This window comes from Kitasatospora sp. NPDC024654 (genome assembly GCF_055559155.1).
In genome coordinates this window covers 1-56,810 of the sequence record NZ_JBVHLF010000042.1, presented here as the reverse complement: position 1 = coordinate 56,810, position 56,810 = coordinate 1, and the positions used below count along the sequence as shown (strand labels likewise).

Sequence of the window (56,810 nt, the reverse complement as noted above, 5' to 3'; positions counted from 1 at the left end):
TGGCGCAGCCCGAGGCCGACCTCGACCGGCTCGGCGTCCGGCCGCAGGCCGAGGAAGCCGGCCACCTGGTCCTCGGCGGCGCCCAGCTCGGCGGGCACGAGGCGCACCACGACCCGTCCGTCCAGGCCAGGGTGGCGGTAGGTGCGGGCGGTCAGCGGGACGGCGCGCTCGCCGCCGCCCTTCGTCCCCGGTGCCAGCACGGCGCCCGCCCGCAGCAGCTGCGCGGCCTGATCCTCGGTCATCGTCGTTCCCACTCCGGTGTCCTTGCACTCGCTCATGCGCTCTTGCTCTCCTCGACCGTGCGGCCGGCGTACAGCGCCGCGGCCATGCGCATCCCCTCCGACCAGGCGACCGGGCCGACCTCACGCAGGGTCAGCTGACGGCCCTCGCTGTCCCGCCAGCTCAGCGGGCCGGTCCGCGCGTCACCGTCCCAGTACGGCTCGCCGATCCACACCGTCGGTTCGACCGTCCGCCCGCCGTCCCGCACCCGCGCCGTGGCGTGGCTGCCGGAGACGCGGTAGCCGAGCGAGGTGGCGCGGGCGGCCAGAGCGAACCGCGAGGAGAACCGTCCGCCGGCGAACTCCTTCGTCTCGGTGGCCTTCTCCGGCAGGTCGGCCGGCTTGTGCCAGGTCGCCCGGTGGATCTGGTCCACGCCCTGCACGACGCCGAGCTCGGCGGCGAACTCCCGCAGGTCGTCCAGGTCCTCCAGCAGCACGGGGTGCGGCAGCGTCACCACGGCGGGGCGGATGCGGACCGTCTCGCCGTCCAGGTTCACCAGCCGCAGTTCGCCGTCGACGGTCGCGTCGCGCAGGAGGCCCACCTCCTGCGCGCCCCCGTCCTCGCCCCCGCCGACGACCACCAGGTCACGCAGCGCGGCCTGCCAGGCCTCGTCCGGCCATACCCGGGCCAGCAGGCCGGTCGGCACCGGCAGCGAGGACACCATCCAGGCGTCCACCTGCTCCCGGCAGGACACCGCGTGACGATCCAACCAGGCCGCGAAGCGGCGCAGCCGGTCCGTCTCGGGATGCTCCCGCACCGCCTTCGGCAGGGACTTCAACTGCCTGCCGGCGGAGCGGCCGGCCGTCGACCGGGCCGTCACCCTGCCCTCCACCAAGGCGACCTCGTACCCGTCGCCCGCCGCCAGCCAACCCATAACGGCTCCCACCTCGTGCTCTACATGCCGTCAGAAAACGCGCAGCCCACAGGGGTACGAACACCCCCGTCTGCGGTGATGTCGGAAACCTAGCGGCCCCCACGGACAGCTCCGTCCCGCCGCCGCCAGGGGTCGCCGGCAGGCCCGTGCGCCGTGTTGTCGGAGGTGCCCCCGGACCAGGGCCGGACCGCGTCACCCGGGGCCACCCGGGGTGTCCCGGGCCCGGCGCACATGCCTCGTCGCTGCACGTACCAGACCCGGGCGGCGCCACCGCTGGGCACCACGGGCCGACCCGAGGGTGTGTCGCATCTCACGTCACCGCAGCGGCACGGCCGGTTCCCGCGGGGTCGCGGTCCTCCCCCGGCGCGGGCCGGACGGAGTCATCGGGAGCGGAAACACCGAGCCGGTGGTCACCCCCGTGGGGCGACCACCGGCGAACGGTGCGGTTCTCGGACTTCAGCCGTGGAGCGGCTCAGGGCACCGTCACGCCCCGCAGGACGACCGGACCGAGAGTCGGGTCGAGCTCCTTGGCCTGGGAGACACCGGGCGGGGTGATCGTGTCCAGCACCTTCGGCACGGAGCTCGGGTCGACCGAGCAGATCACCGCGGTGTCCCCGCTCGGGCACACGCCGAAGGTGTAGGGCCGCGCCGTCGCGGTGAACGCCCGTGCCTGGTCCGGGCTGTAGCCGTCCTGGCCGGTCAGCGCGAGGGTGAAGGTCCACCCGCTGGTCGGCGTGCCGAACGTCGACCGAGGCAGCGCGATGGTGATCGTGTCGCCGGCGGGCGAGGCGACCACGGCGGTCGGCGTGCCGATCCGGTTGCCACCCGCGTCGACCCACACCGGCGGGGCGAAGCCCTGCACCTCCAGGCGTTCGCTCCAGGCGTCGGCCGGTGCGATGGAGTAGTTGCGGGAGGCGTACGCCGGGGCCGTCGAGGTGGAGCCGGCGGCGGGATCGTGCACGTAGACGTCGAGCAGTTGCAGGCCCATGGCGCTGCCGAACTCCGGGGTCAGCGACTTCAGCGTGGTGCGCAGGTAGACCGTGCCACCATCGGTGATCACCTGGAAGCGCGTCAGGTCGAAGGAGCCCGGCACGAACGACGCGGCGGTCGGGTACCGGTAGCCGCCCGGCCCGTTGTCGTCGCCGGTCGGGTCGGTGACGTCGAGCACGGTCGTCCCGCCGGCGACGTCGCCGAGCACCGAGGTCTGCGCGTAGCCGGTCGCACCGGCGGCCGTGGTCGCACCGACGGTGATCTCGTTCGTGCCGAACCCGGTGCCGACCTGGGCCGAGAACGCGCCGGTGGGACCGGCCTGCGTGGTGACCGTGGCCGCGGCCGTGCCCGTGGCGGTGTCGTCGGAGCCGACCACGACGGTCGCGCCCGGCGTGGTGGTACCGGTGACGGTGGTCGTCGCGCCGGTCACGGTCGTGCCGCCGGTCGGTACGGTCAGCGTGACGGAGGCTGCCGCCGGGGCCTGGTGGGTGACGTAGCGGGAGGTGGTGAGCGACGGCCGGTCGAGCGTCCGGTTGGCGCCCAGATCCGTGATCAGGCGCAGTTCCTGTGCCTGTGCCCAGGTCAGCGGCGATGCCGAGCCGGCTGCCCGGCCATCGGTGAAGCCGATGGACGCGGTGCTCGGGTCGCTGCCGTAGGGGGACGCGGGCAGGTCGGGGTCCTCCCAGACCTGTTCCGGGACCAGGCCCACACCGGAAGCAGACCCGATCATGGAGGAGAGCAGCGAGGCGGCGGTCGCCTCGTCACCGGCGGCGATGGCGGACTCGGCGCGCTCCCCGGAGAGCACCGGCCACAGGTGCCCGGTTCCGGTGTCGGTGGTCGGCCAGGGCTGCCCCGCGGTCGAGCAGGAGATCTGGCTGTGGGAGGTGGAGCAGTCACCGTAGCCGTCCGCGCTGCCCGCGCTCGCGGCGTTGCCGTAGCGGTAGTAGCCGACACCGGAGGGGGTCCGCACCGCCAGCTGCCTGTCCAGCACGCCCAGCGAGTTGGTGAACACGGGGTCGCTCGAAGGGAGTTCGCCGAGCCGGACCAGCTCCTGGAAACCCCCGTCGATGACCGTGCGCTGGTCCAGGGTCGGCCCGCCGTTGCCCAGGTTGTAGCCGATCGCGGCGTTCGGGTCACCGGTCTTCGACAGCCGGATGAAGTACGGGGACGTGCTGTCCGGGCCGGTCGAGGTGACGGTCCAGTCCTTGACGTCGCGTTGGAAGTCGTCCGCGGTGGCCTGGTAGAGCTGGGCGTCGGCGTGGTCGCCGTGCCGCTGGGCGATGGCCGAGGCAGCGGTCAGGCCCGCGATCTCGGCGGCGATGGTCGAGGGTGAGTACCCCGGCTGCTCCTCCCAGCGTTCGACGCCGTAGGACGGGCCGTGCGAGACCAGGAAGTCGGCGGCGGGCTTGATGTGCTGGGACCACAGCGCGTTGTCGGCGGTGAGGCCACTGAGGTAGGCCATCAGGATCGGGTAGGCGGTCTCGTCGAGCTGGTCGCCACCCGTGTCCGGGGCGGGCTCGCCGTTGACCAGCGAGTTGCGTGGCAGCTCACCGGTGGGCAGCTGCTGCCGGTCGAACAGGAACAGCGTCGCCGCTCGGGCGGTGGCGGTGTCGCCGTCCGCCAGCAGACCGGTGAACGCCTCGTACAGGTCGCGGCCGAACACCTCGCGGTAGGAGCCGAAATAGACCGGCTTCCCGCCGACCAGGGTGTCCGCGTCCACGGCCTGGCCCCACGGGGAGGCCAGCGAGGCGACGATGGCACCCGGATACGTCTTGTCCTCACTGGACTTGATGACGTTGGCGTCGAGGTAGTAGGTCGAGCGGACGGTGGCGGCGGGGATGCCCGGTACCGACGCCGGCGGGCGCTTCAGCGTGCCGTCGTACGCCTGCCAGGTACCGGCGTAGGCGTTGCGGACGGCGGCGAACGGCGTGCGGAGGGACGCGGCTGCCGTGCGCACGGCCTGGGCCTGGGTCCGGCCGAAGCCGAGGGAGAGGGTGAAGTCCTGGCCGTGCCTGGGAGTGACGTCCTCGGTCGCGACGATGTGGCCGTTCGGCGTGGAGGCGCCCGGGGGCAGGGAGTGCACGGTGTCGAGGCTGGTGAGCCCGTCCCCGCTGGTGCCCGCGTAGCCGACGGCGGCCTTGCCCGCGGAGGTGGCGGTCAGTGCCATGAAGGTCGGGACGGCGTAGCCCCGGTTGGCCGCCTGGGTCGTGGTGTTGGTGCTGTAGACGACCGGGGTTCCGGAGTTCGCGTCCACGACGCCGGTGTTCGCGCCCGCGTTGTCGGTGCCCCCTCCGCCGTCGCCGTTCACGTGGGCGTCGAGCCGCGCGTACACCCGCAGTGCGTGCACGTCGGTGGAGCTGCCCGGCAGCGCGCTGAGCCGGGTGTTCATCAGCACGGTGTCGCGCGCGGGGTCGGTGAGGTAGGTGGTCTGCAGCTGGAAGCCGTGCTTGGCGTCGGTGGAGGTGACCACGCAGGTCATGCCCGAGTCCTCGGCCCGCACGGTGTAGCTCATGTCGCGGGTCTGCGCGTCGGTGAAGGACCAGCCGTCGGTGACGAGGTACTGCAGTGTCTGCACGTTGGTGTTGTCGACGGTCGGCTCGTACACGTCGGACAGCACGCCGTCGGCGACAGTGTACCAGACCTTGGACGTGGTGTTGCGGGCGGTGCCCAGACAGTCCTTGCGTGCCAGGTCGAAGGTGGAGGCGGTGCCCGGCTGCCCGGACGCGCCGCCGGTGCCGGCGCGGGCGGCCCCGGCACCCGTGGCGAGCAGCGCACAGACCATCGCCGAGGCGAGCGTCGCGGTGCGCCAGGAGGGTCGTGCCTGTCGGATCAGGGGTGATCTCGACGTCCCGCTCCCGGGATCGCCGCGCCGTAACCGTGATGACGGCCGGGTCCAGGGTTGGGGCCGGGCGAGCGCCGGTACCGTCGCGGAGGCGCGACGCGGCGCACGTAGCTTGAACACCATGGGCTCCTGCGGGACGTGGTGAACGGTGGGGCGGCTCACTCGGGAACACGGGCAGCGGGCGACGGGGACCGGGGAGGCGGCGCCCCCTGGCCCCGGCAAGGGCGCGGCGACCGCCATGGCTTGACGGTGTGCAGTAATGTGGCAGCAAGCGCGGCTTAACCTAGTTGACACAGATGGCACCTGACTAGCCTTGAGAGACCACTTCTTGGCGTATGTCGGCTGCGGCGCCACATCCCTCTCGCAGATGTCGGCCAGGAGGGCAGCACTGTCCGTCCGAAGGCCATCGAGCTGCGGCGGAGTGGTTTCGAGAAGTGAACTATGTGACCCGGGGTGGCTTCTCCCCCGAGGCCCAGTGCCAGGACCCGAATGGAGCACGCCCCGCGGGGAAGGGTCACCCGCACCCGGGACCTCGGGGACCCGAGCGGACGAACACCGGGTGGCGGCGGGAAGGGACCTTCGTAGGCTGTTGACGTCAGCCAACGGGCCTGCTGTTCCGAAGCCCGGTCCCCTGTGCTCTCAGAGGAGAGATGCCATGACCGCTTCCGCTGCCTCCGGGGCCTCCCGACGTTCCGAGACCGATGTCGCCGGGTTCACGGCCTCGCCGCAGCTCGCCCGGGCCCTGCAGCAGATCGTGGTCGACCTGGTCGAACTGCACCTCCAGGGGAAGCAGGCCCACTGGAACGTGGTCGGCCACAACTTCCGGGACCTGCACCTGCAACTGGATCAGGTCGTCGACGACGCCCGGGAGGCGGCCGACACCATCGCCGAGCGCATGCGTGCTCTCGGGAGCTGCCCGGACGGCCGTTCCGACACCGTGACGGCGACCACGACCCTGCCCGGGTTCCCGGAGGGCGAGCAGAACGTGAGCACCGTTGTCGACCTCGTCACCGCACGCCTGCGCGTCACCGTCGACACCCTGCGCACCCACCACGACCAGGTCGACAGCGAGGATCCCTCCACGGCCGACCTGCTGCACGGGATCATCAACTCCCTGGAGAAGCACGCCTGGATGGTCAGCGCGGAGAACCGATCCGTCTGAGGCGGGCCCCTGGTCCGCCCCCGGTGCAGGTCCGTGCGGTCCTCGGTGGCGGCGCCGCCGCCACGGCTCGTCGAGCAGTCCCGGGAACTACCGGCGCAGGGCTGGCAGTTCGGCCGCGAACTCGGTGAGCAGGGCGGCGAACTCCTCCGGCCTCTCCTCCTGCGGGGTGTGGCCCGAGCCGTCGATCAGCTGGACCGCGCCGCGCCACAGCCGCGGGAGCTCGAGCGAGCGCAGGTACGCCAGGTCGACCAGCTGTTCCTCGCTGCCGTGCAGGATCGCCAGAGGCTGCGGCATGGTACGGGCTATCGCCAGCTCGTCCGCGAACGCGCCGGCCGCCAGGCTCGCCGCCAGCCCGGCGCGGGCGGCGGGGGCGGTGGCCAGGATGTCCTGTGCCGCCGCGTCGAGCGGCAGCGCCGACCCCGGTGCGAGCTGACTCGCCGCGTAGGCCCGTGCCTCGTCGGGGCCCACCTGTTCGCTGAATCCCACGCTCATCGCCGGGTGCGGCAGGAACGCCTCGCCCATCGCGGCCGGCGTCGACATCGGCGGCGTGCCGAACACCGCGAGCCCGGCCGCGTCGGGCAGGAGCGGTGCGGCTTCCAGAGCGATGTGACCGCCGAGGCTCCAGCCGACCAGCAGGGCGCCCGTGGCGCCCACGGCCCGGGCGAAGCCGGCCAGCACCCCTGCGTAGAAGGGAAGTGAGTAGGCGTCGGCCGTGGCGGCGGGGGCGGAGGCTCCGTGACCGGGAAGATCCAGCGCCAGGCAGCGGAAGCGCTTCCCGAACGGGCCGTCCAGCAGCCGTTGCCAGGTCCGTGAGGAGGCGGAGTTGCCGTGCACCAGGACGACCTGTCCCTCCTCTCCGGTGCTCTGCCGGTAGGCGATCTCCAGGCCGTTGACCTCGACCAGGCGCTGCTGGGTCACGTGCGGGTACCTTTCCAGGAGCCTTCGGGCGGTGCTGCCGACACATGATCAGGATTTCACGCGTCCGACGGCTCGGCAAGATCGACAAGTCCCGGGCGACAGCCGGCGCGGCGACGCTCGCGGCGGAGCTGCGAGCGCCCTGGCCCCGGAGGCCTGGTACCGGCCACGACGTCGCGGCGGCCCGCGACCACGGACGCATCGGCTCCCGGCGCTGGCGGACCGACGACGTCACCACCGCCCGCCCCGGCACGGCGTACCGGCCGGGCCCGGGCCGGGTCAGGTCCGCAAGGAAGGCGCCGGTACGACCATCACGGGGCAGTGAGCGTGATGCAGGACGCCCTGGCTGACCGAGCCCAGCAGCATCCCGGCGAACCCGCCACGGCCGCGGGTGCCGACCACCAGCGCCAGTGCGTGGGCGGACACCTCGGACAGCACGGCCACCGGGTGGCCGAGCACCACCTCGTGCGTCAACTCCACCTCGGGATAGGCCTCCAACCGCCCGGCCGTCGCCTCCGCGAGCATCCGCCGGTACTCCTGCTCGGCGGCGTGCCGCTGCTCCGCCGTCGCCCGCCGCTCCGGCTGCCAGGCGAGGACCGCCCGCAACCCGGCCCCGCGCCGCGCCGCCACGTCGAACGCGTGGTCCACGGCGAACTGCGCGCCCGGACTGCCGTCCACCCCGACGACCAGGTACGGCGGGTTCTGGGTGGCGTGCTCCGGATCACGCACCACGACCACCGGGCACCTGGCGTGAGCGATCAGCGCGACGGCCGCCGATCCGGCGGAGAAGAGTTCCCGGACCGGGGTGAGCCGACGCGACCCCAGCACGACCTGGGCCGCGTCCTCCGCCTGGTCCCGCAGCACCTCGATCGGATCCCCGTCCAACTGCCGGACCTCCACCGGCACACGGGGGCACCGCTCGGCGACGAACTGCACCGCTTCGGCGAGCACCTGCTCCCCCGCCAGGTGGTCGAGCCGGTCCTGCTCGATCATGTCGGCGGCGGCCAGCGGCCAGGCGACGTCCCGGGTCATCAGCCGGGACGCCAGGACCAGACGCAGCGGCAGGTCGCGGCGGTCCGCCTCATCGGCGGCCCAGGCGAGCACCATCCGACTGGGGTTGTCGGGATCGACGCCGACCACGACCGGTGGAAGGCCCTCGGGGGTCATGGCCGGCCCCCGCCGTTCCCGGCCACGTCCGGGCCCCCGTCACGCGTTCGGCCCGGGCCCGAGTCGCCCATGCTCGCTTTCATCACGGTCTCCTTGCTTCGAAGGTCCTCAGCTGCTCTTCAGGTCTGTGACCACGCGTTCCGCTGCCCGTTCGGGGCGACCGGGTCGGCCGGTACGCGGCCCCTGGCGTGCTCGTTGCACGCTCCGTGTCGGGACCAGTCGTTCCGGGTCATGACTCCTCCTCCGGCATCCGCCCCGCCGATCCCGCCACCCCCGGGGATCGTCGACCGGTTGCCGTCTCCTGCCAGCATCCCTCCCCCCGAGCTCGCCGGCACGGGGTCCGTTCCCGTCCGTGGCCGGTTCGCGCTGGTGAGAGGGCCGGACCGGCTCGGCAGGCCCGAGCTGGCCGTGCCAGGTGCCCGCGGCCGTGGCACCGGGGGTGGCCGAGGGGTGCGGGACGGCCGGCGTGCGGGCCCCGCCCGTGCTGACCGCCGGGCTGGACGGCGAGCAGGCCCGGCGGCTACCGGACGGCTGCCGGCGGCACGGCAGGCGCCTGGCGGGCCCGAACTCGCCGGGCCTGGTGCCGGGAACCCCGATGTCCCGCGCACCGGCTCCCACCGGCGCCGAGAGGCTTCGGCGAGGGCGGGGTCGCCTGCTGGTCACGCTCCAGCCGAACCGGCGGGCCGGCACGTCCTGGCATCAACCGTGCCCCGGCTCGCAGGGAGCGGGGCTGAGGTGACTCTGGAGCCGCGCGTGGCGGAACTGGTAGACCGCTCCGACCTGCCGCAGCACCCCTCGGTGGTAGGCGTCGTCGAGGAAGGCGACCGTCGCCCAGGGAAGCCGTCCGGTCAGGGGTAGCCAGATGCGGGTGAAGAGCACCCACTGGCCCCAGGCGGTCAACGCGAGGGCGTAGCAGACGGCGCCGGCGAGGCCGGCGGTGACACCGACCATGAGCCCGGAGAGCCGGTGCCAGCCGAGTGGGCCCAGCCAGCCCTGGAAGAGGTCCGTGATCACTGGGCCGCCGACGGTGATCGCGATGGTGAGCATCGGCATGAAGAGCAGCGCCTGGCGGATGACCGTGCCGCGGTTGATCGCCAGCAGGTCTGCCGGGGTGGCGGCGGAGCCGAGATCGAGGGGTGACTCCAGGGCGGCCATGAGCCCGAGCACCAGCCCTCCCGCCAGGCCGAAGAGAAGCCCGAACAGGAACGTGTTGACCAGCATTCCCTCGATCACCGTCGCGTCGATCCGCAGCCTCCCGCGGAGCAGGGCCTGCCCCACCATGAGCGCGGGTCCGTAGCTGGCCCCCACCACGAATCCACCCAGGAGTCCGGCGGAGACCGAGATGGGGAGCCTGCGGAAGGACGCGCCGCCGGTCCGTCCGCCACCGCCTGGCAGTCGTGGCTGCACGCAGGACGGCTCGAACGCTCTTTCGCCGAACACCACCATGATCCCGTAGATCAGCCCGAAGGCGAGGCCGACCGTCGGGCCGAACACGAGCGCGTCCGAAAGACCGGAACGCAGCACGAACGGCCCGCCGTGACCGCCGATCAGGTTCACGGCCGAGGAGACGAGCCAGTCGGACACGGCCGTGACCAGGGAGCAGGCGAGGACGACGGCGAGGAGGCGCGAGAACAGACTCAGCGAGCCGGACAGTTGCCACCACGCCAGGTCCTGGCGGTCGCGCTGCTCGGGCCGGTCGAGGTGCCCGGCGAGGTAGCCCAGGTAGTGCCGGGCGCGTTGCGGGTCCCACGCGCGGTGCGGGCGCGGGCGACCGGCGCTCGGCGGGGTCGGGGGTCGCCGACGGTAGACGGTCGGGACGAAGCCGGCCAGCAGGTGTTCCTCGAGGGCTTCCGGTGTCGGGAAGCGAGCGGTGTCCAGCAGGACGGCCGCGTCCTGCCCCGGGGTGTCGCTGTAGACGGTCCGGGCGAGCAGGACCATCAGCGGGGTGCTCAGCACCGTGGCGAGGTTGGTGCTGGACCGACTGGTCGGCTGGCCGCGCAGCCCGTCCAGGACGGGGTCCCACACGGTCGCGGCGCGTCCGGCCCGCTCCCCCGGCGCGGTCGGGCGCGCGGTGCGCGGCAGGTAGTGGACCAGGTCGTCCGTGGTCAGGTCGGTCAGTTCGATGCCGGCGGCCCTCCGGAGCACGTCGATCGCGGCCGCGTCGGCGAACTGCTCGCTGCGGCTGGTCAGCAGCAGGGGCAGGGATATCGCGTTGAGTTCCCGCAGGGCGGCCCCGTGGAGCCCTGGGGCGATCTCGTCGAAGCCGTCGAGGACCGGCAGGATCCAGCCGGCGTCGACCAGGGCGGCCGCCAGGGAGAGGCGGCCGGGGGCACGTGCGGCGAGGTTCGGGTGGTCGCGCAGCAGCCGCTCGATGAGCCAGTCGCGCAGCGAGGTGACGGTCGGGTCCCACGATCCGATGCTGAAGATGACCGGCACGGGATCGCCGCCGGAGCGGGTGCCCAGGTAGTCGAGGACGAATCGCAGCATCAGGACGGTCTTGCCGGAACCGGCCCGGCCGAGCACCACCAGCCGCCCGGACCCGACGCGCCGGTAGACCTCGGTGACCTCGGCCAGACCGCCGTCCAGGGACAGCGGGCTCGCGATGGCCCCCGGAGGGGCACCGCTGATGTTGTCCCAGTGGTCCAACAGACCCTCGGGCGCCGAGCGCCACCGCACGGGCAGCGGGAACGGGTCGTGGATCCGACGCTGCTCCTCCTCACGTATCCAGCGGCTGTGCACGTCGCGTGCCAACGACTCGGCGACCTCGGCCAGAGCGCCCCGGGGCGGCAGCGCGATGAGCCTGACCGGGTCGGGCACCGGCCCCGTCAACGGGTCGGGCGCCTCGGAGGCGTCCCCGACCGGGGCAGCGCCGGAGCCTGCGGCAGCGGCGCCCTTGTCGCGGTGCGCGGCCAGCAGGTCCTGGAACACGTCGTCGCGATCGCGCCCCAGGGCGTCGGCCAGGGCGTGGGCGACCTGCTTCACCGTTCCCAACCGGGCGTCGGTGGGCTTGCCGGTCTCCAGCCGGTGAATCGTCCGCACGCCCAGTCGGGCCCCCTCGGCCAACTGCTCCTGCGTCAGCCCCGCCTCGAGCCGCAGCCCACGGAGCAGGGGACCGAACTGGCTGCTCACTTCGACGTCCTCGCTCCGGTCAAGCTTCTTCCGCTTACGTTCGGATCACTGTACTGGGGTGTCGGCCATATCTGGCCGGTCCGTGGCCGGTCCGTGGCCTGGCGCTCTGACCAGCCAGAACGCCAACATGATCATCAGCCGCCACGACCGACAGCACGCAGCACGACGCTGCCGGGCGAGCGGCCGGCTCGCGGAGGCCGAAGGATGAACTTCCGTCGGGGGAACCCGCTCTGACCCAGGAAAGTTGACCCGCATGTCCAGACCGAACCTGAACCCGAACAAGCCCATCCGTCGCCGCGAGGACGCGCCCAGCGGCCTCCTCGACCGGCACCCGCGCCATCGGCGGGGTGACAACGTCACGACGACCACCGTCAGCGACGGCGGCGGCAACGGGATCGTCCCGGTCCCCGCCGCCGACTGACCAGGGATCGGGCCACCGGTCATGGCCGGGCGACCGGCTGACCGGACCGCCGGACCGGGCCACCGGGCCCCGAACCGGCAACCGCACACGGTCGGCTTGACCGCACGAGGGGAGGGCCAAGCCGACCGTAGTCGCGGCCGGGGACGGGCGTGCCGTCGCGCCGGCACCGTGCCCCGGTCGCCCGCCGGCGCGCCGCCCGTCCCTCAGCCGGCCTCCGGCCGCAGCTCCACGCCCGCGCGGCGGGCCTGTTCCAGCACCAGGACCGCGTAGTCCTGCTCGGTGTAGCCGGCGCCCACCGCCGAGGCCACCAGCTGGGTGGCCTGCGCGGCGATCGGCATCGGGACCTCCAGCCGGCGCGCCTCGGCCAGGCCCAGCTCGAGGTCCTTGCGCAGCAACGGCGGCGTGAACGTCGGCGTGAAGTCCAGGTTCACCAGCGTGTCCCGCTTGGACCTGGTGAACCCCGACCCCATCACCGAGTCGTTCAGGAAGTCCAGGAAGGCGGCCCGGCTCACCCCGCCCTTCTCCGCCAGGACCAGCACCTCCGCCAGTCCCTGCATGCTGATCCCGAGCAGCACGTTGTGGCAGATCTTCACCAGTCGCGCCGCCTCGCCCTCCCCCACCCAGGTCGCCGCGCGTCCGAGTGCCGCCAGCACCGGCCGCACCCGCTCGAGCGCCTCGCGCGGCCCCGAGACGGCCAGGCTGGCCGTCCCCGCCGCGACCGCGTGCGGGTTGCCGCTCACCGGTGCGGCCAGGAAGTGGCAGCCGCGTTCCCCCGCCATGGCGCGGACCTCGGCGGACGCCTCGGACGAGACCGTGGAGCAGTCGACCAGCACCCCCGGCACCGCGTCCTGGGCGAGCACGCCGGCCGCCCCGCCGACCACCTCCAGCAGGTCGGGCGAGGCCGAGACCATGGTGAACACGATGTCGTGGCCGGCCAGGTCGGCCGGCCGGTCCGCGATCGCGGCGCCGAACTCCACCAGCGCCTCCGCCTTGGCGCGGGTCCGGTTGTACACGGTCACCGGGTGGCCGGCCGCCAGCAGCCGGCGCACCATCGCACCGCCCATCCGGCCGGCGCCGATCCAGCCGATCCGCGCGCTGCCGTCCAACGTGCTCGCCGTGCCCGTCGTGTCGCTCATCGTGCTCCCTTTCAGGTCTGTCAGGCTCTTCTGACGCTACTTCGACTCTGCCGGGGCCTGAACCATCGTGTCCAACGATGATTCTCGATCCACTCGATCGCGTCATGCGATAGTTGACGGCGTGGAACTCAGACAACTGGAGTACTTCCTCGCGGTCGCCGAGGAGCGGAGCTTCTCGCGCGGCGCCCGCCGGGTCCACATCGTCCAGTCGGCCGTCTCCGCCGCCATCGCCCGCCTGGAACGCGACCTGGACGTCGACCTCTTCGACCGTACGGGTCGCCGCATCGCCCTCACCCCTGCGGGTGAAGCGCTGCTCCCGCAGGCCCGGGCCACCCTGGAGGCCGCGCGGCGGGCCCGGGACAGCGTGGCCGCCGTGCGCGGGGCACTGAACGGCAACGTGGTGATGGGCACGCCGCTGACCACCGGGCCGCTGGACCTGCCGGCCGTGCTGGGACGCTTCCACGCCGCGCATCCGGGCGTGGCGCTGCAACTGCGCCCGCCGGGAGCCGGGTCGGTCGGGCACCTGGCGGCGGTGGCGGACGGCGTGCTCGACCTGGCGCTGGTCTCGCTGCCCGATCCCGGACACCCTGGCGTGGAGTTGGACCCGCTGCTGGTGGAGCCGCTGCTGCTGGTCTGCCGGGCGGACCACGCGCTCGCCACGCGGGTCCCCGGGGCCGGGGCGGGGCTCGACGCGCTGGCAGGCGAGCCGTTCATCGACTTCGCGCCGGGCTGGGGCAGTCGGGCGGCCACCGACCGGGCGTTCGCGACGGCCCGCCTGCGCCGGCGGGTGGCGTTCGAGGTCGCGGACTACGGGACGGCGGCCGGGTTGATAGAGCACCGCTTCGGCGTCGCGCTGATGCCCGCGACGGCGGCCCGACGCACCGGGCTGCACACCGTCCCGGTGGCCGACCCGCTGCTCACCTGGACGCTCTCGCTGGCCCGGCGCGCCCCCTCGCGTACCTCGCCGGCGGCGCTCGCCCTGGCAGCGGCGATCCGGGCCGAGGTCCGCCGGGAGCCTGCCTGACCGTCCGCGGCGCGCCGGTGCGCCGGGCCGGACGGTGCTCGTGGTCCTCCGTGCGCCGATGGCGCGGCCGCTCAGGAGTCGAGTCGTCACGCCTGAAGGGTGACTCCCCGTCGGACTGTCACGGTCAGGGAGGACCTCAGTACACGTCGCGGACGTAGCGCTTGTCGGCGGCGAGCTGTTCGACGTAGGCCGCGGCCGCGTCGCCGTCCAGGCCCCCGTGCGCCGCCACGATCCCGAGCAGGGCTCGGTCGACGTCCTTCGCCATCCGGGCGGCGTCGCCGCAGACGTAGAAGTGGGCGCCCTCCTGGAGCCACCGCCACAGGCGCGGGCCGTGCTCGCGCATCCGGTCCTGGACGTGGACCTTGTTGCGCTGGTCGCGGGAGAAGGCGAGGTCGAGGCGGTCCAGGTGACCGGTCGACCGGAAGGCTTCGAGCTCCTCGCGGTGGTAGAAGTCGGTGGCCGCGTGCTGCTCCCCGAAGAACAGCCAGTTGGGGCCGGTGTGGCCGCGGGCCCGGCGGTCCTCCAGGAAGCCGATGAAGGGGGCGACGCCGGTCCCCGGGCCAACCATCACCATCGGGGTGCCGGGGTCGGCGGGTGGGCGGAAATGCGGGGAGCGCCGGACGAAGACGGGCACCGGGCCGTCGTCGGCCGAGTCGGCGAGGTAGCTGGAGCACACCCCCTTGCGGTCACGGCCGAGGTCGTTGGTGTAGCGGACGACGGAGACGGTGAGGCGGACCTCGCCGGGGTGGGCGAGCGGGCTGGAGGAGATCGAGTACAGGCGGGGCCGGAGCCGCTTGAGGACACCGACCCACTCGGCGGCGGCGGCTCGGACGGGGAAGCCGCCGACCACGTCCACGGCCTGCCGACCCCAGCTCCACTTCGCGAGCTCGCCCTTGTTGTCGGGCCGCAGCAGCCGCTTGAGGTCGCGGTCACCGGTGCGCTCGGCGACGAACCTCAGCAGGTCCGGGGTGACCCGGGCGATGTCGAGCCGGGCGCGCAGGGCCTCGCCGAGCGGGATGTCGCCCGCGTCGGGGACGCGGACGCTCTCCTCGGGGTCGAGGCCGGTGACGGCGAGCCATTCCGCGACGAGTTCGCCGTCGTTGGCGGGCCAGACGCCGAGGGCGTCGCCGGCCTCGTAGGCGAGTTCGCCGCCGCGCGTGTCGAACACGAACTGCCGCACCTCCCGCTGCGACCCGGGGAGGCTGAGCAGCCGGTTGCCGATCAGCGGGGTGACGAACGGGAACGCCCTGCTCCAGCCGGTCGGTGACGGCGCGTCCAGGCTCGCCGCCGCGCCCGCGGGTGCGGGTACGGGTGCGGCGGTCGCCGGCGGGGCCGCCGGCCGGCGGTCGGCCGCCTCGGCGAGGGCCGCGACGACCCGGTCGAGCCACTGCGCGACGACCTCGTCGTAGTCGGGTTCGCAATCGGTGCGCGGGAGGAGGCGGGCCGCGCCCAGTTCGCCGAGCCGCTCGTCCAGGCGGCGGCCGTGGCCGCAGAAGTCGTCGTAGGCGGAGTCGCCGAAGGCGAGGACGGCGTAGCTCAGGCCGGTCATCGGGCCCCGCCCCGGGGCGGCCAGGGCACTCCAGAACCCGGCGCCGTTGTCCGGGGCGTCCCCGTCACCGAACGTGCTGCTGACGAACAGGACGGGTACCCCGGCCGGGAGGGCGTCCGGTGTGGTGTCGTCCATGCCGGCGAGCTTCACCTGCCACCCTTCCTCGGCCAGGCGACGGGCGGCAGCGGCGGCGAACTCCTCGGCGTTGCCGGTCTGCGAGGCCCACAGGAGGAGCACCTCGCGTGCCGGAGCGGCATCCGCCGCCGGCCGCGCCCGCCGGTCCGCACCAGTGACCGGGGCGGACGTGCTGGCCGGTGCGGGAAGGGCCCGCGCGGTGCCGGAGAACATGCCCGCGAGGACGCCCTCGACCCATCTGGCCCGCTCCGGGGCGATCGGCGCGCGGGCGGGCAGCACCGGCACCGCGGCCTGCGGCGGGGCGGCCCGCAGTCCGGCGAGGAAACCCGCCAGGTAGCGCCGTTCCTCGGGAGCGAGCGCGGGCGGAGTCAGGTCCGTGATGCCGAACAGGTCGCCCAGGGCGGCGAGCCCGGTGTCCTGCCGGAGCACGGGCGGGGCCTGTGCCGCGTGCGCCGGCGGGGCCGTTCCGGCATCGGGGGCACGGGCGGGCTCCTTCGGTCGCGGCGCGGCCACCACACGCAGCGAGACCGCGCAGACCTTGAGTTCGGGCTGGAACGAGAGGGGGTCGATCGCGTCGTTGGTGACGGCGTTGATGCTGAGGTACTCGCCGAAGAGGTCGTTCCAGTGGAACGGCGCGAAGCAGTTGCCCGGCCGCACCCGGTCGGTGACGACGGCGGGCAGGACGGCCCGGCCGCGCCGGGAGGCGACCTCGACGTGGTCCCCGTCCCCGGCGTCCATGGCGGAGGCGTCGTCGGGGTGGATCTCGACGAAAGGGCCGGGGTTGAGCCTGTTGAGCCCGGCGACCTTGCCGGTCTTCGTGAGGGTGTGCCAATGGTGTTGCAGGCGGCCGGTGTTGAGGACGAACGGGTAGTCGTCGTCGGGCAGTTCGGCGGGGGGGCAGGTGCGGGCGGGCGAAGAACCGGGCCCGGCCCGACGTGGTCGGGAAGGCCAGCCGCGGGCGGCTGCCGTCCGGCAGTTCCAGCAGGGTCTGGCTGACGCCGTCGTTGAGGTAGCGGATCGGGTTGCGGTCGGGGCTGTCGGCGCTGGGGGCCGGCCACTGGACGGGGGTGCTCCGCAGTCGGTCGTAGCTGACGCCGCGCAGGTCCCAGCCGGTCCTCGGGTTCCAGGCCTGCTTGAGCTCCTCGAAGACGTCCTCGGCGGTGGCGTACGTGAAAGCCTCGGCGAAGCCCATCGCGCACGCGACCCGGGCGATGAGCCGCCAGTCGGGCAGGGCCTGGCCGGGCGGGTCGACGACGCCCTGGACGAGGGTGAGGTTCCGTTCAGAGTTGACCATGATGCCGTCCGACTCCGCCCAGAGGGTCGCGGGCAGCACCACGTCGGCGTGGGCGTTGGTCTCGGTGGCGGCGAACACGTCCTGGGTGATGACCAGTTCGGCGGCCTCCAGGCCGGCGATGACGGTCTTGCGGTTGGCGACCGATGCGACCGGGTTGGTGCAGATGATCCAGCAGGCCTTGATGCCGCCGGCCGCCATCTGCTCGAACATCTCCACCGTGCCGCGTCCGACCTCCGTGCGCAGCGTTCCCTCCGGAACGCCCCAGAGGTGTTCGACGAAGGCGCGCTCGTCCTCGACGAGGACCGAGCGCTGGCCGGGCAGGCCCGGGCCCATGTAGCCCATCTCACGGCCGCCCATCGCGTTGGGCTGCCCGGTCAGCGAGAACGGGCCGGAGCCGGGGCGGCAGATCGCACCAGTGGCCAGGTGCAGGTTGACCAGCGCGTTGGTGTTCCAGGTACCGTGGGTGGACTGGTTGAGGCCCATCGTCCAGCAGCTCATCCACTCGCTGGCCTCGCCGATCCACCGCGCGGCCTGCCGGATGCCCGCCTCCGGGATTCCGGTGATCTCGGCGACCCTCGCCGGCGGGTAGTCGGCGAGGAAGCCGGGCATCTCGTCCCAACCGTCGGTGAACTCCGCGATGAAGCCGGGGTCGGTGTGGCCGTCCTCCACCAGCAGGTGGAGCAGGCCGTTCAGCAGCGCCAGGTCGGTGCCCGGCTCGATCTGCAGGAACAGGTCGGCCTTGTCGGCGGTGGTACCGCGCCGCGGATCCACCACGACCAGCTTCGCGCCGGCCTTGACCCGGTCCATCATCCGCAGGAACAGGATCGGGTGGCAGTCCGCCATGTTCGCCCCGATCACGAGGAACACGTCCGCACGGTCGAAGTCCTGGTACGAGCCGGGCGGCCCGTCCGCGCCCAGCGACAGCTTGTAGCCGGAACCCGCGCTCGCCATGCACAGCCGGGAGTTGGACTCGATCTGGTTCGTCCGCACGAACCCCTTGGCCAGCTTGTTCGCCAGGTACTGCGCCTCCAGCGACATCTGGCCGGAGACGTAGAACGACAACGCGTCCGGCCCGTGCTCGGCCAGGATCGCCCGCAACCGCCCGGCGACGGCGGTGATCGCCGCTTCCACGTCCGTCTCCGCGGGCGCGGCGCCGCGCTCGGTGCGGATCAGGGCCTTCCGGAGGCGTCCGGGCGCGGCCATCATGTCGGCGCTGGTCGCGCCCTTGGTGCACAGGCGACCGGAGTTCGTCGGATGGTTCCCGTCCCCGGACGCCTTCACGACGGTGCGCCGCCCGGTGGCGGCGTCCCGGCCGATGTCGAGCACGATCCCGCAGCCGACACCGCAGTACGAGCAGACCGTCCGCACGCTGTCGGCCTTCGAGCCTGACACCGCCACCAGGACTCCTTCCCCGGGTCGCGATCCTCGCCTCCCGCGCACGGTGAGCGCGCCGCGGCCGACGGTGGGGAGTTCCCACGATCAGCACCGTAGGAGAACCGGATTACCGAGGCGTCACACCCGGTGGGTACGGCGGGTTAACTCCGCCGCACACGGGCGGCCCGTCGGTGTGAGCGACCACCCGGTGGTGTCGGCGCGTTCACGTGAACGGGGGCCGCACACCTGCCCGGGGAGTGACGCGACCTCCGACACCCCTGTCACCGCGGCGTGCCGACCGGGGCCCGCGGTGCGGCTGCCCGGTGCCGTCGGGCCGGACGACACCGGCAGCCGTTCCTCGTCCACCCGTTCGAGATGACGGACAAAGACTGGGCGCTTCAAACCCGGTGTTCGTGAACGTTCACCCGATCGGGTGCAGACGACACTCCGGGGCGTCCAGGGTCGCGCCACCCCGCCTACCGTTGAGCGGCGAGCTGGAGGGGGCGCGCAGCGGAGCTCCCTCTCTCACCGTACGGGGCGACGACCCCTCACAACGTGCAGTCCTTCACAGAGGGAGGCCCTCCCATGTCCGTGGACACCAGGCCGGAGAGCGTGCGGATCGCGACGGTGCGGTCATGAACCGTACGGCCCTGGAGCAGATCCTCAGTGGCCCCAGCGGCCTGGGTACGGCGGGCCTGAGCCTGGCACGGCGCGAGGCACCTCCGAAGGCGGGCGACCCCATCCCGGGCCTGTACCACCACCCGGTGCCCGAGCCCGATCCCGAGCGCGTGGCGGACGTCAGCCACCGGATCAAGACCTGGGCCCTGGAGGAGGTGCAGCTCTACCCGCCGGACTGGGAGGACCAGTTCGACGGCTTCGCGCTGGGCCGCTACATGGTCGCGTGCCATCCCGACGCCCCCGACACCGACCACCTGATGATCGCCACCCGGCTGATGGCCGCCGAGAACGCGGTGGACGACTGCTACTGCGAGGACCACGGAGGCTCGCCCATCGGTCTCGGTGAACGCCTCCTGCTGGCACACACCGCCCTCGACCCGCTGCACACGGTGCGGGAGTACCAACCGGCCTGGGAGGAGTCGCTCCACGCGGACGCCCCTCGGCGGGCGTACCGCTCGGCCATGGACTACCTCACGCGTGCGGCCACCCCCTCCCAGGCCGACCGCTTCCGGCACGACATGGCCCGCCTGCACCTGGGATACCTCGCCGAGGCCTCCTGGGCCCAGGCGGACCACGTCCCCGAGGTGTGGGAGTACCTGGCGATGCGCCAGTTCAACAACTTCCGTCCCTGCCCGACCATCACGGACACCGTCGGTGGCTACGAACTGCCCGCGGACCTCCACGCCCTGCCGGCCACGCAGCGCGTCATCGCGCTCGCCTCCAACGCCACCACCATCGTCAACGACCTGTACTCCTACACCAAGGAGCTGGCCAGTCCCGGCCGGCACCTGAACCTCCCCGTGGTGATCGCCGAACGCGAGGAACGCGGAGACCGCGACGCGTACCTGAAGGCGGTCGAGATCCACAACGACCTCATGCGCGACTTCGAGGCCGAGGCGAACGCCCTGGCCGCCTCCTGCCCGGTCCCGACCCTGCTCCGCTTCCTGCGCGGCGTGGCCACGTGGGTCGACGGCAACCACTACTGGCACCGGACCAACACCTACCGCTACAGCCTGCCCGATTTCTGGTAAGCAAGGAGCTGATCAATGACCACGATCGACATCACCCCGACAGGCAGCACCGCCGCCATCCCCGGTCCCGCGACGCCCTACCAGGGAGACATCGCCCGCTACTGGGACCATGAGGCTCGGCCGGTGAACCTGCGTCTCGGCGACGTCGACGGCCTCTACCACCACCACTATGGCATCGGGGACGTCGACCAGGCCGCGGTGGGAGCGCCGGGGGACGGCGAGCACGAGAGGAGGGTGATCGCCGAACTGCATCGGCTGGAGTCCGCGCAGGCCGATCTGCTGCTGGACCACCTGGGCGACATCCCGCGCGAGGCCACGCTGGTGGACGCCGGATGCGGTCGCGGCGGCTCCATGGTCATGGCCCACCAGCGCTTCGGGTGCAAGGTCGAGGGCGTCACCCTGTCGGCCAAGCAGGCCGACTTCGCCAACCAGCGGGTCCGCGAGCTCGGCATCGAGGAGTCCGTTCACGCCCGCGTCTGCAACATGCTCGCCACGCCCTTCGGGACCGGAGAGGTCGCGGCTTCCTGGAACAACGAGTCCAGCATGTACGTCGACCTGCACGACCTCTTCGCCGAACACGCCCGCGTCCTGGCCGTCGGAGGCCGCTACGTCACCATCACCGGTTGCTGGAACCCCATCTACGGGCAGCCGTCGAAGTGGGTGTCCCAGATCAACGCGCACTTCGAGTGCAACATCCACTCCCGCCGGGAGTACCTGCGCGCCATGGCGGACAACCGCCTCGTGCCGCAGGCCGTCATCGACCTGACACCCGCCACCCTGCCCTACTGGGAGCTGCGCGCCACCTCCTCCCTCGTCACGGGAATCGAGGAGGCGTTCATCTCCTCCTACAAGGACGGTTCCTTCCAGTACGTCCTGATCGCGGCCGACCGGGTCTGACCGGACCCTCCGCCCGGCTGCCGCACGCCGCACCTTGCGGGCGTGCCAACGATCTCGTGCGAGTGCCTCGGATCTGTCGGACGCTGAGCCGGTTCTCGAAGAGGGGTGTGGACCGGCGCGGCGTCCTCTTCCAGTGTGCGGCGACGGCTCATCGAGCGACACACCGTCAGCCGCTCCCCTACGGTGACCCGCCGCACCACCGGCCGGGTCCCGCGCACGGCCGAGGGCACCGTTCGCGACCCGCTCCGGTGGCGAACGCCCCGGCTTGGTGCGCCCCGTCACCGGTGTGGGCCGTGAATATGATGGGCAGTGAAGATCCGTGAGAGATCGAGAGAAGATGGCGTTTGTCCTGTGGGAGCTACTTTGAGCGTGTGTGTGATAGGCGCGGGTCTGTCGGGGCTGGCAGCCGCACACGCGCTCAAGGGGAGGGGAATCGAGTTCGTCTGCCTGGAGAAGGCGTCGGATGTGGGCGGCATCTGGCGCATGCCGGGAGCCGGTGAACCGAGCCCGGCCTACCTGACACTGCATCTGAACAGCGCCAAGCAGCTCACCGGCTACGACGACTTCCCGATGCCGTCCGAGCTGCCCCTCTACCCCCGGCACAGCGACGTCGCCGCCTACCTGCGGTCCTTCGCCGAGTGGACCGGGCTGCTCCCCCACATCGAACTGCGCACCGAGGTGGTCTCCGTCCGGCAGGAATCCGACGGGGGGTGGACGGTCACCAGCCGGGACGCTCAAGGGGCCGAGGCGGTACGCGGTTTCGACCAGGTGATCGTCGCTTCCGGACACCATTCGGAGCCGGCTGTGCCGAATCCCCTGCCGCCGGGCTCCGGTTCCTTCACCGGAACCGTTCTCCACTCGATGGACTACCTCGACGGCAGGGACTTCGCCGGACAGCGCGTGGTCGTGGTGGGGCTCGGGGCGTCGGCGGTGGACATCGCCGCTGACCTGTCCCGGCACGCCGCGCGGACCGTGCTCTCCGTCCGCCGCGGGCTGCACATCGTGCCGAAGCAGCTCTGCGGTCTGTCCGTGGACCTGATCGCCGAAGCCCCGTGGTTCACCAGCAAGTCCCTGGAGGAGCAACGTGACTTCGTCGAGCAGGCGTTGCTGGTGGCGCGCGGCAGGCTGTCGGACTACGGCCTGCCCGAGCCCGACCACCCGATCTTCTCCTCGGCCGTGACCATCTCGGACGAGATCCTCAGCCGGATTCGGCACGGCGCGGTGATCCCGAAGCCCGCGATCGACTCCCTGGACGGCGACCGGGTGTCCTTCACCGACGGAACCTCGGTCGGGGTGGACACCATCATCTACTGCACCGGCTTCCGCATGGCCTTCCCCTTCCTGCCCGCCGGATGTCCGGCAAGTCCGCAGGGGCCGGTCGAGCTGTACCGGCGGATCGTCGCGCCCGATCGGCCCGGCCTGCTCTTCGTCGGCCTGATCCGCCCCGTGGGCTCGATCACGCGGCTCGTGGAAGCCCAGGCGCGGTGGGTGGCGCGGATCGTCGACGGCGACGTCGCGCTACCGCCTGCGGATGTCATGCACAAGGAGATCGACGCGTACCTGAGCGGCATCGCGGAGCGCTACGGGTTGAGCGAGGGCTCCTCCATCCAGGTGGACGTCGGCCCGTACCTGCGAGAGCTGCAGGACGCATAGGCCTTGTGGGCGTCGGGTCCGTGAAGCCCCCGTGGCCCGTCGGGCGAATTCCACGGGGCTTCACGCTCCTACGGCGTCTCTCGGTGAACGGCTTCCGCCCGCGGAGACGGCACAGCCGGCGGCCTCACCCGATAGGCCTCGGAAGAGAGGTACACCATCACCCGTGGCGGACGGCCCCGCTGGTGGGCGAGCGCCAGGTAGGCGATGAGTCCCGCGCCTTCCTCCAGTCGCCGCGAGGTGACGGCTGCCAGGGAACCGAGCAGCTGGGCCGGGTCGATGCCGTGACGGCGCAGCAGGGCCACGGTCCGGTCGAGGGCCTCCCCGTCGTGCCCGACGTAGTCGCGCACCGGGACGTAGAGGGTGAAGCCACCGGGCAGACCGGTCGCCGTCTCGGTGAAGGCGTGGCACGCCTGCACGGGTCGGCGGTCGAGCAGGGTGTCCTCGTCGTCCCCGATCCCGGCCGCCGTGCGGAAGAAGGCCTCGATCTCGGCCGGAACGGGTCCTTCCGGCATGCGGGACAGGCCCCCGGCCGCCGCGGCCGACAGGCCGTGGTGCGCGGTGTACACCTTCACCCGGGGTTCTTCCCAGTCGCCCAGGTCCAGAGCGAAGAACAGCAGGCGGTCGGCGTCCGGCAGCGCCGTGAACGCCTGCCGGTGGCCGAGTCGGCGCAGCGCCTCCCGCACGGTTTCGGCAGCACGCGCCGCTCCCGACGCCGCGGGATTCAGGTACACCTTGACCTTGGGGACACCGCCGGAACGCAGCTCCAGCGCGCACCACAGAACCAGCGGGCCCTGTGGGGACGGCGGGAAGAAGAGGTCCTCCAACTCGTCGAGCCGGTCGGTGGCGAAGTCCCAGCGCCGCGCGAGCTCGCGGACGACCCGGAGTCCGTCACGCCCGCTCTGCGCCAGGTCGCCGACCCCGCTCCCCGGTTCCAACAGCACGCGCAGGGTCGGGGCCGCCCCCACCGCGAAGGAGATCGAGAACTCCACCGGCGTGTGGTCGTCGGAGAGGAAGGAGCGGGTGGGGGGCGGCAGATCCAGCGAGCGCCCGGCGGCGGGACCCAGCGCCGCGGTCAGTGTCCGCGCGTAGCCGGTGGCGTCGGCCCCGCCCAGGCCCGCGGCCTCGCACAGCCGCAGCAACTGGCCCGCCGTGTGGCCGCCGAGCGTGCCCGCCTCGGGAGGTGCTGTGCGAATCACCTCGTCAGCCAGTTGAGGAACTGGCTCCACCTGCCGGCTCGTTCGGGCTTGGCGCTCGGCTGGGCGCCCTGCTGGCGCACGGGCGGCTCGGGGCGGGCCTGCGGGGCGGGCCGCCGCACGGGCTCGACCGGGGTGAACCGGGAGGGCAGTGCGGCGAGACCCCGGTTGAAGGGGCCGGGCCGCCAGGTCAGGCTCTCCTCCGGCACGGCGAGTTCGACATCGGGGAGCTGGTTGAGCAGGCTCTCGATGGCGGTCACCGCGATCTGCCGGGCCGGCTCCTTGGACGGGCAGGCGTGCGGGCCCGCGCTCCACGCCAGGTGGGCCCTGCTGCCCGTCTGCCGCGTCGCGGCGAGGACCGGGCTGGTGTTGGCGGCGGCGAAGCTGACCAGCACGAGTTCGCCCGCCTGCAGCCGCTGTCCGGCGAACTCCATGTCGGCCGCCGGGTAGTGCGGCGCGAGGTTCGACATGGGTGGGTTCTCCCACAGCGTGTCGTCGAGGGCCTCGTCGATCAGCCCGCCGCCGTGGGCGTAGGCGTCATGGGTGAGCAGCCGGTGCAGGGTGTTCCCGATCAGGTTCCGCAGCGGTTCCGTGCCGGCCGCCAGCAGGAGGGAGAGCTGTTGGACCATCTCCTCGTCCGTCTGCTTCGCGTGGTGCTGCATCAGCCACGAGGTCACGTCGTCACCGGGCCTGCTCCGCTTGAGCGCCACCAGTTCGCCCACGGCGCCGAACAGCACCTCGGCCGCCTTCTCGGCGTTGACGCCGTCGAACATGCCGGAGATGCCGAAGAGCACCCGGTCACCGATGTCGGCAGGACAGCCGAAGAGTTCGTTGAACACGAACAGCGGCAGCTGTTTGGCGTAGTCACCGAGCAGGTCGGCCGAACCGCGCGAGCCGAACTGGGCGACGAGGTAGCTGGAGACCTGCTCGGTGCTGCGGGCCAACCGGCGCGAGTCGACCCGGGCCATGCTGTCGGTGACCGCCTGCCGCAGCCTCAGGTGCTCGGCGCCGTCGCTGAACATGCAGTTGGGCCGGTACGCCAGCAGGGGCACGACTGGACTGTCCGGCGCGACCTTCCCCTCGTTGAAGGCCCGCCAACGGCGCGCGTCCTTGCGGAAGGAGGCGGAGTCCTGGAGCAGTTGCAGCGCGGCCGAGTACTCGGTGACGAGGGTGGCCTCCACACCGGGTGCGAGCTCGACGGGCGCGGTCGGCCCGTAGTGGCGCAGGTAGGCGTAGTAGGCCTGCGGGTCTGCCGCGAACCCCGGCCCGTACAGCGGTACCCGGCCGCCGGTGCCGTGGGCCGGACACCCGGGCGGGGGCACCAGGGTGGTGGGTCGAGCGTCCATGTCTGCTTGTGGCTCCTAGCCGGCACGGTCCAGCAAATAGCGGACCAGGGTGGTGAGTGCGGCGGCCGACGACTTCTCGTCGCGCGCGTCGCAGAAGACGACGGGGGTGTCGTCGAGGAGGTCGAGTGCCTCCCGCAGCGACGCCTCGGCGCGCAGCGGATTGCCATCGAAGTGGTTGACGGCGATCGCGTAGTCGAGGCCGTACTGCTCGATGAGGTCGATCACGGCGAAGGAGTCGGCGAGCCGCTCGGGGTCGACGAGGACCAGCGCGCCGAGGGCACCACGGGCCATGTCCTCCCACAACTGCACGAACCGCAGCTGTCCGGGTGTGCCGAACAGGTACAGCACCACCCGGTCGCTGATGGTCAGACGGCCGAAGTCCATGGCGACCGTGGTGGTGGTCTTGCCCCGGACCCCCTTGAGGTCGTCCACCGCCTCCGCCGCCCGCGTCATCGTCTCCTCGGTGGACAGCGGCTCGATCTCGGAGATCGAGCCGATGAACGTGGTCTTGCCCACCGCGAAGTGCCCGACGACGAGGATCTTCACGGCCGTCTGCGTCGCTCCGCCATGGACGTAGTCCCGCTCACCCAGGCTCGGTCGTTCACCCGAACTTGACCCGGAGACCATTGAGCACCTCCTCCAGGATCTCCTTGTCGGCAGTGCGGGCACGGGCGACCGGCGGGCGGGTGATGAGGTAGCCGTCCTCGGTGAGTGCGGCCAGGACGATCCTCACCACGCCCAGCGGCAGCCCGGTGTGCCCGGCGATCTCGGCGACCGAGAGGTAACCGGCGGAGCAGAGGTCCAACAGCCGCTGCTCCTCCGGTGACAGCCGCTTGGGCCGCTGCCCCTCCTCGGGCGCCGCCGTGACCAGCGTGATCAGGGAGAGCTGCTCCTCGTCGGGCAGCTCGCGCCCCTTCGTGATGACGTACGCACGCACTAATTCGGTGGCCGCGAGCTCCCAGTCCTCGGGGCCGGTCACTGGCGCACCCCGAGGTTCTCGCGCGGCGGTGCCGCCAGCGCCTTGCCCAGCTGGCCGACGAGTTGCTGCATCCGGAAGGTGATGTCCTGCATGTCGACGTCCGGGGCGGCGGAGACGCCGAGGTAGGCGCCCTCACCGGCGGAGATCAGGAACACCCAGCCGCCGTCGAACTCGACCAGGGTCTGCCGCCACCGCTGGCCCGGGTCCTCGCAGAAGAACCCGAGCGAGCGGCTGAGCGACTGCACACCACTCATCGCGGCGGCGACCCGGTCCGCGTCGTCCTTGTCGAAGTCCTTGGTGCGGGCCATCAACAGACCGTCGGCGGAGATCAGGACCGCGTGCAGGGCTCCGGGAATCTCCAGGGCGCTGTCGAGCATCCATGACAGATCGTCGTTCACGAGAACTCATGTCCTTCACTGCTCGCACCACGTGTGTTGCTCGTCTGGTCCGCATCGTCCGGATGCGCGGCCCGGCCGGACCGGGTGCCCCGCTGGAAGGCGCCCATGATGGCCGCGGTCTCCGCGCCGGAACGGGCCGAGGTGGCCACGGCGGGCGCGGTGCCCGGCACGATCGCCATCGGCCGCTTGCGCCGCCGCAGGGGCAGTCCGTCGGCGGTCGAGGGGACGGCCCGCGCAGGCTCGGTCCCATCCGCCGGCGGCTCGGAGGCGGAGGGCGTGGATGGGGCGGGTGCCTTCTTCTCGGGCATGCCGGTGAGCAGTTCGTGCGGTAGCAGCACCACCGCGCGCACACCTCCGTAGGGGGACGAGGAGTCCACCGACACCTCGAAGCCGAACCGCTCGCACAGTACGCCGATCACCGCCAGACCGAACTGCGGCGGGTTGCCGAGTTCCGCGACGCCGGAGACCCGCTCGCTGTTCAGCAGCTTCTCGGCCCGTGCCCGCTCCTCGTCGTTCATGCCGACGCCGGCGTCGTCCACGACGATGACGACGCCCTTGGGCACGGTCCGAATGTTGATCTCGACGACGGTGTCCGGGCTGGAGTAGCTGGTGGCGTTGTCGAGCAACTCGGCGAGGGCCAGCGCAACCGGCTCCACGACCCTGCTGGCGACGCCGTAGTCCACTTGGGAGAGGATCTCCACGCGCCGGAAGTGCCGGACACGGCCCTGCGCACTGCGGACCACGTCGTAGACCGAGGCGACATCGCGGTGCCGGCCCAGCCAGCCGCCGCACAACACGGCGATGGACTGGGCACGTCGACCGAACTGCGAGTTGGTGTGGTCGACCTCCAACAGGTCCTGGAGGATGACCGACTCACCGTACTTGCCCTGCAACCGAGAGAGGATCAACTGCTGCTCGGCCGCAAGGCCCTGCAAGGTCCGCATCGCGGACTTCAGCACGGTCTTCGTCGCTTCCCCGGCCTGTTCCTGGGCCGCCCGGACGGACTCCGTGTAGTGGCGCTCCAGATCGGAGTACTGCTCCCTGAGCCTGTCGATCTCCTGTCGCAAGGCCACAGCCGCCTTGCGTTGGCGAACGACGAGGGCGATCACGGCGAGCAGGGCGACGACGAGAGCCCAGAGTGCTGGGTTCTCTGTGTATTCCGTCATAAGACTCTCTTAAGGCGACTGACAGCCGGCTGCTGAATCCCCGCTACGGCAGGGGAACCACCCGCTCCGCAAGTTGATGTGATCGTATCATCGGCTAAACAGGCGACCGACGGGCCTTCCCGGCATGAGGATGCGTCTCATACCGGACGAACATGCATAGTTGACGCAACGACGACGGCCACAGGCCGTTGCGCCCGGCGGAGCTCGGTGGGCCGGTCGCGCCACCACTGCGACTTCGGCCTCCGTCGAGGACGCCCGGAGCCGTACCGACGACAGCATGCCTTCCACCCCCTGCCCCGCATCGCCGTTCGCGACGTCCCGCCGAGCGGCGGCACGGCACCACAGGGGGCTGGCGCGCGTGTCGCCGTCGCGACAGCGAACCGGGATCCCGCCAGGCTCAGGAGGGCACCGGATTAGGTGCTCCGCGTTCCCTCCGGGTTGCGCTCGCCGTGCCGCACGGTCCTCTCGGGCAGTCTTCCCGGTCACGCCCGGCACACCCGCACAGGACGGCCGACGACCAGCGGCACTACGACGAGCACCTCCCCCACCGCGCCCGCCTGCTCGTCGGATCCGGCCGGCCGGATCCGACGAGCAGTTGCCGGCACGCCGGATTCCGGCTCAGGCCGGCGCGCGAAGCTCCCATCCGGTCGAGCACGCCGGACCCGTCGAGCCCCCGCTCTCCGGCCGAACCTCCGTCACGTCCTGCCGATGCTCTCCAGGTGCCGGATGTTCTTCTGGTCGTCGTCCTCCTCGCTCGGATCGGTTCCGAACCACGCGTCCAGGATCTCCCCGAGCGTCGCGGCCGAAGTCAGCCGCAGGCCCAGGGCCAGGACGTTCGCGTCGTTCCAACGGCGGGCGCCACTGGCCGTGTAGGCGTCCGTGCACAGCGCGGCGCGCACGCCGGGAACCTTGTTCGCCGCGATGCTGGCACCGGTGCCGGTCCAGCAGCACACCACCGCCTGGTCGGCCCGCCCCTCGACCACGTCCCGGGCCGCGGCCTCCGTGCAGAACGCCCAGTCGGCCGTCTCCCCCGGCACCAGCACGCCGTGCGGGATCACCTCGTACCCGCGACGATCCAACTCCTCGACAAGTTGGCGGGCCACCCCCTTGTCCCAGTCGGCGGACACAGCGACGCGCAGCTTCGCCATCACACACTCCTTCCGGTCGTCCCTCGTACCTGCCTACAGAGAACCACCACCACTTGGCGACCGCGGACAGGCCGGGCGGAGAAGAAGCCGACACCGCCTCCGGCCCACGAACCCGCTGCCCGGAGACGGGGAAGCCTCCGAGCAGCGGCCGTCAACAGGCGCCATCCGATGAACCGGCGGACATCGCCTAGCCTGCTCCGCATGCCCGACAACATCACGCACCCGGAGCGCGACGACACCCCCGACGAGCCCCGGCGGGTGCGCCTGCGCCGGACCTTCGACGAGGACGCGGAGCTGTACGACCGGGCCAGGCCCGGCTATCCGCCGGGACTGTACGACGACCTCGCCGCCCTCGCGGGTACCGGCCCCGGCAGCCACGTGCTGGAAGTGGGCTGCGGGACCGGCCAGGCGACGGCGCCACTGGCCGAACGCGGCTGCCGGATCACGGCCGTCGAGGCGGGACCGGAGATGGCCGCGGTCGCCCGCCGCAACCTGGCCGGGGCCGCGGCGGTGGAGGTGGTGACGGCGGAGTTCGAGAGCTGGCCGCTGCCGGAGGAGCCGTTCGACGCGGTCGTCTCGGCGACGGCGTTCCACTGGATCGACCCGGCGGTGCGAGTGGCCAAGGCCGCGGACGCGCTGCGTCCGGGTGGGGCGCTCGCCGTGGTGCGCACCCAGCACGTGATGGGCGGCACCGAGGAGTTCTTCGTCGAGGTCCAGCGCTGCTACGAGCGCTTCGACCCGGACACGCCGCCCGGGCTGCGGCCTCCCGCGGCCGCCGAGATCGACGGCTCGGACCATGCGGAGGAGGTCGCACGAAGCGGCCGGTTCGGCCCCACGGTCTTCCGCCGCCACGAGTGGGATCTGACGTACACCACGGCGGAGTATCTGGAGCTGCTGCGGACCTACTCCGGCACCCGAGCCCTTCCGGAAGCGGCCAGGAACGGGCTGCTCGCGTGCATCGCGAACCTGATCGACGGGCGGTACGGCGGCCGGGTGACCAAGCGTTACCTCGTCGAGCTGGGGGTGTCGCACAGCCGGTGACGCCTGCCGGCGAGGCGCTGAACGCCGAGCGCCGGGCCCGGCGGCCTCAGCGCACCGAGTGCACGAGGCTGTCGGGCAGTCGGGCGCGCACGTCCGGCACCCAGGCCGCGACGCGGGTGCCGGCGCCCACCGCCGAGTGCAGCTCCAGCGCGCCGCCGACCGTACCGACCCGGTCGGCCATGTTCTGGAGCCCCGAGCCCGTCCCCGCACCCTCGACGCTGAAACCGGGGCCCTGGTCGGTCACGGTGAAGCAGAGGCGCCCGAGTGCCGGGTCCAGCGCGAGCGTGACCGCGACCGGCCCGTCGGCGGCGTGCTTGGCGATGTTCTGCAGCGCCTCCGCGCAGCAGTAGTAGACGGCCGCCTCCACCATCGGATCGAATCGCACCCCGGCCAGCTTCGGGTCGAGGTCGAAGGTCGCCCGGCACCCGAGGGCCTCGGCCCGCTCCCGCAGGGCCGGTTCGAGGCCCTGCCCGACGAGGAGCCTCGGGTCGAGACCGAGGAGGGTCCGGCGCAACTGGCCGAGGGCGTCGGTGATCCGCTCGCCGGCCTGGTCGAAGGCGCGGTCCACCGCCTCCCGGCTGCCGGACGCGGCCAGGTGTGCGAGCAGCCCGAGAGCCAGGCGTACCGCCGTCAGGCCCGGCTGTGCCTCGTCGTGCAGGTCGCGTTCGAGGTCCCGGCGCTCGGCGTCCTGGGCGGCGACGATGCGCCAGCGGGAGGCCCGGATCTCGGCGGACCGCGCTTCGATCGCGCGCAGCCGCGCCTGTAGTTCAGCCGTCAGGCCCGCGTTGTGCAGGAGCACTCCGGCACTGCGGGCGAGGTCCTCCAGCAGGTGGTGGCGGTCCGGAGAGAGATCCCGGTAGGCCTGCTCGGACAGGCCGATCGCACCGACCGGCTCACCGCCGTACCGGACCGGCACCCGGTGCCCCGGGGACGGCGACCGCGGGTCCTCGGGCCAGCGGTGCTCGGTGTGCGAGCCGTCGGGCAGCCGGACGTGAATGCCGACGGCCGGGACGGCCAGGCCCTCGGCGGTGATCCGGGCCAGCGACCGCAGCGTCCCGCCGGCGGGGCCGGTGGCCCGGGAGAGGGCGGACACCTCGGCCAGGACTTCGTACCTGGGCACGCGCCGGCCGTAGACCAGGCGCTCCGCCCACCTGGCCACGGTGTCGCGCACCGGTGCCAGCACGAGCGCGACCAGGCCGCTGGCCACGAGTTGCGGCGGCGCCATCCAGTCCGACGACAGGCCGAACAGCGCGTCGATCCGCACCACTCCGACCACGTACGCCACGCCGATCAGGGCCAGCAGCACACCGTAGGTCAGAGTACGGCTGGACAGACGGGCCAGATCCCAGCGCGTGACGTTCGGCGCCGCCGGGCGACCGGCCCGGCGGAGCGGGCTCATCGGACCGCCTCCTCACGCGCCGCCTCCGCCGTGCGGGGAAGCGTGATCACCACCGACAGGCCGGCCGGACCGGCCCACTGCTCCAGACCGCCGCCCAGGGCCGCGAGGCGGTCCAGCGCGGACTCGACCACCACCGCGTCCGGCAGATCCGCGCCGGTGCGCGGGACGGAGTCGCTGATGGTGACCGTCAGCTCCCCGTCAATCACCTTCGCCGTCACGGTGATCGGCTCGTCGTCACGGCTGTGCGGCCAGGCACGCAGCAGGGCGGCGGTGCAGAAGTACCCGCCGGCCTCGATGCGGGCGGGCAGGCCCGGCAGTTCGCCCGCGTCCAGGACGGCCCGTCGCTCCTGGTCGGCCACCAGGTCGGCGAGTGCGGGGACCAGACCGTGGTCGGTCAGCACCGACGGGTACACGCCGTGCACCAGTCGACGGAACTGCCCGATGACGGCGTCGACCCGACGGGCCAACTCGGCCACGTCCGGCCCGTCCTCCGCTTCCGGGGAGTCCACCCGCTCGCGCAGCGAGCCCAGTTCGAGTGCGCAGCGTTCCAGGGGCTCGCAGACCACTCCCTGGATCTCCCGGCCCAACTGCTCCCGTGCGGTGTCGCGGGCGACCACCAGCCGGCGCCGGGAGGTCCGGAGCTCCTCGGCCTGCTCGGACTCGAGCCGGATCCGCTCGCGCAGCCGGGCCTCCAGCTCGACGTTGCGCAGCAGCAGCCCGGCCGCATTGGCGATGTCGGTGGCCAACCGCAGGTCACGCCGCCCCAGTTCGCGGCCGTCCGCCCCGCCGAGGGCGAGCGCGCCCAGCAGTTCGCCCGTGTCGGTCACGGGCAGGACGTGCCGGACGCCCGGCCGGGAGCCCAGATCGTGCACGGTCGCCACCGGCCGGGTCGGCCGGTGGCGCAGGTCCGCCGCGAGGTGGAGTCCCCGCTCGCCGGACAGCCAGACCTCGACCGTGCGGGCGCCGGCGCCGTCCGCCACCAGACGCACCAGGCGCGGCAGCGCGTCCTCGACCGACCCGGTCGCCGCGGCGTCCGCGACGAACGAGACCAGAGCGGTGTAGGGCTCGGCCGCGACGGCCGGCCAGCGGCGGGCCAGCAGCGCCCGCGCGCGGGTGCGGACCGCCTTCATGCCGAGCCCGCAGATCGTCGCCGCCGCGATCCACAGCAGCAGGACCAGGTTGTCGGACGCCTGCGGCCAGAGGCGCACCACGCCGCCGACCACGGTCTCGTACACCACGGTGACGAACCCGGCGGCGGCGAGGGCCTCGATGCCGTACCCGGCCGCGGCGGGCCGGGAGAGCGGGATCCGGAACGGGAGGCGGTTCGGCATCTGCGCGGACTTCTCCAGTGCTCGGGGCGTGGTTCACTCGGGCCGATTGCCTGGTGGGGCCGGGCGCCCGGCCACTCGACGCGGGTGTCAGACTGGCACATCAGCAGGATTCGAAGCCAGGGGGACGGAGCAGTGCCGATCAGCGTCGTGCTCGCTGAGGACAACTATCTTCTGCGGGCCGGTACTGCCGCCCTGCTGGAGGCGTTGGCGGAGGTGGAGCTGCTGGCCGCCGTCGCCGACAAGGACCAACTGCTCGCCGCCGTCGAGGAGCACCGGCCGGACGTGGTGATCACCGACATCCGGATGCCCCCCGGCCACTCCACCGAGGGGCTGGCCGCCGCGGCCGAGATCCGGGAGCGCTTCCCGGGCACCGGAGTCATCGTGCTCACCCAGCTCGCCGACCCGCAGTACGCCTACGAACTCCTGCGCGGCGGCGCGGCCGGAGTCGGCTACCTGCTCAAGGAGCGCGTCGGCGACATCGCCGAACTCGAACGCTCGCTGCACCAGGTGGCCGCCGGGGGCTCCGTGCTCGATCCGCAACTGGTGGAGGCCCTGGTCATCCGGAAGGAGCGGACGGCCGGCTCGCCGCTGGCCGCGCTGAGCCCGCGCGAGCGCGAGGTCCTGGAGCTGATGGCCCAGGGCAGGAACAACGCGACCATCGCGGCCGCGTTGTTCCTGACCGAGCGGGCGGTGCAGAAGCACATCAACTCCCTGTTCGCCAAGCTGGGACTGAGCGACAGCCCAGACCTCGACCGGCGGGTGGCGGCGGTGCTCACCCTGCTGGACTTCCGCGCCCGACAGAGCTGATCCCGCGCTACCGTCCGGCGGTCGCCGTGGCGGCGGCAGTGGGCGTGGCGTACGGCGCGGTGCTCGTGCCGCCCTCGGGGGTCATCGCGGACGGCGGCGCCGTCGACGGCGCCGCCGTCCCGGAGGCTCCGGCCCCGGTCGGGATCGGGCCGAGGTCGGCGCAGAGCAGCGGCCGGAAGGCCGGTGCGGGGGCACCGTCGCTCAGGATGCCGTTCATGTCGCCCTGGTGCAGGTTGAGGTACCAGCCGCTGGACGGCGGGGCCGAGGTCACTCCGGTCACCACCCGGGTCTCGTTGGTGATGTCACCGTGGGAGTCGGCCTGGAAGTCGGCGAGCATGTACTTGACGCCACCCTGGGACTGGCAGCTGCCGAGGTGGATGTGGGCGGCGTGGGCGCCCGGGGTCAGTCCGTGCGCGGTGACCGTGACGGTGAGGGTGTGGGCGGCCGGGTCGTAGACGGTCCTCTCGGTGCCGGACAGCGTGCCCGGGTCGTTGCCGTTGGCGTCGACCGACACCGGGTGGAAGGCCAGCGTCCTGCTGCCCTCGATCCGGGTGGGCAGCTCGTCGGACTGTCCGATCAGCTCCATCGCGACCGGATCGCGGTTGGCGTCCCCGCCGAAGGTGCCCAGGTGGATGCCGAACCGGCTGCCGGCCGGCAGGGTGCCGGACTGCTGGGCACTCAGCGTGGTGTGGGCCTGTCCGGTGGCGTCCGCGGTGAACGTGCCGAAGCGGACGGCCGGAGCGAGGACGTTGCCGCCCGGGGCCTCGATGGCCGCGACGTGCGCCGAGCCGGGAGTGAGACCGTAGACGTCGATCTCGGCCTGCAGCACCCCCTGCGAGTCCTCCCTCAGGGTCACCGACCCGGCCGGCATGCCCCGGAGCGCACCGGGCTGCGTCATGCCGCCGCCCAGCGCCGCCCCGCTCGCGCCGGCGGACGGGCCGGACCCGTGGCCGGTCGGGGTGCCCGACTGGCAGGCGGCCAGTCCCAGTCCGATCACGGTCATGGTGACGGCGGTCCGCATCAGCCTGCGGTTCAACAACGTGGACATGGCTCTTCGGGTCCTCTTCGTGGAGCTGGTAGCCCGGGTTCGCCCCGGCTCCACCAGACTCCCGAAGACACCCCGGTCGCCACGAGGGTGCGTGCATGCCGAACCCGACGGGGTGCCAGCACCCCCGGCACGGTTCGGCGATCGCCGGGTAGAGGCGTCCAGTACCCCGGCGACGACTTCGGCGGCCGGTTCGAAGCAGCTCACCGGTCTGCTCGGCGGCTCGCCCCGGACGTGTGCAGCAAGGGCGTTCCTCCGCCCGGGCCCGTCATGCCGCGGGGCGTTCCGCGGTGACCGTGAAGTAGTCGAGGATGCCTTCACGGAAGGCCCGCAGGAAGTTGCGGGGCCAGCTGCCCGGCTCCCAGATCCCCGCCAACCAGCGGTCCCAGCCAGGCCACACCGACGCCCCGATCGAGGTGGCACGCACCTCGGCCAGGCCGGCCCGTTCGAGACTGCTGACCAGCGAGGGGATGGTGTGTGCGACGTCCAGGCCGCTGGCGAACGTGTCGAGCAGTTCGGCCAGCCGCCCGGCTCCGGCCGGATCGGCACCGGGGACGAAGAAGCTGGCGACGACGGCGCGGCCACCAGGCCGCAGCACGCGTGCGGTCTCCTGCGCGAACGCGCCGAGGTCGCGGAAGTGCTGAGCGGCTTCGACACTGTACAGACAGTCGAACTCGCCGTCGCCGAACGGCATGTCCTCCGCCGCACCGGGCACGAAGCGCAGCTGCTCGGGGCGGCGGGCCAGCAGGGCCGCGTTGACCTGCCCGGCCCGCTCGAGCTGCTGTGGATGGATGTCCATGCCGGTGACACCCGCGAAGCCGTACTCGTCGAGCGCCACCGCGGCGCCGACCCCCAGCCCACAGCCGACCTCCAGGGCCCGCAGTCCCCCGGTGGGCGCCAAGGTGCCGAGCACGTGCCGGTACATGGCCTGCTGACTGCTGATCCGGTCGTGTTCGGTCAGCGGCTGGTCCAGGTCGATGCCCCGCCAGTAGCCGAAGTTGATGAACCCTCCGCCGAACAGGGACATCGAACTGAGATCGGCCGGACCGTACGCCTCCTGGACCGCGGGCGGGATCGGGTGCTGCTCCGCCCCGGGACACCGCGTCATCTGCGCCACCTCCGTGATGAAGAACGCGCCGCCGCTCGGCGGACCGCACGCCCAGGCATCGGCGCCTTCCCGACGCCAGCACAAGGCCCATGGCGGGTGAGGGTGCCACACGCCCGGCCCTACCGCTGGCAAGATGCCCGACGTTCATCCGTTGGTGGGGCATGGCGGCAGAGACCGTCGCACACCCACGCCAACTCCGTTACAATCCCCACTCCCAGGCCGTTGACAGCGGGAACCGCGAAGTCCGGCTGGAGTGCCGGAAGCCCCCGTGCTGATCGGTGGCACCGACATCCACCCCGTCACCGACGGGACCTTTCCGGACTTCGCCCGCCCACGTCGGCGCCCACACCCGGCACCCCGGCAGGCTCACAGTTGAACGAGCAGGTGGCGGGGTCCGCGGAGCATGGCGTTCTGGCGGTAGGGGGGCGGGTCCTGGACCAGGCGTGCCGTGCCGAGGTGCGGTATCAGCGCGCCGAGCGCGGTCTCTGCTTCGATGCGGGCGAGTGGTGCGCCGTAGCACAGGTGGACACCGCTGCCGAAACCGAAGTGCTCGTTGTCCGGACGGGTGGGATCGAACCGGTCGGGCTCGTGGAACCGCCTGGGGTCGCGGTTGCCGGAGGCCAGCGCCAGTATGACCGACGTGCCCTGGGAGACCGTGATGCCGGCGATGTCGAAGTCGGCGAGGGGGATGCGCTCGCGCATGTGGACCGGGGGTTCGTAGCGCAGCAGTTCCTCCACCGCCCGCGGCAGCAGGCCCGGTTCGCTCCGCAGCCGTTCCAGGTGCTCGGGCTGGCGCAGCAGGGTGAGCACCCCGTTGGTGATCAGGTTCACCGTGGTCTCGTGTCCCGCGATGAGCAACAGCACGGCGGTTTCCGCGAGTTCCTCCCGGGTCAGCCGCAGGGCCGGGTCCGGCTCGTTGACGAAGGCGGAGAGCATGTCGTCGCTCGGGCTGCCACGGCGCTTCTCGGCGAGGTCGACCAGGTACTGGCCCATCTCCCGCCGCGCCTGGTCGCCCGCCTCGCCCCGCTCGGTGGAATCCCCGGTGGCACCCTCTTCGGGCCTGACGTCGGCGGCGGTGACCACGGTGTCGGACCAGGCCCGGAAGAGCGGCTCGTCCTCGCGCGGCACGCCGAGCAGACGGCAGATCACCGTGACGGGCAACGGGTAGGCGAAGTCGTCGACGATGTCGATCTGGCGGCCCGCCTGGAGGGACTCCATCAGTTCCCCGGTGAGCTGGTCGATCTCGCCGCGCATGGCATCGACCCGGCCCGGGCTGTGCGGAGGGCCGAACGGTCGCATGGTCAAGGCACGCAGCCGGTGATGCTCCGGGTCGTCGAGCCGCAGGAACGGCGGCTTGAACGTCGTCGCGCCACGGGTACGGGTGCGGGGATCGGCGCTCATCCGCGGATCGTGGAGCAGCGCGGCGATCTCGTGGTAGGTGCCGACCAGGTAGCTGCCGTCTGCCTGCCGTACCACGGGACCGGCCTCGCGGAGTTCCGCGTACAGCGGATAGGGGTTGGGACGGTTCGCGTAGTCGGTGATCCGTGCCAGCAAGGTGTCGGAGTCCATGGTGGCTCCTCGTCGTCGGACGGGACGTGGGTCAGGCCGTGGGCTGCACCACGGTCAGTCGGCGGTCGGGCAGGTACCCGGTGAGCGCCACGGTGGGGCCGTGGGACAGCCCCTTCGGGTCCGGCACGTCGGACGGAACCGGGACCTCCGCCGCGATCGCGCGGTCCGCCGCGCCGGGCGGGGGTGGGAACGGAGCGGCCGTCTCGATCAGGTGCCGGTAGTAGTCGAGCGACTTGGCCATGTCGACGGTGACCGCGGCGGTGACCCGCCCCTGGAAGCCGTAGACCATCGCCAGACGGCGCGCCTCCAGGGAGCCCTGGGCGATGACCACGTGGTCGGAGAAGGTGGGCACGCCCACCGACTTGATGTTGAGCCCGAACTGGGTCGACCAGAACGTCGGGATGGCGAGGTGCGGGCGTCGCAGCGGCCCCGGGCTGACCATGTTGTGGGCCGCGACCCCAGCCTGCTCGACCGCGTTTCCCCAGTGCTCCAGGGAGAGCATCTGGTACCCGAACAGCGGGTGGGGGAAGCGGGAGACATCACCGGCCACGAAGATGTCGTCGGTGACGATTCCGTACATGTTGAAGGCGCGGCACCCGGCGTCACAGGCGATTCCGCGCGGACCCGCCGCCAGCCCGGAGTCGGCCAGCCACTCGACGTTGCGGACCGCACCCAACGCCACGACGCACACGTCCGCCTCGACCCGGCTGCCGTCGGACAGCTCCGCACCGGTGAAGCGGCCGCCGCCGTCCCCGCGCAGCGCGGTGACCGTCACGCCGGTGCGCAGGTCCACGCCGTGGTTGCGCTGCATGACGGCCGCGAGTTTCGCCAGGGTGCCGCCGAGCGCGCCGACCAAGGGTGCGGGACCGCGTTCGGCGACGGTGACGTCCAGTCCGCGCTCCCGGCAGGCCGAGGCGATCTCCGAGCCGGTGAAGCCACCGCCGATCACCAGCACCCGCCGTGGCCCGGCGGCCAGCCGCTCGGCCAAGCCGGCGGCGTCCTCACGGGTGCGCAGGGTGAACACCCCGTCCAGGGCGGCCTCCACCGGGTTGTGCCAGGGGCGGGCCCGGGTCCCGGTGGCGATCAGCAACCGGTCGTACGGCAGCGAATCGCCGTCGGCCAGCATCACCCGCCTCCCGAGGCCGTCCAGACCGGTGGCACGTACGCCCAGCCGCCACTCGGCATCCGGATCCCGGCGCATCGGCAGCCCGGTGGTGTCCGCCGCTGCCTGGCCCAGCAGTACCTGCTTGGACAGCGGAGGGCGGTCGTAGGGCGGATGGGGCTCGTCGCCGACCACGGTCAGTGAGCCGGTGAAGCCCTCGTCGCGCAGTGCCTCCGCAGCCCTCAACCCGGCCAGTGACGCGCCGATGATGACGATGCGGCCGTCCCGAAGGTCACCGGTCATCGGCGCTCACCTCCTCACCGAGGAGGATGGCCTGGACCGGGCACGCCGCCGCGGCCTGGCGCACCCGCTCGACCTGGTCGTCAGGGACGGCCGGGGCGTACAGCAACCCCTCCTCGCCGTGCAGCTGGAACATCTTCGGTGCGAGGAACACGCACTGTGCGTAGCCCTGGCAGCGCGTGAGGTCCACAACGGTTCGCATCCCCACCACTCCCTCTGTCGCCGCGCCCCCTCCCCCCAGCATGGGACGAGGGTCGGACGCTCGCACGGCGACCGCTCGGGGCACTGCCGGGTCCGCCGTCAGCCCGGGGCGGGGTCGCGGTCGACGGCGACCGACGTCTGTTCGACCTGCTCCTGGCGTGGAGGTCGGTGCGTCGGGGGCGCGGCAGGTCTCCGTGGTGGCCGGGGACCCGTGTGTCACCCACGCCCGGCGGTTTCGTCCCCGCTCGGGGAGCCCTGCGCGGCGGGCGACCGGAGTTCGGCCATGATGCGGTCCAGGGCGGCCAGGTCCTCGGGGCCGAGCGCGAGCAGGGTGCGCGGCGGGCGGGACAGGATGTGTTCGGCCTGTTCGGCGGCGGCCGTGCCGGCCGCGGTGAGGGTGACGATCTTGGAACGGCGGTCGTCCGGATGGACGTTGCGCTCCACGAAGCCGCGCCGCTCCAACTCGTCCACGACCAGGGTGGTGTAGGGCTTGTCGGTGGACAGACGGGCAGTCAGCTCACGCATGGTCAGCGGGCCGGTCAGCAGCCGGCGCAGTGCCTTGACGCGGAAGAAACTCATGCCGAGCGCCTCCTCGACCTCGGTGCGCCGGTTCTCCTGCTTCAGGACGAGGAAGGACATGGCAGCCCAGACGCGGGCCGCCGCCTCCGGGTCCGCCGGAGCGGACGCGGCGGCTCTCGTCGTGCTGCGGCCGGCCGGGGCGGCCATGGCCGGGGCGCGGCCGGTCGGCCCCGTCGCGGCACCGTCGCCGGTGCCGCCCGTGGCCTCGTACCCGATGCCGTTCGTGCTGTCGTTCATCTGCTGCTGCCGTCCACCCTCCTGGTTCAGCCAGGGACGAGCCGCTGCGCGGCGCGCGCGGCGGTCTGCCCGGCCCAGCGACCGGTGGTGAGGATACCGATCGCCAGGACCGCGACGCCGCACGCCGTCCCGACCCACCAGCCTACGTGGCTGGCCTGCGCGAATCCGGTGTGCAGCGGCTCGTGCACGGCGGAGGTGACCAGTGACCCGATCACCGCGACCCCGAGGGCCTGGCCGGTCTGGCGGCTGGTGGTGGCGACGGCGGCGGCGACCCCTGCCTGTGCGCGCGGCATGCCGGAGACGGCGGTGTTGGTGATCGGCGCGTTCAGCATGCCGAAACCCGAACCGAACAGCGCGTATGCGACGACGAGGTGCCAGGTGGCGGTGTGTGCGGTGAGGTCGGTCATGGCCAGGGTACCCGCGGCCATGGCGCTCCCGGCCGCGAGCAGCGGCACGCGAGTCCCCCGAGCCGCCACCAGCCGGCCGGCCAGCGGTGAGAACACCATGGTCAGCCCCGCCATCGGCAGCGTCAGCAGGCCCGCGTGGAACGGGGAGTAGCCGCGGACGTCCTGCAGGTAGAGCGTGTTGAGGAAGAGGAAGCCGCCGAGCGAGGCGAACCCGCAGATCGCGATGACCGTCGCCCCGGCGAACGGCGCGCTGAGGAACAGGCGCGGGTCGATCAGCGGCTGGGCGCGGCGCAGCTCGTACCGCACGAGGCAGGCCAGCGCGAGCGCGGCTGCCGCGCAGCAGGCCGCGGTCTGGGCGGAGACCCAGCCGGCGGAGGGCGCTTCGATGAGGCCGTAGGTCAGGCCGGCGAGCAGCACGGTGATCAGGAGTTGCCCCACCGGGTCGGCCGGTCGCGGGCGTTCGGCGCGGGACTCGGGGACGAACAGAGCGCACAGCCCGAGGGCGGCCAGACCCACCGGGATGTTGATCCAGAAGATCGCGCGCCAGCCGACCGACCCGACCAGCGCGCCGCCGAGCAGCGGCCCGAGCGCCATGCTGACCCCCGCCACCGCACCCCACACACCGATCGCGCGCGCCCGCTCCCGGGGCTCGCGGAAGGTGTTGGTGATGATCGACATCGCGACCGGGTTGAGCATGGAGCCGCCGACCGCCTGGAGCGCGCGGGCCGCGACCAGCAGGCCCAGGTTCGGGGCGATCGAGCACAGCAGCGACCCGAGCATGAACAGGACCAGCCCGGCCCGGAAGGTGCGGCGCCGCCCGATCCGGTCGCCGGTCGACCCGGCGAGCATCAGCAGGCTGGCCAGCACCACCGTGTAGGCGGTGGTGGTCCACTGCAGCCCGGAGACGGAGGCGTGCAGGTCACGCTGGATGGAGGGGAGCGCGACGTTCACGATCGTGTTGTCCACGCCGACGATGAACAGGCTCAGGCAGCAGGTCGCCAGCACGAGCATCCGCCCGCGGCGGCCGGGCGGATGCTGGGCGGAGTCCTGGGCCGCCGGTGAGGGAGCGGCGGACGGTCTAGTTATTGGCATACAACTATTATATGCACACAACTAAAGGGCGCTGCCACGTCCGTCGTCGGTGGTTCACTCCCCGCTCGCCCGGCCGAGGCCGAGCCGCGATCCGGCCGTACTCGAACAACCGGCCTTGTTCCGGAGCAAGCGGCATCGACCGGTCGACGATCGCCACGAACGCGGAGCGGCCGGTAGGGTGCCGGCATGCGAATCTTGATCACCGGCGGCAGCGGCTACATCGGGTCCCACACCACGCTCCAGCTCATCGCCGCGGGCCACGAAGTCGTGATCGCGGACAACTTCAGCCGGAGCAAGCCCTCGGTCATCGGCCGCCTGGAGGCGCTCTCCGGCGCGGCGATCAAGCACCACGCCATCGACCTCACCGACCGGGAGGCGACCGACCACCTCTTCGCTCAGGAGACGTTCGACGCGGTCGTCCACTTCGCCGGACTGAAGGCGGTCGGGGAGTCCGTCGCGATGCCCGTGGAGTACTACTCGAACAACCTCGGCTCGACCCTCTCCCTGCTGACCGCGATGCGCGCGCACGGCGTCAGGAAGCTGGTGTTCTCCTCCTCCGCCACCGTCTACGGCGAGCACGCGCCGGTGCCGATGCGGGAGTCCTTCCCCACCTCGGCGAACAACCCCTACGGCTGGACCAAGGTGATGCAGGAGCAGATCCTGCGCGACGTCGCCGCGGCCGACCCGGAGATGCGGATCGCACTGCTGCGCTACTTCAACCCGGTCGGCGCCCACCGGTCCGGGATGATCGGCGAGGACCCGCAGGGCGTGCCCAACAACCTGATGCCGCTGCTCGCCCAGATCGCCGTCGGGCGACGGGACCACCTGCGCCTCTACGGCCAGGACTACCCCACCCCCGACGGCACCGCCCGCCGCGACTACCTGCACGTCGAGGACCTGGCCGCCGGCCACGTCGCCGCCCTGGACAAGCTCGGCGAGACGGCGGAGCCGGTCTCGACCTGGAACCTGGGCACCGGGACGCCGACCTCGGTCCTCGAACTGGTGGCGGCCTTCGCCGAGGCCAGCGGCAGGGAGATCCGGACCGTCGACGCACCGAGGCGTCCCGGCGACATCGCGGACTCCTACGCGGACCCGGCCCGCGCCGAGACCGAGCTGGGCTGGGTGGCCGCCCGCACCATCCACGACATGTGCGCGGACACCTGGCGATGGCAGTCGCAGAACCCGGACGGCTTCCCGGACGCCTAGCCGTGTCGCCCCGCGCGGTTGCGGACGCGGCCGGACCCGTGTCCCACGCCGGCCGAACTCGGGCCGCGATGGTGACCGGCACCGACGGCATCCCGGTCGGCGGAGGCCGGATCCCGTGATCACACCGCGGTCGCGTCCCGCGAGGTGCTAACCTCGCAGGCCTGCCTGGTTCGCCTACGTCCCGATGTGGTGAGATGTCCGCACACGGTCATGAGTCGCTGCTGGGGGGTCGATGTGCTGAGGAGTGGACGGCTGCTCGCACTGGACGAGGACGCGGTGCGGCTCGCCGCCGCGGGCCTGGTCCGGCTGGGTGTGCAGGAGTGGCTGGAAGGGGCTGCGGGGATCCCGGCGTGGCGGATCCGCGCGGGCTCGTTCGCCCACGCGTGGCTGGCGTTCGGCGACCCGCCCGCGCCGGGCCTGCGGGTGCCGGCCGGGCCGGTCCTCCGGTCGCTCGTCCACCGGGCCGCACAGCTGCTCCTGCAGGTCCACGACGGGGAGGGACCGGCCGTACTGGAATGGCTGGGCCTGCACTCGGCCGAGGTCCGCGAGCAGGCCCGCCGGACGGATGCGGCGCACCCGGCCGAACCCACCGCCCTCACCCTGGTCTGGCACGGCGTCCAGGCCCTCACCGCACGAGGCGAGCGCGACCACGACCGGCGCATCGATGAAAAGTGCGAGGCTTACATCCGCGAGCGACACCGCCGCCAGGACACCCTGGCGCTACTGCTGGCCTGCGCCCGACTGGCCGCCACCGCCCTGGTGGAGCTCAGTGACGGGGATCCGGGCCAGGCGGGCGACCGGCTCGAGGAACACGCGGCGCGGCACATGCCGCTCGCCGGCCCGGCACCGCTGTGGGTGCCGGGACGGCCCCGGCAGCCGGCCGGCTGAGCACCCGGTCTCGTAGATCATGTCCGAGTGGGGCACCCGCGGGCGCACCTCGGCGGCGTCGGCCGGCCCCGCGGGCGTGCCCGCGGTCCGTCCCCGCGGGTCAGTCCTGCGGACGCCATTTCCTGGTGAATCGTCGCGCACCGTAAGCGATCGGCGGCAACACGAGGAGCCAGGCCCCGGAGTGTGTCAGGGCCGTGAGTCCCAGTGAGATCGCCCCGGACGCGGGGAAAAGCGCGTAGGCGGCCCGGGCGGCGCGCTCCTTCGGCCCCCTCGGGGCAGGGGAGCCAGCTGCTCTCTGGCCGGTCAGAACGGCCTCCGCCTCTGTTGCGGGCACCGTCGTACGCTCGAATTCCGGACCGGGCGCCGGCAAATCCTCGAACAGCGCCTGCAAGTCGGCACGCGCTACGGCGGCGTGCGCCAGATCCACTCGATCCCCGAACTCCCCCATGGAGAGCCGACCCGCCACCATGTGGACGCTCAACGCCTCCACCGCGTTGTCCCGCTCGGCCGCGCCGACACGGACATCCGGAAGCACCTGCACGGATTCCCCCTCCACGTTTCGCGCCCCCAGCCTACGGGCGGAGTTCCCAGAACGCACAGCTGGCACGGAGATCCGCACCGCGCCCGGCGCGCGACGGACGAAGGCGCGCTCAGCCGACGGCAGCGCCGAACCACTTCGGCAGCCGGCCGAGCAGATCCTGCTGGTCCTCACCGACCCAGGCCACGTGGCCGTCCGGTCGCAGCAGCACCGCGGGCACGTCCAGTTCCTCGCTGACGTCGACGACGTGATCGACCCGATCCGCCCAACCCTCCACCGAAAGCCGGCCGGTCTGGTCGAGCAGCAGTCCGCGGCCGCCGTGCGTCAGCTCGTAGAGGCGCCCCCGCTTCAGCCCCACGTCCCGCATCCGCCGGCCGAGCAGTTCATGCCCCTCGCCGAAGTCGTAGCGGACCCCGATCGCCGTGATCTTCTCGAGCAGGTACCGGTTCACCTCCTCGAAGTCCATCAGTTCCGACACCAGCCGGCGCACCGCCCGGGCACCCGGCTCGGGGGACAGCAGCTCGGTCTGCGCGCGGGTGTTGTCCAGCACGGCTTCCGCCACCGGGTGCCGTTCCGTGTGGTAGCTGTCCAGCAGCCCCTCCGGCGCCCAGCCGTTGACCTCGGCGGCCAGTTTCCAGCCGAGGTTGAACGCGTCCTGGACGCCGAGGTTGAGCCCCTGCCCGCCGGTCGGCGGGTGGATGTGCGCCGCGTCGCCGGCCAGCAGCACCCGGCCGGTCCGGTAACGCTCGGCCAGCCGGGTGGCGTCGCCGAAGCGGGAGATCCAGCGCGGTGAGTGCGCGCCGAAGTCGGTGCCGGCGAACACCCGCAGCCGCTGCTTGAGCTCCTCGAGGGTCGGCGCAGTCGCACGGTCCTCGGCCACCCCTTCGGCTGGCACGATCACGCGGTACACCCCGTCCCCCATGGGGATGGCGCCGAACCGCACATGGGTCTTGCGGACTTCGCCCACCACGGCGGCCAGCGTCTCCGGCGGCACGGCCACCTCCACCTCGCCCAACAGCGTCTCGGCCCTGGCGGGCTCGCCGGGGAAACCGACGCCGAGCAGCTTGCGCACCGTACTGCGGCCACCGTCGCAGCCGACGAGGTAACGCGAGCGCAACCGGGTGCCGTCGGCCAGCTCGGCGGTCACCCCGTCTTCGTCCTGGCTCAGCCCGACCAGTTCGCAGCCGCGCCGGATCTCGGCGCCGAGCTCGGTGGCGTGCTCGGTCAGCAGGCGCTCGGTGACGCTCTGCGGGATGGCGAGGACGTACGAATGCGCGGTGTCCAGCCGGTCGGGCCACCGCTTGCCCATGCCGGCGAAGAAACCACCGACCGCGAACTGCTTGCCGAGCGCGAGGAACCGCTCCAACAGACCTCGCTGGTCCATCACCTCGATGCTGCGCACGTGCATGCCGAGCGCGCGGGACTGCCCGGTCGGCTCAGGCTCCTTCTCCAACACGAGCGCCCGCACGCCGTGCAGCCGCAACTCGCCGGCCAGCATCAGGCCGGTCGGGCCGCCGCCGGCAACGATCACGTCGATCATGAAAACCCCATTTCCCCAGGTCCTGGCTTCGGCCGACGATTCTGCGGCACGACCGGGGCCTTGCCGCAAGCCCCCCGGTGCGCTATAAGTTGAAAGTGGCAAGGAGTGGGTGACCTCCTTGCCTTTCCTTTTCGTCCGCCTGCTGCGCCGTCGTCCGGTGCGGACGGACACCCTCCTCACGGAGCGGCGTCGCGCCGCGTGCGGCGGTACGCCCGCTGACCGTCCCGAACGCCGCAACCATCACCGCCCCGGGTGGCCGTGCCGGGGGATGCCGGGGATGGTGGAGGAAGGATCTTCGGCTGTTCGGTGAGGTGCGGCGGTGAGCGACAAGGCGAGTGTTCCGCGGATCGTGGTCGGGGTGGACGGTTCGGAGTCGTCCGAGGAAGCGCTGCGGTGGGCGGTCCGACAGGCCGCACTGGTCGGAGCCACGGTCGACGCGCTGATCGCCTGGGACTACCCCCGCGTCTACGGTTGGCCGGCCCCGACGGTCGAGACCTTCGACTACGAGGAGAACGCCCGCAAGGTGCTGGCCGAGACCATCAGCAAGGCCGTCGGCCCCGAACCACCGGTCGAGATCAGCTCCCTGGCCATCCAGGGGGACCCGGCGACCGCGCTGCTGGACGCGGCACGCGGCGCGACCCTCCTGGTCGTGGGCAACCGAGGGCACGGCGGATTCACCGGGGCTCTCCTCGGATCCGTGAGCCAGCGCTGCGTCCACCACGCCCACTGCCCCGTCGTGATCGTCCGCGACACCAGCACCTGACGGACCCGTCCCCCGGGCCACACGGCGCACGGGCCTTCGGCACGACCGCCGTTGGCGCGTGGACGCGGACGTCCCGTGCCGGGCCACGGACCCGGTGCGGGCGTCGACCGCGTCCGCCACCCCGGTTGACCGGCCCGCGCATCGGGGTAGTGAGCGTGCATGGACGAGATCCTGGTGGAAGAGAACTTCGCGCACATAGACGGCAGCGACATGAACGTCATCCTCGACCTGCTCGACGAGCTGAACCTCGAGGCCGAGCCCACCGCGCCACGCAGCAGCGGCAGGGGCCGCCGCTGGGAGCTGACCATGCACTGGCAGCCGGCGGGACCGATCCCGGAGAGCACCGACGCGGCGCTGCCCACCGCGGTCGCCAGGATCAGGGACCACTTCGTCACCGCCGGGAAGCAGCCACCGTCAAGGGTTGCCGTGTACGACCGGGACGGACTGGTACTCCGGGCGTTCCAGTTGGACGCCGGGTAACGGATCCGCCGCGGGACGGGGTGTTCGGGAACCGTCAAGCGCGCGCAAGGGTTCCGTCAAGGCGAACGACGGTCGGGTGCCACCCGGGAGCCCCCTGGCATAGCGTCAACGCCGGGCAGATGTTTCACACAGGTGAACTGGCTGCCCTGTCCTCGCTGTTGACGTGTTGACGAGGGGGATCACGGTGACGACCTCACGCCTGTGCCTACCACCGCTCACCGGACCGGTGGCCGCCGAGGCCGAGGACCTGCTGCGCCAACTCTCGGCCGAGGGGCACCTCCCGGCCGACGCCGCGGCGCAGCGGGTCAAGGAGATGACGAACGAGCTGACCGCGACGGGCACCTACCGGCAGAGCGCGGAGGAACTCCTCCACGGCGCCCGGATCGCCTGGCGGAACAACCCCCAGTGCGTCGGCAAGTTCTACTGGAAGGGACTGGAGGTCCGGGACTGCCGCGAGGTCGGGGCCGACGGTGACGAGAGCGCCCTGTTCGAGGCTCTCGTGGACCACCTTCGACTGGCCTGGAACGGCGGCCGGGTCCGGCTGCTGCTGAGCGTCTTCGCACCGAGCAGGCCCGGCCGCCCCGGTCCCCGGGTCTGGAACGGCCAGCTCATCCGCTACGCCGGCTACCGGCAGCACGACGGGTCCTTCGTGGGCGACCCCGAGACGGCGGACCTCACCGAGGCCGTCCGGCGGCTCGGTTGGCGCGGCGAGGGCACCGAGTACGACGTCCTGCCCCTGGTCATCCAGTCGCCGGGACGCGAACCCCGGTGGTTCGACCTGCCACCGGACGCCGTCCCCGAGGTGCGCGTCAGCCACCCCGACCACCCGTGGTTCGAACGGCTCGGCCTGCGCTGGCACGCCTTTCCCACCATCTCCGACCAGGTCCTGGAACTGGGCGGCCTGCGCTACCCCCTGGCACCGTTCAGCGCCTGGTACACCTGCACCGAGATCGGCGCCCGCAACCTGTCCGACACCAACCGCTACGACAAACTCCCCGCGGTCGCCCGAGGGATGGGCCTGGACACCGGCCGGGACCGCACCCTGTGGCGGGACCGCGCGCTGCTGGAGCTCACCGCGGCCGTGCTGCACTCCTACGACCAGGCCGGAGTCTCCATCATCGACCACCACTTCGCCACCAAGCAGTTCGTGCGGCACGAGGAGCGCGAGCACAGGAGCGGACGCGGCTGCCCGGCCGACTGGTCCGCCATCGTGCCGGCCACCAGCGGATCGACCACCCCGGTCTGGCAGCGGCGGTACCTGCCCACCAGGGTGCTCCCCAACTTCTCCCCCCAGCCGGTGCCGTGGGCCTCCGGCGGCGCCGAGGGGTGAACGGTTGCCGCTCGGCCCGTTCCCGGTACCGGCCGGGGCGGGGCTGACGGTCGTCGGCGCGCCCTGCCCACCTCCCCGAGCGGGGCCCGCTGTTGGTCGATCCCGGGTGTTCGGCAACCACACCGGGCCCTCCACCCGCTCCACCTGCCAGTCGCGTGGGCGGGCCCGGCCCCTGCCGATCCAGATGTCCAACCGCGGGCCGGAACTTCAGTCCGACACGCCCTGACGCTCCGCCTCGCCCAACCATCGCGTCAGGGCCTCGCACACCTCGTCCGGATCGGGGTCCTCGGCCGCCCACGCGGCATAACCGTCGGGCCGGACCAGTAGGATCGGGCGCAGGCTGGTCGTCGGGGAGGCCGTCACCACTCGCCCCGCCTCCGCCCACGGCGCGGCAACCGCGGCGACACGCGGCCCACCAGCACGAACTTGCCCTCCCGCAACGCCTCGTAGAGCCGGGCCGGTTCCCCGGCCAGGCGGAGGTCCGGTACCCGGCGTCCCGTGAGCGGATGGGAGCCCCGGGGTGCACGGTAGGCGATCCCGATGCCGGAGATGCCGCGTGCCGCGCGCGCCTCCACCACGACCAACTGGTCCACGGCGGTGGCCAGCGCGGCCCGCAACACGCGGACCAGAGACGACCCGCCGGTGACGGCCGTGAGGAGTGCGTGACTGACGCGCAGGACCACGCGCCCCACCGGGTGACGCTCCGCCTGGTAGCTGTCCAGCAGTGCGTCACCGGCCCAGCCGTGCAGGACGGCTGCCAGCTTCCAGCCGAGGTTGGCGGCGTCCTGGAGTCCGGTGTTCATGCCCATGCCGCCGGCGGGCGACTGGACGTGTGCGGCGTCGCCCGCGAGGAACACCCTTCCCTGCCGGTAGCGGGGCACCTGCCGCTCGTCGCTGTGGAAGCGCGTCCGCACCGACGACGTAACGGGCCGGAGTGTGGCTAGTCCAGGTCCTCCAACGCAGCCCGGGTCGACTCCTCGATGCTGCGCAGGGCGGCCCGGGCTGCCACCGGGTCGTCGCAGAGCACCTCGCCCGCCACCGCCGCCTGGATCGTGGTCGCCGTCAGCGTGTGCCCGATCGAGTCGTGCAACTCGTGGGCCAGCCGGTTGCGTTCGGCCAGCAGCTGCTCCCGCTCGGCCGCCAACGCAAGCCGCTCGGCCGCCGACGGCCCCAGCAGCCTCGGCGCCAACCACCGCAGAGCGCCCGTCAGTACCGCGCACAGCGCCGGCACCAGCAGCAGGCAGGCGAGCGCCACCACCCAGCTCCAGACGCCCGTCACCCGCACCGACCAGCTGAACAGGCTCAGCCCTCGCCTTGCCGCCGACCCAACCCCCTGGCAGGGCCGCGCCAGCACCGAGCAGCACCAGGCTCGCCACGCCTCCCGTCCACCCCAGTGCCACGTGCAGCAGAAACCAGACCGGAGTCCGCCAGCGGTCGGCACCGGGCGGCACGGCGGGGGCCCGCACGGCAGGACTCGGCCCGGCGCCGGTTGAGTGCGCCGACTGACGACCGGCCACCAAGTCCGGCAGCGGCACCCTCAACAGTCGACGGGCGCAGGCGATCAGCACCCGCCGCGTGGTGCGGGCCAGCCCGAGCACGGCGACCAGCGCCGCCCAGACCAACAGAGCCAGGACCGCCTGCACTCCGTAGGGTGCCGAGCGCCAGACCAGCGCCGGCACCATGGCGAAAGGCAGCAGTGGCAGGCTCACCAACGCGCCGCAGTAGGCGAACAGCGCACCCGCATACGTGGAGCCGCGCAGCAGCGGCCGGATTCCCCTGAACATGATCGCCAGTATGACCGAGCAGCTCACCGGCGACCTCCCCCGATCGAGGGAGCGTTCCCTCCCGCCTTCCCTCGATGCGCACCCCACGGTCCGACGACCAGGATCGTGCCCTGCCACGCTGACGGAGGGGACAACCGATGAACACGCAAGAGCTGGAGACATCGCCGAATCCCAGCGCGCCGGCCCGGCCGCCTCGACTCACCGGGCCCCAGTGCAGACACGCACAGCGCCCGGTCTGCCGCTATCGGCATCGGCATCGGCTTGGACCCGGGTCACAGGAGCAGACCGGCACACCACCCTGTTCCCGAGGGCGCGGCCAGGGCAGGCAGTCAAGTCTGAAACCTTCTTCCTGCCCAGGGAACCGTGGCAGCTGACGGGAGTTGAGCTGTCGCCACCCGTCGCACACCCCCGAACGCCGGGAAGACGGGAGCCGTCTCAGCCGGTCCTCGAGCCTCCGCGCTCAGCAGCGCAGCGTCCGTGGGCTGCGAGGTCGTTCCCAGGTGCGGGGTGCCGGCGTGCGGCAGCCCGCACCCGTTCACTTCGCGGCTTCCTTGAGCTTCGACCCGGCGCTGACCTTCGCGCTGTAGCCGGCCTCGATCTGGATCGGCTCACCGGTCTGCGGGTTGCGCGCGGTGCGGGCCGCCCGGTGGGTGCGCTCGATCGTCAGGAAGCCGGGGATCGTCAGCTTCTCGTCGCCCTTGAAGACGATCTCGCCGGCGATCTCGGCGAACGCCGTCAGGACGGCGTCGGCGTCCTTCCTCGCCACCTGGGCACGGTCGGCCAGAGCAACCAGAAGTTCACTGCGGTTCATTTCGCGCGCTTTCGGTCAAGGGACATGACGCTCCGCATGCTGCCAGACGAGTCCGCCATCGGTTCCATCAGACGCGGACGACGCGCCGTGGCTGTCTCTCCCCGGTTGTCGGTAGTCGAGGCACCACAGCCGCGAAGTAGGACAGCCCGCGGGGGCGCCCTCCGACCGCGGCCGGCAACCGGTCAGCCGTCCCGGGGTGCGCCCGCCGGTACGGTGCTCAGGCACGCGCCGCTTACTGGCGCACCGTCAGCTCCGAACGGTGCCGGGCGGCGCGGTCGTCATCGTCGGCGGACCAGCCGGTGTCGGGACGTCCCTGTGCGCGGCGGGTTCGAACCGGCGCGGACGGCGCATTGGGGGGTGGACACGCCGTGGCAGTGACCCGTTCGGACTCCGCGCGCTCTACCGATGGCCACTGGCCGCAGCAATGATGAGCTGACCGCAGGTGATCCAGGCGACTCCGCGCGCCTGCCCCCTGGCAGCTGGACATGCGGCGGAAGGAGTCCACGGTGTTGCTTCTCATCTCCCCGGACAGCGTCGAGGAGGCCCTCGACTGCGCGAAGGCGGCGGAGCACCTCGACATCGTCGATGTCAAGAAGCCCGACGAGGGCTCGCTCGGCGCGAACTTCCCGTGGGTCATCAAGGAGATCCGCGACGCGGTCCCGGCGGACAAGCCGGTGTCCGCCACCGTGGGAGACGTGCCGTACAAACCCGGCACGGTGGCCCAGGCGGCGCTCGGTGCCGCCGTCTCCGGAGCCACGTACATCAAGGTCGGCCTCTACGGATGCACCACGCCCGACCAGGCCATCGAGGTCATGCGAGGGGTCGTCCGGGCGGTGAAGGACTACCGGCCGGACGCGTTGGTCGTCGCCTCGGGCTACGCGGACGCCCACCGGATCGGCTGCGTCAACCCACTCGCCCTCCCCGACATCGCCCTCCGCTCGGGGTCCGACGCGGCCATGCTCGACACCGCGGTCAAGGACGGGACACGGCTGTTCGACCACGTTCCACCGGACGTCTGCGCGGAGTTCGTCCGGCTGGCCCACGAGGCCGGTCTGCTCGCCGCCCTCGCGGGCAGCGTCAAGGTGAAAGACCTCGGCGCGCTGACCCGTATCGGCACGGACATCGTGGGGGTGCGCGGCGCGGTCTGCGAGGGCGGCGACCGCACCACCGGGCGGATTCAGCCGCAGCTGGTAGCCGCCTTCCGGGCTGAGATGGACCGGCATGCCCGCGAGTACGCAGCTGCCGTCGCCGCCGCGAGCTGACCGCCGGCATGGCGACACCTCAGCCCCGTCGCGCACCCGGGACCCGCGGCGAGCACTTCGCCGTCCTCGATCCGGCCACGGGCGAGGCCTTCGGCGAGGCTCCCGACCAGCAACCGGAGGAGTTGGACGCCACCGTCGGCCGGGCCCACGAGGCCTGGCACGGCTGGCGGGCCAACCCCGCCGTCCGCACCACCGCGCTGCTCGCGGCAGCCGACGCCGTGGAGGCGGCCGGGTCCGAGCTCGCCCCGCTGCTCACCCGTGAACAGGGCAAACCCCTGGCCGAGTCGTACGCGGAGATCGCCCGCACGGCGGCCCGCCTGCGCTACTTCGCTCGGCTGGACCCCTGCCCCCAGCCGATCAGAGACGGCCGGCCGGTGCGCAGCGAGGTCCGCTGGCGGCCGCTCGGGCCCGTCGCCGCGATCGTCCCGTGGAACTTTCCCCTCCAACTCGCGTCGGCGAAGTTCGCACCCGCGCTCGCCGCGGGCAACACGATGGTGCTCAAGCCCTCCCCGTTCACCCCCCTCGCCACACGGCTGCTGGGGTCCGTCGTCTCCACCGCGCTCCCCGAGCACGTACTGACGATCGTCACCGGTCACGAACCCCTCGGTGCCCGTCTCGCGTCCCATCCGGGGATCCGCCACGTCACCTTCACCGGTTCGATTCCCACCGGGCGGGCCGTCGCGCGGGGCGCGGCGGCCTCGCTCGCCCGGGTCACCCTGGAGCTGGGTGGTAATGACGCCGCCATCCTGCTGGAGGACGTGGACGTGGAGCGGATCGCGGACCGGCTGTTCTGGGCGGCGTTCCGCAACTGCGGACAGGTCTGCATGGCGGTCAAGCGCGTCTACGCCCCGGCCCGGCTCTACTCCCAGGTGGTCGAGGCCCTCGCGCAGCGCGCCAAAGCCACCGTCGTCGGTGCCGGGCTCGACCCGGGCTCGCAGCTGGGGCCGGTCAACAACGCTCCCCAGCTGGCCCGGGTCGAGCGCTACACGGCCCAGGCCCTGGCAGACGGCGCCCGAGCCGTGGCCGGCGGCCACCGGCTGGACCGACCGGGCTACTTCTTCGCCCCGACGATCCTGGCCGATGTGCCGCCCGACAGCCCGGTGGTGACGGAGGAGCAGTTCGGTCCGGTCCTGCCGGTGCTGCCGTACGGGAGCCTCGACGAGGCCATCGCGGCGGCCAACGACACCGGCTTCGGGCTGGGCGGCTCGGTGTGGGGGACCGACCTCGACCTGGCCGAGGCGGCGGCCGACCGGTTGGAGTGCGGGACGGTGTGGATCAACCACCACGCCGAACTCTCCCTCGCCCAGCCCTTCGCCGGCACCAAGGAGAGCGGTGTCGGCGTCGCGGGCGGGCCGTGGGGCTTCTACGGGAACCTCAGGCCGTTCGTCGTGCACCGTCCGGAGGAAGCGTGACCATGAGGTTCGGCGCGGCGGTACTGCGCTCCCACGAGGGCCGGTTCGCCGTCGAGGAGGTGCTCCTGCACGCGGGGCCGGCCGACGGCGAGGTCCTGGTCAGGATCGCGGGCTGCGGGATGTGCCGGACCGACCTGGCGGTCCGGCGTTCGGCGGGCCGCTCCCCACTGCCGGCGGTGCTCGGCCACGAGGGGGCCGGGGTCGTAGTGGAGACGGGCGGTCCGGACACCGGCCTGCGCGTCGGTGACCATGTCGTGCTGAGCTTCGACTCCTGCGGACACTGCCGGAACTGCCTGGGCGCGGCTCCCGCCTACTGTGACTCCTTCGCCTCGCTCAACCTGTTCGGAGGGCGCGAGGAGGACACGGCACGGCTCACCGACGTGGCCGGGGGCGAACTGGCCCCCCGGTGGTTCGGCCAGTCCTCGTTCGCCGAGTACGCGCTGGTCCCGGCCCGCAACGCCGTCCGGGTCGATCCCGCACTGCCCATCGACCTGCTCGGGCCGCTCGGCTGCGGCTTCCTTACCGGCGCCGGAGCGGTCTTGAACGCCTTCGGCGCCGGCCCCGGCGACACCATCGCGGTCTTCGGCACGGGAGCCGTGGGCCTGGCCGCGGTGATGGCGGCCACCGCCGCCGGGGCGGTGACCGTTGCCGTCGACCGGCACCCCGAACGGCTGGACCTGGCCGAGCGGTTCCGCGCGATCCCGCTGCACGCCGGGTCGGCCGGCCTGCCCGACCGCATCCGGCGACTGACCGACGGCGGCGCGCAGTACGCGCTGGACACCACGGGCTCCGCCCAACTGATCAACGACGCGCTCCGGGCCCTGCGCCCGACCGGCCACCTCGGACTGGTGGCACGGCTCCACACCACGCTGCCGATCGAACCGGGGGCACTGGACCGGGGCCGGAGGATCTCCCACATCTGTGAGGGGGACGCGGTGCCAGGACTGCTGATTCCGCGGCTGACCGGGCTCTGGCAGGCCGGGCGGTTCCCCTTCGACCAGCTGATCCGTACGTACCCGCTCGCCGACATCAACGAGGCCGAGCGTGACTGCGAGGCGGGCCGCGTGGTCAAGCCCGTCCTGGTTCCGGAGGGGTGGAGCCGTTGAGCGGCTGCCAACGCCGCCGCCCCTCTGATCGACCCCGGTCCGGGCGTTACGGCCGGGGCTTGTTCGCGAACACCCACCGGTTGCCCGCCAGCGCGTCGTTCTGCTCGGGCAACGGGCCGCGTCCGTGCCGACGGGTGAAGTCGAAGGGGGTGTGGACCGATGTGGACCAGCCCTTGCTCGCCAGACCACCTGCGGAGTCGGGCCGCGGCTCGCGGACGAAGAGGTTGAGCAGGTCGATGCCGATCTGGTGTTTCGTCGAGGTGTAGAGCGGGCTGTCGCGGTGCTCCAGCAAGTCCCTGTCGAGCTTGACCTCGAACGCCAGAGCGCTTCCCGCCGTACTCAACCGGTCCACCGTGTCGATGAGGTGCGTCTCGGCGGCGTTGGGCAGGTAGAACAGCAACCCCTCGGCCAGCCAGACGCTCGGTGCGGCCTTGTCGAAGCCGGCGTCGGTCAGCGCTCCGACCCAGTCGGCGCGCAGATCGGTCGGGATCGGTACGCGCGCCGCCTTCGGAGTGGCCGACAGCCCACCGAGCACCTCGTGCTTGAACGCCAGCACGCCTTCCCTGTCGATCTCGAAGATCACGCAGCCGGGAGGCCAGTCGAGTCGGAACGCCCGCGTATCCAACCCCGCCCCGAGCAGGACCACTTGGCGGGCACCCGCGTGCACGGACCGGAGGAGGAAGTCGTCCAGGACCCTCGTCCGCAGACCGAAGTACCGCGCGAATCGCCCCCACAGCGGGTTCGCGTCGCCGTCCGGAACCTGTTGCATCCGGACCGGCCAGCCCGCGGACGCCGGTGCGGCGCGCACGAAGTGCTCGGCGTAGACGTCCCGTGCCAGGCTGTCGTGGCGGTGGGTCTCGATCGCCCGTGCCGCGGCGACCAGGAGAGCGGTCAGGCCGACACCCCCTTCCACACCGTCCACACCGGTGTTCCGATGCGCCGTGCCGACCATGTGTCCTCCCTTGGGGCGAGTGGGGACCACGAACAGCGAGGAATGCGAGTGGTGGATCCGCGCTGAACGCACGACGCCGACCCCGGCGAAGTGCGGTTCGGTGATCCGGCTCAAGACCCTTCTGAGCGGCGGGGCCCGTGTCCAGGCTGGCGTGCTCCCACCGAGGTGGTCACCCGGATTGCCTGCCGGACCTCCCACAGCCTCCTCACTATCCAGCCGACGGTCGCCACCCGCGCGAAAAGCCAACCCGATTCCCCCGAACAGGTGAATCTCGCCGGTATGCTCCCGCGAAGCCCCGAAGTGTGCCGCACCCTCGGCATGCTGTGGATCAACGTGCCTCCTCCAGGCTGCGGGCCGGCCAGACCCCACCGTCAGCACCGGCCGGCCGTCGCCGGCGCTGGACTGGGCAGTCACCCGGAAGCGTGACGACTGCGCGAACGCCTCACGCCGGGCAGCGCGTTGCAGCAGAGACGGCTACGGGGTCCAATGGCCGAAAGAGCGCCGCGATGACGATGTTCCATGGACATGACAAGGGGGATCGGTGGGATGGTCGGCCCGGCGCCGGCTCGAAGCAGCGTCAAGTGGCCTACACGGTGGACCGCTTCGTGCTTCCCACCCGTATCGGAGGAAGAACTCCATGACGTACCGTCTCCTGGCCAGCGCGGTGGCGGGGGCCGCCCTCACCGCGACCGTCCTGCTGGCAGCTCCGGCCGCACAGGCTGCTCCTGCCGCCACACCCCCGGTGAACTGCGGCAACGTCTACATCGGCACAGCCGGGAACCAGCAGTTCCTGCACGCGGCCTGTTCTCCCGTCACCGCACACAGCTGGTCCCTGGTGGTGCAGTGCTCGAACAACCTGACCTACAGCGCGGGCCCCTACACCACCTTCGAGGACGTCTCGGTGTACTGCCCGGCCGGCGCCACGGTCACCAACGGCTGGTACACCTACTCGTAACGGCGAGCACCAGCAGCCGGGTGTCGATGTGCTCGCCGGCCGTCATGTCCCGTCTCGGGTCGTGAGCCCGCGACGTGTGCGGGCTCGTCCATCAGCGATTCGGCACGACGGTGCGGCAGACTTGGTCCGGATGGGCAGGAGCCCGCGGTTCATCCTTCCGGGTGACTTGCGGGCTCTGCCACGGCACGCCCGCGTCTCAAGGCCGGTCTCGGGCCGTCCCCTGCGCCACCGTGCGGCTCCGGCCGAGCAGCCCCGCCACCGACAGGGCTCCCCAGCCGATCGAGACCGCCAGTGCCGCCCGGCGGTGGCGGGCCGTGGGCAGGGTGCGGGACAGCAGCGCGGCGTCGCCGAAGTCCGCGGCGATCCGCAGCAAGGCGGCGGTGCGCAGGCTCCGGTCGTCGGGGGCCAGGGCCATGGCCGCACCACAGGCGGCATCCCGCAGGCCGAGCGGCCGCAGCACGGTCACGACCTCCGGCGCGCCACCGTCGGGGCCGAGCAGGCCGGACGGTCGAGCGAGCAGGTCCGGGCGCACGGTGACGGCGATGCCGTAGACGGCGGTGGCGGCTCCGGTCGCGCGTAGCAGCAGGCGGTTCACCGGTCTCCTTCGGGGTCTGTGGACTGGGGCCGTGCCGCTGCGGGCGGCACCCTGCCCAACCGGAACAGCGAATCGGGCCACCAGGTGGCATCCACGACTCTGTTGCTCAATTCGGCCGAGCAGCAGAGACCGGTCAGGAGGGTCGCAACAGCCCCCGCGTTGCCGCAGGTCGCAGCCCGCGCTTCGGAGC

Annotated in this window: 48 protein-coding genes and 1 pseudogene (1 of these 49 running past the window's edge); 17 read left to right on the top strand and 32 right to left on the bottom strand. The window is 72.3% G+C overall.

What is annotated here, in order from left to right; all coding sequences use genetic code 11:
- From ACZ38L_RS23745 to ACZ38L_RS23735, 3 genes are all read right to left on the bottom strand, one after another.
- Positions 1 to 278: the beginning of a DNA-binding protein gene (locus ACZ38L_RS23745; RefSeq protein ID WP_465696810.1), read on the bottom strand. 4,651 nt of this gene lie to the left of the window's left edge; the window shows 278 of its 4,929 coding nt (coding positions 1-278); the start codon lies at positions 276 to 278; the stop codon falls past the left edge of the window.
- Complete coding sequence (locus ACZ38L_RS23740) at positions 275 to 1,153, bottom strand: DUF4132 domain-containing protein (RefSeq protein WP_465696834.1); 879 nt, start codon at positions 1,151 to 1,153, stop codon at positions 275 to 277. The genes ACZ38L_RS23745 and ACZ38L_RS23740 overlap by 4 nt, the downstream gene beginning before the upstream one ends.
- Before the next feature lie 472 nt (positions 1,154 to 1,625).
- The gene (locus tag ACZ38L_RS23735; RefSeq protein ID WP_465696808.1) at positions 1,626 to 4,925 is read right to left on the bottom strand and encodes a glucodextranase DOMON-like domain-containing protein; all 3,300 of its coding nucleotides are present in this window, start codon (positions 4,923 to 4,925) and stop codon (positions 1,626 to 1,628) included.
- A 715-nt stretch (positions 4,926 to 5,640) separates the two neighbouring features.
- Between ACZ38L_RS23735 and ACZ38L_RS23730 the strand changes: the two genes are divergently transcribed.
- Positions 5,641 to 6,147 (top strand): Dps family protein, encoded by a 507-nt coding sequence (locus ACZ38L_RS23730; RefSeq protein ID WP_465696806.1) that lies wholly within the window; start codon positions 5,641 to 5,643, stop codon positions 6,145 to 6,147.
- A gap of 87 nt (positions 6,148 to 6,234) precedes the next feature.
- Here the strand turns inward: ACZ38L_RS23730 and ACZ38L_RS23725 are convergent, their stop codons facing one another.
- The 3 genes from ACZ38L_RS23725 to ACZ38L_RS23715 all read right to left on the bottom strand — a co-directional run bounded on the left by ACZ38L_RS23725 (position 6,235) and on the right by ACZ38L_RS23715 (position 11,358).
- Entirely contained in the window at positions 6,235 to 7,065 is an 831-nt protein-coding gene (locus tag ACZ38L_RS23725) for an alpha/beta fold hydrolase (RefSeq protein ID WP_465696804.1), read from the bottom strand.
- 276 nt (positions 7,066 to 7,341) lie between these two features.
- Positions 7,342 to 8,229 (bottom strand): universal stress protein, encoded by an 888-nt coding sequence (locus ACZ38L_RS23720; protein WP_465696802.1) that lies wholly within the window; start codon positions 8,227 to 8,229, stop codon positions 7,342 to 7,344.
- A 699-nt stretch (positions 8,230 to 8,928) separates the two neighbouring features.
- Complete coding sequence (locus ACZ38L_RS23715) at positions 8,929 to 11,358, bottom strand: helix-turn-helix transcriptional regulator (protein ID WP_465696800.1); 2,430 nt, start codon at positions 11,356 to 11,358, stop codon at positions 8,929 to 8,931.
- Between the two features lie 253 nt (positions 11,359 to 11,611).
- Between ACZ38L_RS23715 and ACZ38L_RS23710 the strand changes: the two genes are divergently transcribed.
- Complete coding sequence (locus ACZ38L_RS23710) at positions 11,612 to 11,779, top strand: hypothetical protein (RefSeq protein ID WP_465696798.1); 168 nt, start codon at positions 11,612 to 11,614, stop codon at positions 11,777 to 11,779.
- A 203-nt stretch (positions 11,780 to 11,982) separates the two neighbouring features.
- On the opposite strand, the gene ACZ38L_RS23705 is transcribed toward ACZ38L_RS23710, so the two are convergent.
- Positions 11,983 to 12,915: an NAD(P)-dependent oxidoreductase gene (locus ACZ38L_RS23705; RefSeq protein WP_465696796.1), complete on the bottom strand. Its 933-nt coding sequence runs from the start codon at positions 12,913 to 12,915 to the stop codon at positions 11,983 to 11,985.
- Positions 12,916 to 13,036: 121 nt separating this feature from the next.
- Here ACZ38L_RS23705 and ACZ38L_RS23700 point away from each other — a divergent pair, with 121 nt between their 5' ends.
- Positions 13,037 to 13,939 carry a LysR family transcriptional regulator gene (locus tag ACZ38L_RS23700; RefSeq protein WP_465696795.1) on the top strand — a complete coding sequence of 301 codons (903 nt, stop codon included), beginning with the start codon at positions 13,037 to 13,039 and terminating at the stop codon, positions 13,937 to 13,939.
- Between the two features lie 136 nt (positions 13,940 to 14,075).
- Here ACZ38L_RS23700 and ACZ38L_RS23695 read toward each other — a convergent pair.
- Positions 14,076 to 18,285 (bottom strand): annotated as a pseudogene (locus ACZ38L_RS23695) (molybdopterin-dependent oxidoreductase).
- A 263-nt stretch (positions 18,286 to 18,548) separates the two neighbouring features.
- Here ACZ38L_RS23695 and ACZ38L_RS23690 point away from each other — a divergent pair.
- From ACZ38L_RS23690 to ACZ38L_RS23680, 3 genes are all read left to right on the top strand, one after another.
- On the top strand, positions 18,549 to 20,000 hold the full coding sequence (locus tag ACZ38L_RS23690; protein ID WP_465696792.1) for a family 2 encapsulin nanocompartment cargo protein terpene cyclase: 1,452 nt from the start codon (positions 18,549 to 18,551) through the stop codon (positions 19,998 to 20,000).
- A 15-nt stretch (positions 20,001 to 20,015) separates the two neighbouring features.
- Positions 20,016 to 20,897 (top strand): geranyl diphosphate 2-C-methyltransferase, encoded by an 882-nt coding sequence (locus ACZ38L_RS23685; RefSeq protein ID WP_465696789.1) that lies wholly within the window; start codon positions 20,016 to 20,018, stop codon positions 20,895 to 20,897.
- A gap of 363 nt (positions 20,898 to 21,260) precedes the next feature.
- The gene (locus ACZ38L_RS23680; RefSeq protein WP_465696787.1) at positions 21,261 to 22,550 is read left to right on the top strand and encodes a flavin-containing monooxygenase; all 1,290 of its coding nucleotides are present in this window, start codon (positions 21,261 to 21,263) and stop codon (positions 22,548 to 22,550) included.
- 68 nt (positions 22,551 to 22,618) lie between these two features.
- Here ACZ38L_RS23680 and ACZ38L_RS23675 read toward each other — a convergent pair whose 3' ends face one another.
- The 7 genes from ACZ38L_RS23675 to ACZ38L_RS23645 form a co-directional block, all read right to left on the bottom strand.
- Positions 22,619 to 23,746 carry a tryptophan dimethylallyltransferase family protein gene (locus tag ACZ38L_RS23675; RefSeq protein ID WP_465696782.1) on the bottom strand — a complete coding sequence of 376 codons (1,128 nt, stop codon included), beginning with the start codon at positions 23,744 to 23,746 and terminating at the stop codon, positions 22,619 to 22,621.
- Positions 23,743 to 25,089, bottom strand: coding sequence for a cytochrome P450 (locus ACZ38L_RS23670; RefSeq protein WP_465696780.1), 1,347 nt, complete (start codon positions 25,087 to 25,089; stop codon positions 23,743 to 23,745). The genes ACZ38L_RS23675 and ACZ38L_RS23670 overlap by 4 nt, the downstream gene beginning before the upstream one ends.
- Positions 25,090 to 25,104: 15 nt before the next feature.
- The gene (locus ACZ38L_RS23665) at positions 25,105 to 25,716 is read right to left on the bottom strand and encodes a GTP-binding protein (RefSeq protein WP_465696776.1); all 612 of its coding nucleotides are present in this window, start codon (positions 25,714 to 25,716) and stop codon (positions 25,105 to 25,107) included.
- Positions 25,691 to 26,068 carry a DUF742 domain-containing protein gene (locus ACZ38L_RS23660; RefSeq protein WP_465696774.1) on the bottom strand — a complete coding sequence of 126 codons (378 nt, stop codon included), beginning with the start codon at positions 26,066 to 26,068 and terminating at the stop codon, positions 25,691 to 25,693. The genes ACZ38L_RS23665 and ACZ38L_RS23660 overlap by 26 nt, the downstream gene beginning before the upstream one ends.
- Positions 26,065 to 26,466, bottom strand: coding sequence for a roadblock/LC7 domain-containing protein (locus tag ACZ38L_RS23655; protein WP_396560858.1), 402 nt, complete (start codon positions 26,464 to 26,466; stop codon positions 26,065 to 26,067). The genes ACZ38L_RS23660 and ACZ38L_RS23655 overlap by 4 nt, the downstream gene beginning before the upstream one ends.
- A complete protein-coding gene (locus tag ACZ38L_RS23650) occupies positions 26,463 to 27,632 on the bottom strand; it encodes an ATP-binding protein (protein WP_465696771.1) in 1,170 nt (389 codons plus the stop codon). The genes ACZ38L_RS23655 and ACZ38L_RS23650 overlap by 4 nt, the downstream gene beginning before the upstream one ends.
- A gap of 695 nt (positions 27,633 to 28,327) precedes the next feature.
- Positions 28,328 to 28,771 (bottom strand): RpiB/LacA/LacB family sugar-phosphate isomerase, encoded by a 444-nt coding sequence (locus ACZ38L_RS23645; protein WP_465696832.1) that lies wholly within the window; start codon positions 28,769 to 28,771, stop codon positions 28,328 to 28,330.
- 210 nt (positions 28,772 to 28,981) lie between these two features.
- Between ACZ38L_RS23645 and ACZ38L_RS23640 the strand changes: the two genes are divergently transcribed.
- A complete protein-coding gene (locus tag ACZ38L_RS23640; RefSeq protein ID WP_465696768.1) occupies positions 28,982 to 29,821 on the top strand; it encodes a class I SAM-dependent methyltransferase in 840 nt (279 codons plus the stop codon).
- A 46-nt stretch (positions 29,822 to 29,867) separates the two neighbouring features.
- On the opposite strand, the gene ACZ38L_RS23635 is transcribed toward ACZ38L_RS23640, so the two are convergent.
- Positions 29,868 to 31,220: a sensor histidine kinase gene (locus ACZ38L_RS23635; protein ID WP_465696766.1), complete on the bottom strand. Its 1,353-nt coding sequence runs from the start codon at positions 31,218 to 31,220 to the stop codon at positions 29,868 to 29,870.
- Complete coding sequence (locus tag ACZ38L_RS23630) at positions 31,217 to 32,551, bottom strand: sensor histidine kinase (RefSeq protein ID WP_465696763.1); 1,335 nt, start codon at positions 32,549 to 32,551, stop codon at positions 31,217 to 31,219. Before ACZ38L_RS23630 ends, ACZ38L_RS23635 begins: the two co-directional genes overlap by 4 nt.
- Positions 32,552 to 32,683: 132 nt before the next feature.
- Between ACZ38L_RS23630 and ACZ38L_RS23625 the strand changes: the two genes are divergently transcribed.
- Positions 32,684 to 33,358 carry a response regulator gene (locus ACZ38L_RS23625; protein WP_465696761.1) on the top strand — a complete coding sequence of 225 codons (675 nt, stop codon included), beginning with the start codon at positions 32,684 to 32,686 and terminating at the stop codon, positions 33,356 to 33,358.
- 7 nt (positions 33,359 to 33,365) lie between these two features.
- On the opposite strand, the gene ACZ38L_RS23620 is transcribed toward ACZ38L_RS23625, so the two are convergent.
- From ACZ38L_RS23620 to ACZ38L_RS23590, 7 genes are all read right to left on the bottom strand, one after another.
- Positions 33,366 to 34,406, bottom strand: a complete 1,041-nt coding sequence (locus tag ACZ38L_RS23620; RefSeq protein WP_465696758.1) for a CHRD domain-containing protein — start codon at positions 34,404 to 34,406, stop codon at positions 33,366 to 33,368.
- A gap of 265 nt (positions 34,407 to 34,671) precedes the next feature.
- The gene (locus ACZ38L_RS23615) at positions 34,672 to 35,511 is read right to left on the bottom strand and encodes a class I SAM-dependent methyltransferase (protein ID WP_465696756.1); all 840 of its coding nucleotides are present in this window, start codon (positions 35,509 to 35,511) and stop codon (positions 34,672 to 34,674) included.
- 366 nt (positions 35,512 to 35,877) lie between these two features.
- Complete coding sequence (locus ACZ38L_RS23610; protein WP_465696754.1) at positions 35,878 to 37,080, bottom strand: cytochrome P450; 1,203 nt, start codon at positions 37,078 to 37,080, stop codon at positions 35,878 to 35,880.
- A 31-nt stretch (positions 37,081 to 37,111) separates the two neighbouring features.
- The gene (locus ACZ38L_RS23605; RefSeq protein WP_465696752.1) at positions 37,112 to 38,485 is read right to left on the bottom strand and encodes an NAD(P)/FAD-dependent oxidoreductase; all 1,374 of its coding nucleotides are present in this window, start codon (positions 38,483 to 38,485) and stop codon (positions 37,112 to 37,114) included.
- Complete coding sequence (locus ACZ38L_RS23600; RefSeq protein WP_465696750.1) at positions 38,475 to 38,684, bottom strand: ferredoxin; 210 nt, start codon at positions 38,682 to 38,684, stop codon at positions 38,475 to 38,477. Before ACZ38L_RS23600 ends, ACZ38L_RS23605 begins: the two co-directional genes overlap by 11 nt.
- 215 nt (positions 38,685 to 38,899) lie before the next feature.
- On the bottom strand, positions 38,900 to 39,499 hold the full coding sequence (locus ACZ38L_RS23595) for a MarR family winged helix-turn-helix transcriptional regulator (protein WP_465696748.1): 600 nt from the start codon (positions 39,497 to 39,499) through the stop codon (positions 38,900 to 38,902).
- A gap of 26 nt (positions 39,500 to 39,525) precedes the next feature.
- Positions 39,526 to 40,917, bottom strand: coding sequence for an MFS transporter (locus ACZ38L_RS23590; RefSeq protein ID WP_465696830.1), 1,392 nt, complete (start codon positions 40,915 to 40,917; stop codon positions 39,526 to 39,528).
- A 267-nt stretch (positions 40,918 to 41,184) separates the two neighbouring features.
- Between ACZ38L_RS23590 and galE the strand changes: the two genes are divergently transcribed.
- Positions 41,185 to 42,204 (top strand): UDP-glucose 4-epimerase GalE, encoded by a 1,020-nt coding sequence (gene galE, locus ACZ38L_RS23585; protein ID WP_465696746.1) that lies wholly within the window; start codon positions 41,185 to 41,187, stop codon positions 42,202 to 42,204.
- Positions 42,205 to 42,438: 234 nt separating this feature from the next.
- Positions 42,439 to 43,092, top strand: coding sequence for a hypothetical protein (locus ACZ38L_RS23580; RefSeq protein WP_465696744.1), 654 nt, complete (start codon positions 42,439 to 42,441; stop codon positions 43,090 to 43,092).
- A 100-nt stretch (positions 43,093 to 43,192) separates the two neighbouring features.
- Here the strand turns inward: ACZ38L_RS23580 and ACZ38L_RS23575 are convergent, their stop codons facing one another.
- Both ACZ38L_RS23575 and rox read right to left on the bottom strand, forming a co-directional pair.
- Positions 43,193 to 43,633, bottom strand: a complete 441-nt coding sequence (locus tag ACZ38L_RS23575) for a DUF1707 SHOCT-like domain-containing protein (RefSeq protein ID WP_465696743.1) — start codon at positions 43,631 to 43,633, stop codon at positions 43,193 to 43,195.
- 109 nt (positions 43,634 to 43,742) lie between these two features.
- Entirely contained in the window at positions 43,743 to 45,170 is a 1,428-nt protein-coding gene (gene rox, locus ACZ38L_RS23570; protein ID WP_465696742.1) for a rifampin monooxygenase, read from the bottom strand.
- Between the two features lie 319 nt (positions 45,171 to 45,489).
- On the opposite strand from rox, the gene ACZ38L_RS23565 reads away from it, so the two are divergent.
- The 3 genes from ACZ38L_RS23565 (at position 45,490) to ACZ38L_RS23555 (ending at position 47,743) form a co-directional block, all read left to right on the top strand.
- A complete protein-coding gene (locus ACZ38L_RS23565) occupies positions 45,490 to 45,933 on the top strand; it encodes a universal stress protein (RefSeq protein ID WP_465696741.1) in 444 nt (147 codons plus the stop codon).
- A 159-nt stretch (positions 45,934 to 46,092) separates the two neighbouring features.
- Positions 46,093 to 46,413 carry a hypothetical protein gene (locus ACZ38L_RS23560; protein WP_465696740.1) on the top strand — a complete coding sequence of 107 codons (321 nt, stop codon included), beginning with the start codon at positions 46,093 to 46,095 and terminating at the stop codon, positions 46,411 to 46,413.
- A 184-nt stretch (positions 46,414 to 46,597) separates the two neighbouring features.
- Positions 46,598 to 47,743 carry a nitric oxide synthase oxygenase gene (locus ACZ38L_RS23555; RefSeq protein WP_465696739.1) on the top strand — a complete coding sequence of 382 codons (1,146 nt, stop codon included), beginning with the start codon at positions 46,598 to 46,600 and terminating at the stop codon, positions 47,741 to 47,743.
- 207 nt (positions 47,744 to 47,950) lie between these two features.
- On the opposite strand, the gene ACZ38L_RS23550 is transcribed toward ACZ38L_RS23555, so the two are convergent.
- The 4 genes from ACZ38L_RS23550 to ACZ38L_RS23535 form a co-directional block, all read right to left on the bottom strand.
- Positions 47,951 to 48,106 (bottom strand): aromatic-ring hydroxylase C-terminal domain-containing protein, encoded by a 156-nt coding sequence (locus tag ACZ38L_RS23550; protein WP_465696828.1) that lies wholly within the window; start codon positions 48,104 to 48,106, stop codon positions 47,951 to 47,953.
- A complete protein-coding gene (locus tag ACZ38L_RS23545; protein ID WP_465696738.1) occupies positions 48,103 to 48,657 on the bottom strand; it encodes an FAD-dependent monooxygenase in 555 nt (184 codons plus the stop codon). The genes ACZ38L_RS23550 and ACZ38L_RS23545 overlap by 4 nt, the downstream gene beginning before the upstream one ends.
- A 26-nt stretch (positions 48,658 to 48,683) precedes the next feature.
- The gene (locus ACZ38L_RS23540; protein ID WP_465696737.1) at positions 48,684 to 49,022 is read right to left on the bottom strand and encodes a histidine kinase; all 339 of its coding nucleotides are present in this window, start codon (positions 49,020 to 49,022) and stop codon (positions 48,684 to 48,686) included.
- A gap of 1,040 nt (positions 49,023 to 50,062) precedes the next feature.
- The gene (locus ACZ38L_RS23535; protein ID WP_396560811.1) at positions 50,063 to 50,338 is read right to left on the bottom strand and encodes an HU family DNA-binding protein; all 276 of its coding nucleotides are present in this window, start codon (positions 50,336 to 50,338) and stop codon (positions 50,063 to 50,065) included.
- A gap of 485 nt (positions 50,339 to 50,823) precedes the next feature.
- On the opposite strand from ACZ38L_RS23535, the gene ACZ38L_RS23530 reads away from it, so the two are divergent.
- From ACZ38L_RS23530 to ACZ38L_RS23520, 3 genes are read left to right on the top strand one after another with little or no spacing between them, the layout of a single operon-like run.
- Positions 50,824 to 51,600 carry a (5-formylfuran-3-yl)methyl phosphate synthase gene (locus tag ACZ38L_RS23530; protein WP_465696736.1) on the top strand — a complete coding sequence of 259 codons (777 nt, stop codon included), beginning with the start codon at positions 50,824 to 50,826 and terminating at the stop codon, positions 51,598 to 51,600.
- An 8-nt stretch (positions 51,601 to 51,608) separates the two neighbouring features.
- On the top strand, positions 51,609 to 53,012 hold the full coding sequence (locus ACZ38L_RS23525) for an aldehyde dehydrogenase family protein (RefSeq protein WP_465696735.1): 1,404 nt from the start codon (positions 51,609 to 51,611) through the stop codon (positions 53,010 to 53,012).
- Positions 53,013 to 53,014: 2 nt separating this feature from the next.
- A complete protein-coding gene (locus tag ACZ38L_RS23520) occupies positions 53,015 to 54,118 on the top strand; it encodes an NAD(P)-dependent alcohol dehydrogenase (protein ID WP_465696734.1) in 1,104 nt (367 codons plus the stop codon).
- Positions 54,119 to 54,164: 46 nt separating this feature from the next.
- Here ACZ38L_RS23520 and ACZ38L_RS23515 read toward each other — a convergent pair whose 3' ends face one another.
- A complete protein-coding gene (locus tag ACZ38L_RS23515) occupies positions 54,165 to 55,070 on the bottom strand; it encodes a class I SAM-dependent methyltransferase (RefSeq protein ID WP_465696825.1) in 906 nt (301 codons plus the stop codon).
- A gap of 637 nt (positions 55,071 to 55,707) precedes the next feature.
- Here ACZ38L_RS23515 and ACZ38L_RS23510 point away from each other — a divergent pair.
- On the top strand, positions 55,708 to 56,025 hold the full coding sequence (locus ACZ38L_RS23510; protein ID WP_465696732.1) for a hypothetical protein: 318 nt from the start codon (positions 55,708 to 55,710) through the stop codon (positions 56,023 to 56,025).
- A 196-nt stretch (positions 56,026 to 56,221) separates the two neighbouring features.
- Here ACZ38L_RS23510 and ACZ38L_RS23505 read toward each other — a convergent pair whose 3' ends face one another.
- Positions 56,222 to 56,620, bottom strand: a complete 399-nt coding sequence (locus ACZ38L_RS23505) for a hypothetical protein (RefSeq protein WP_465696730.1) — start codon at positions 56,618 to 56,620, stop codon at positions 56,222 to 56,224.
- Positions 56,621 to 56,810: the final 190 nt, after the last annotated feature.

What these genes read in the sequence shown, in the direction of transcription:
- ACZ38L_RS23740 (WP_465696834.1), bottom strand. Translation starts at nt 1,153, where the DNA reads ATGGGTTGGCTGGCGGCGGGCGACGGGTACGAGGTCGCCTTGGTGGAG.
- ACZ38L_RS23735 (WP_465696808.1), bottom strand. Translation starts at nt 4,925, where the DNA reads ATGGTCTGTGCGCTGCTCGCCACGGGTGCCGGGGCCGCCCGCGCCGGC.
- ACZ38L_RS23730 (WP_465696806.1), top strand. Translation starts at nt 5,641, where the DNA reads ATGACCGCTTCCGCTGCCTCCGGGGCCTCCCGACGTTCCGAGACCGAT.
- ACZ38L_RS23720 (WP_465696802.1), bottom strand. Translation starts at nt 8,229, where the DNA reads ATGACCCCCGAGGGCCTTCCACCGGTCGTGGTCGGCGTCGATCCCGAC.
- ACZ38L_RS23710 (WP_465696798.1), top strand. Translation starts at nt 11,612, where the DNA reads ATGTCCAGACCGAACCTGAACCCGAACAAGCCCATCCGTCGCCGCGAG.
- ACZ38L_RS23705 (WP_465696796.1), bottom strand. Translation starts at nt 12,915, where the DNA reads ATGAGCGACACGACGGGCACGGCGAGCACGTTGGACGGCAGCGCGCGG.
- ACZ38L_RS23685 (WP_465696789.1), top strand. Translation starts at nt 20,016, where the DNA reads ATGACCACGATCGACATCACCCCGACAGGCAGCACCGCCGCCATCCCC.
- ACZ38L_RS23670 (WP_465696780.1), bottom strand. Translation starts at nt 25,089, where the DNA reads ATGGACGCTCGACCCACCACCCTGGTGCCCCCGCCCGGGTGTCCGGCC.
- ACZ38L_RS23665 (WP_465696776.1), bottom strand. Translation starts at nt 25,716, where the DNA reads ATGGTCTCCGGGTCAAGTTCGGGTGAACGACCGAGCCTGGGTGAGCGG.
- ACZ38L_RS23650 (WP_465696771.1), bottom strand. Translation starts at nt 27,632, where the DNA reads ATGACGGAATACACAGAGAACCCAGCACTCTGGGCTCTCGTCGTCGCC.
- ACZ38L_RS23640 (WP_465696768.1), top strand. Translation starts at nt 28,982, where the DNA reads ATGCCCGACAACATCACGCACCCGGAGCGCGACGACACCCCCGACGAG.
- ACZ38L_RS23635 (WP_465696766.1), bottom strand. Translation starts at nt 31,220, where the DNA reads ATGAGCCCGCTCCGCCGGGCCGGTCGCCCGGCGGCGCCGAACGTCACG.
- ACZ38L_RS23630 (WP_465696763.1), bottom strand. Translation starts at nt 32,551, where the DNA reads ATGCCGAACCGCCTCCCGTTCCGGATCCCGCTCTCCCGGCCCGCCGCG.
- ACZ38L_RS23620 (WP_465696758.1), bottom strand. Translation starts at nt 34,406, where the DNA reads ATGTCCACGTTGTTGAACCGCAGGCTGATGCGGACCGCCGTCACCATG.
- ACZ38L_RS23615 (WP_465696756.1), bottom strand. Translation starts at nt 35,511, where the DNA reads ATGACGCGGTGTCCCGGGGCGGAGCAGCACCCGATCCCGCCCGCGGTC.
- ACZ38L_RS23610 (WP_465696754.1), bottom strand. Translation starts at nt 37,080, where the DNA reads ATGGACTCCGACACCTTGCTGGCACGGATCACCGACTACGCGAACCGT.
- ACZ38L_RS23605 (WP_465696752.1), bottom strand. Translation starts at nt 38,485, where the DNA reads ATGACCGGTGACCTTCGGGACGGCCGCATCGTCATCATCGGCGCGTCA.
- ACZ38L_RS23600 (WP_465696750.1), bottom strand. Translation starts at nt 38,684, where the DNA reads ATGCGAACCGTTGTGGACCTCACGCGCTGCCAGGGCTACGCACAGTGC.
- ACZ38L_RS23595 (WP_465696748.1), bottom strand. Translation starts at nt 39,499, where the DNA reads ATGAACGACAGCACGAACGGCATCGGGTACGAGGCCACGGGCGGCACC.
- ACZ38L_RS23590 (WP_465696830.1), bottom strand. Translation starts at nt 40,917, where the DNA reads ATGCTCGTGCTGGCGACCTGCTGCCTGAGCCTGTTCATCGTCGGCGTG.
- galE (WP_465696746.1), top strand. Translation starts at nt 41,185, where the DNA reads ATGCGAATCTTGATCACCGGCGGCAGCGGCTACATCGGGTCCCACACC.
- rox (WP_465696742.1), bottom strand. Translation starts at nt 45,170, where the DNA reads ATGATCGACGTGATCGTTGCCGGCGGCGGCCCGACCGGCCTGATGCTG.
- ACZ38L_RS23560 (WP_465696740.1), top strand. Translation starts at nt 46,093, where the DNA reads ATGGACGAGATCCTGGTGGAAGAGAACTTCGCGCACATAGACGGCAGC.
- ACZ38L_RS23535 (WP_396560811.1), bottom strand. Translation starts at nt 50,338, where the DNA reads ATGAACCGCAGTGAACTTCTGGTTGCTCTGGCCGACCGTGCCCAGGTG.
- ACZ38L_RS23530 (WP_465696736.1), top strand. Translation starts at nt 50,824, where the DNA reads ATGCGGCGGAAGGAGTCCACGGTGTTGCTTCTCATCTCCCCGGACAGC.
- ACZ38L_RS23525 (WP_465696735.1), top strand. Translation starts at nt 51,609, where the DNA reads ATGGCGACACCTCAGCCCCGTCGCGCACCCGGGACCCGCGGCGAGCAC.
- ACZ38L_RS23520 (WP_465696734.1), top strand. Translation starts at nt 53,015, where the DNA reads ATGAGGTTCGGCGCGGCGGTACTGCGCTCCCACGAGGGCCGGTTCGCC.
- ACZ38L_RS23515 (WP_465696825.1), bottom strand. Translation starts at nt 55,070, where the DNA reads ATGGTCGGCACGGCGCATCGGAACACCGGTGTGGACGGTGTGGAAGGG.
- ACZ38L_RS23510 (WP_465696732.1), top strand. Translation starts at nt 55,708, where the DNA reads ATGACGTACCGTCTCCTGGCCAGCGCGGTGGCGGGGGCCGCCCTCACC.